General features: G+C 60.8%; 53 protein-coding genes and 1 tRNA gene (1 of these 54 only partly in view). 39 read left to right on the plus strand and 15 right to left on the minus strand.

Annotated elements, in window-relative coordinates:
• Positions 1-59: 59 nt before the first annotated feature.
• Together RVY79_RS15045 and RVY79_RS15050 are read right to left on the minus strand one after the other, a co-directional pair.
• Positions 60-135: transfer RNA gene (locus RVY79_RS15045), tRNA-Gly, on the minus strand.
• A gap of 223 nt (positions 136-358) precedes the next feature.
• On the minus strand, positions 359-769 hold the full coding sequence (locus RVY79_RS15050; protein ID WP_317465214.1) for a CBS domain-containing protein: 411 nt from the start codon (positions 767-769) through the stop codon (positions 359-361).
• A gap of 261 nt (positions 770-1,030) precedes the next feature.
• On the opposite strand from RVY79_RS15050, the gene RVY79_RS15055 reads away from it, so the two are divergent.
• From RVY79_RS15055 to RVY79_RS15115, 13 genes are all read left to right on the plus strand, one after another.
• Entirely contained in the window at positions 1,031-1,300 is a 270-nt protein-coding gene (locus RVY79_RS15055; RefSeq protein WP_317465215.1) for a hypothetical protein, read from the plus strand.
• 118 nt (positions 1,301-1,418) lie between these two features.
• Positions 1,419-1,577 carry a YqaE/Pmp3 family membrane protein gene (locus RVY79_RS15060; protein WP_040244018.1) on the plus strand — a complete coding sequence of 53 codons (159 nt, stop codon included), beginning with the start codon at positions 1,419-1,421 and terminating at the stop codon, positions 1,575-1,577.
• A 146-nt stretch (positions 1,578-1,723) separates the two neighbouring features.
• Positions 1,724-3,523, plus strand: coding sequence for a hypothetical protein (locus RVY79_RS15065; protein ID WP_317465216.1), 1,800 nt, complete (start codon positions 1,724-1,726; stop codon positions 3,521-3,523).
• Between the two features lie 55 nt (positions 3,524-3,578).
• Positions 3,579-4,505, plus strand: a complete 927-nt coding sequence (gene truA, locus RVY79_RS15070) for a tRNA pseudouridine(38-40) synthase TruA (protein WP_317465217.1) — start codon at positions 3,579-3,581, stop codon at positions 4,503-4,505.
• Complete coding sequence (locus tag RVY79_RS15075) at positions 4,502-5,137, plus strand: phosphoribosylanthranilate isomerase (protein ID WP_317465219.1); 636 nt, start codon at positions 4,502-4,504, stop codon at positions 5,135-5,137. The genes truA and RVY79_RS15075 overlap by 4 nt, the downstream gene beginning before the upstream one ends.
• An 11-nt stretch (positions 5,138-5,148) precedes the next feature.
• Complete coding sequence (gene trpB / locus RVY79_RS15080) at positions 5,149-6,363, plus strand: tryptophan synthase subunit beta (RefSeq protein ID WP_317465220.1); 1,215 nt, start codon at positions 5,149-5,151, stop codon at positions 6,361-6,363.
• 8 nt (positions 6,364-6,371) lie between these two features.
• Complete coding sequence (gene trpA, locus RVY79_RS15085) at positions 6,372-7,175, plus strand: tryptophan synthase subunit alpha (protein ID WP_317465333.1); 804 nt, start codon at positions 6,372-6,374, stop codon at positions 7,173-7,175.
• A 90-nt stretch (positions 7,176-7,265) separates the two neighbouring features.
• Positions 7,266-8,198 (plus strand): acetyl-CoA carboxylase, carboxyltransferase subunit beta, encoded by a 933-nt coding sequence (gene accD, locus RVY79_RS15090; RefSeq protein ID WP_317465221.1) that lies wholly within the window; start codon positions 7,266-7,268, stop codon positions 8,196-8,198.
• Positions 8,199-9,500: a bifunctional tetrahydrofolate synthase/dihydrofolate synthase gene (folC, locus tag RVY79_RS15095; RefSeq protein WP_317465222.1), complete on the plus strand. Its 1,302-nt coding sequence runs from the start codon at positions 8,199-8,201 to the stop codon at positions 9,498-9,500. It begins immediately after the preceding gene.
• Entirely contained in the window at positions 9,497-10,168 is a 672-nt protein-coding gene (locus tag RVY79_RS15100) for an SPOR domain-containing protein (protein WP_317465224.1), read from the plus strand. Before folC ends, RVY79_RS15100 begins: the two co-directional genes overlap by 4 nt.
• Positions 10,168-10,764 (plus strand): CvpA family protein, encoded by a 597-nt coding sequence (locus RVY79_RS15105; RefSeq protein ID WP_317465225.1) that lies wholly within the window; start codon positions 10,168-10,170, stop codon positions 10,762-10,764. Before RVY79_RS15100 ends, RVY79_RS15105 begins: the two co-directional genes overlap by 1 nt.
• An 87-nt stretch (positions 10,765-10,851) precedes the next feature.
• A complete protein-coding gene (purF, locus tag RVY79_RS15110) occupies positions 10,852-12,372 on the plus strand; it encodes an amidophosphoribosyltransferase (protein WP_317465226.1) in 1,521 nt (506 codons plus the stop codon).
• Between the two features lie 11 nt (positions 12,373-12,383).
• Complete coding sequence (locus RVY79_RS15115; RefSeq protein WP_317465228.1) at positions 12,384-13,574, plus strand: O-succinylhomoserine sulfhydrylase; 1,191 nt, start codon at positions 12,384-12,386, stop codon at positions 13,572-13,574.
• Between the two features lie 102 nt (positions 13,575-13,676).
• On the opposite strand, the gene rsgA is transcribed toward RVY79_RS15115, so the two are convergent.
• A complete protein-coding gene (rsgA, locus tag RVY79_RS15120; RefSeq protein WP_317465229.1) occupies positions 13,677-14,708 on the minus strand; it encodes a small ribosomal subunit biogenesis GTPase RsgA in 1,032 nt (343 codons plus the stop codon).
• A gap of 89 nt (positions 14,709-14,797) precedes the next feature.
• On the opposite strand from rsgA, the gene orn reads away from it, so the two are divergent.
• The gene (gene orn, locus RVY79_RS15125; protein WP_317465230.1) at positions 14,798-15,361 is read left to right on the plus strand and encodes an oligoribonuclease; all 564 of its coding nucleotides are present in this window, start codon (positions 14,798-14,800) and stop codon (positions 15,359-15,361) included.
• A gap of 12 nt (positions 15,362-15,373) precedes the next feature.
• On the opposite strand, the gene queG is transcribed toward orn, so the two are convergent.
• On the minus strand, positions 15,374-16,474 hold the full coding sequence (gene queG, locus RVY79_RS15130) for a tRNA epoxyqueuosine(34) reductase QueG (protein WP_317465231.1): 1,101 nt from the start codon (positions 16,472-16,474) through the stop codon (positions 15,374-15,376).
• A 93-nt stretch (positions 16,475-16,567) separates the two neighbouring features.
• Between queG and RVY79_RS15135 the strand changes: the two genes are divergently transcribed.
• The 11 genes from RVY79_RS15135 (at position 16,568) to RVY79_RS15185 (ending at position 29,789) form a co-directional block, all read left to right on the plus strand.
• A complete protein-coding gene (locus RVY79_RS15135; protein WP_317465233.1) occupies positions 16,568-18,073 on the plus strand; it encodes an NAD(P)H-hydrate dehydratase in 1,506 nt (501 codons plus the stop codon).
• Between the two features lie 18 nt (positions 18,074-18,091).
• On the plus strand, positions 18,092-18,571 hold the full coding sequence (tsaE, locus tag RVY79_RS15140; protein WP_317465235.1) for a tRNA (adenosine(37)-N6)-threonylcarbamoyltransferase complex ATPase subunit type 1 TsaE: 480 nt from the start codon (positions 18,092-18,094) through the stop codon (positions 18,569-18,571).
• Positions 18,572-18,642: 71 nt separating this feature from the next.
• On the plus strand, positions 18,643-20,061 hold the full coding sequence (locus tag RVY79_RS15145; protein WP_317465334.1) for an N-acetylmuramoyl-L-alanine amidase: 1,419 nt from the start codon (positions 18,643-18,645) through the stop codon (positions 20,059-20,061).
• 45 nt (positions 20,062-20,106) lie between these two features.
• Positions 20,107-22,029, plus strand: a complete 1,923-nt coding sequence (mutL, locus tag RVY79_RS15150) for a DNA mismatch repair endonuclease MutL (protein WP_317465237.1) — start codon at positions 20,107-20,109, stop codon at positions 22,027-22,029.
• 31 nt (positions 22,030-22,060) lie between these two features.
• A complete protein-coding gene (gene miaA, locus RVY79_RS15155) occupies positions 22,061-22,999 on the plus strand; it encodes a tRNA (adenosine(37)-N6)-dimethylallyltransferase MiaA (protein ID WP_317465238.1) in 939 nt (312 codons plus the stop codon).
• 124 nt (positions 23,000-23,123) lie between these two features.
• Complete coding sequence (hfq, locus tag RVY79_RS15160) at positions 23,124-23,375, plus strand: RNA chaperone Hfq (RefSeq protein ID WP_133693445.1); 252 nt, start codon at positions 23,124-23,126, stop codon at positions 23,373-23,375.
• 14 nt (positions 23,376-23,389) lie between these two features.
• Positions 23,390-24,709: a ribosome rescue GTPase HflX gene (gene hflX / locus RVY79_RS15165; RefSeq protein WP_317465240.1), complete on the plus strand. Its 1,320-nt coding sequence runs from the start codon at positions 23,390-23,392 to the stop codon at positions 24,707-24,709.
• 61 nt (positions 24,710-24,770) lie between these two features.
• Positions 24,771-26,138, plus strand: coding sequence for an FtsH protease activity modulator HflK (hflK, locus tag RVY79_RS15170; RefSeq protein WP_317465241.1), 1,368 nt, complete (start codon positions 24,771-24,773; stop codon positions 26,136-26,138).
• 2 nt (positions 26,139-26,140) lie between these two features.
• Positions 26,141-27,064: a protease modulator HflC gene (gene hflC / locus RVY79_RS15175; protein ID WP_317465242.1), complete on the plus strand. Its 924-nt coding sequence runs from the start codon at positions 26,141-26,143 to the stop codon at positions 27,062-27,064.
• A gap of 215 nt (positions 27,065-27,279) precedes the next feature.
• Positions 27,280-28,461, plus strand: coding sequence for an ATP phosphoribosyltransferase regulatory subunit (locus RVY79_RS15180; protein WP_317465243.1), 1,182 nt, complete (start codon positions 27,280-27,282; stop codon positions 28,459-28,461).
• A 32-nt stretch (positions 28,462-28,493) separates the two neighbouring features.
• On the plus strand, positions 28,494-29,789 hold the full coding sequence (locus tag RVY79_RS15185; RefSeq protein ID WP_317465244.1) for an adenylosuccinate synthase: 1,296 nt from the start codon (positions 28,494-28,496) through the stop codon (positions 29,787-29,789).
• A gap of 175 nt (positions 29,790-29,964) precedes the next feature.
• Here the strand turns inward: RVY79_RS15185 and RVY79_RS15190 are convergent, their stop codons facing one another.
• Positions 29,965-31,560 (minus strand): solute:sodium symporter family transporter, encoded by a 1,596-nt coding sequence (locus tag RVY79_RS15190; protein ID WP_317465246.1) that lies wholly within the window; start codon positions 31,558-31,560, stop codon positions 29,965-29,967.
• Between the two features lie 198 nt (positions 31,561-31,758).
• On the minus strand, positions 31,759-33,288 hold the full coding sequence (locus tag RVY79_RS15195; protein ID WP_317465248.1) for a glucosyltransferase domain-containing protein: 1,530 nt from the start codon (positions 33,286-33,288) through the stop codon (positions 31,759-31,761).
• Between the two features lie 243 nt (positions 33,289-33,531).
• On the opposite strand from RVY79_RS15195, the gene RVY79_RS15200 reads away from it, so the two are divergent.
• From RVY79_RS15200 to RVY79_RS15215, 4 genes are all read left to right on the plus strand, one after another.
• Entirely contained in the window at positions 33,532-35,136 is a 1,605-nt protein-coding gene (locus RVY79_RS15200; RefSeq protein ID WP_317465249.1) for a glucan biosynthesis protein G, read from the plus strand.
• Positions 35,129-37,627 carry a glucans biosynthesis glucosyltransferase MdoH gene (mdoH, locus tag RVY79_RS15205; RefSeq protein WP_317465250.1) on the plus strand — a complete coding sequence of 833 codons (2,499 nt, stop codon included), beginning with the start codon at positions 35,129-35,131 and terminating at the stop codon, positions 37,625-37,627. Before RVY79_RS15200 ends, mdoH begins: the two co-directional genes overlap by 8 nt.
• 110 nt (positions 37,628-37,737) lie before the next feature.
• Entirely contained in the window at positions 37,738-37,980 is a 243-nt protein-coding gene (locus tag RVY79_RS15210) for a GlsB/YeaQ/YmgE family stress response membrane protein (RefSeq protein ID WP_317465251.1), read from the plus strand.
• A 150-nt stretch (positions 37,981-38,130) separates the two neighbouring features.
• Positions 38,131-39,420 (plus strand): acyltransferase, encoded by a 1,290-nt coding sequence (locus RVY79_RS15215; RefSeq protein ID WP_317465252.1) that lies wholly within the window; start codon positions 38,131-38,133, stop codon positions 39,418-39,420.
• Positions 39,421-39,511: 91 nt separating this feature from the next.
• On the opposite strand, the gene gabT is transcribed toward RVY79_RS15215, so the two are convergent.
• Together gabT and RVY79_RS15225 are read right to left on the minus strand one after the other, a co-directional pair.
• Positions 39,512-40,792, minus strand: a complete 1,281-nt coding sequence (gene gabT, locus RVY79_RS15220) for a 4-aminobutyrate--2-oxoglutarate transaminase (RefSeq protein ID WP_317465253.1) — start codon at positions 40,790-40,792, stop codon at positions 39,512-39,514.
• 13 nt (positions 40,793-40,805) lie between these two features.
• Positions 40,806-42,254, minus strand: coding sequence for an NAD-dependent succinate-semialdehyde dehydrogenase (locus RVY79_RS15225; RefSeq protein ID WP_317465255.1), 1,449 nt, complete (start codon positions 42,252-42,254; stop codon positions 40,806-40,808).
• A gap of 203 nt (positions 42,255-42,457) precedes the next feature.
• Here RVY79_RS15225 and RVY79_RS15230 point away from each other — a divergent pair, with 203 nt between their 5' ends.
• The 3 genes from RVY79_RS15230 to RVY79_RS15240 all read left to right on the plus strand — a co-directional run bounded on the left by RVY79_RS15230 (position 42,458) and on the right by RVY79_RS15240 (position 47,105).
• Positions 42,458-44,914 carry a YbeU/YbeR family protein gene (locus tag RVY79_RS15230; protein ID WP_317465256.1) on the plus strand — a complete coding sequence of 819 codons (2,457 nt, stop codon included), beginning with the start codon at positions 42,458-42,460 and terminating at the stop codon, positions 44,912-44,914.
• A gap of 279 nt (positions 44,915-45,193) precedes the next feature.
• Positions 45,194-45,802, plus strand: a complete 609-nt coding sequence (locus RVY79_RS15235; protein WP_317465258.1) for a C40 family peptidase — start codon at positions 45,194-45,196, stop codon at positions 45,800-45,802.
• Between the two features lie 100 nt (positions 45,803-45,902).
• Complete coding sequence (locus RVY79_RS15240; RefSeq protein ID WP_317465259.1) at positions 45,903-47,105, plus strand: MFS transporter; 1,203 nt, start codon at positions 45,903-45,905, stop codon at positions 47,103-47,105.
• A gap of 16 nt (positions 47,106-47,121) precedes the next feature.
• On the opposite strand, the gene msrA is transcribed toward RVY79_RS15240, so the two are convergent.
• Positions 47,122-47,724 carry a peptide-methionine (S)-S-oxide reductase MsrA gene (msrA, locus tag RVY79_RS15245; protein ID WP_317465260.1) on the minus strand — a complete coding sequence of 201 codons (603 nt, stop codon included), beginning with the start codon at positions 47,722-47,724 and terminating at the stop codon, positions 47,122-47,124.
• 86 nt (positions 47,725-47,810) lie between these two features.
• On the opposite strand from msrA, the gene RVY79_RS15250 reads away from it, so the two are divergent.
• Positions 47,811-48,485, plus strand: coding sequence for a CDP-alcohol phosphatidyltransferase family protein (locus tag RVY79_RS15250; RefSeq protein WP_317465261.1), 675 nt, complete (start codon positions 47,811-47,813; stop codon positions 48,483-48,485).
• Positions 48,486-48,553: 68 nt separating this feature from the next.
• Here the strand turns inward: RVY79_RS15250 and RVY79_RS15255 are convergent, their stop codons facing one another.
• Positions 48,554-49,042, minus strand: coding sequence for a peptidylprolyl isomerase (locus RVY79_RS15255; RefSeq protein WP_317465262.1), 489 nt, complete (start codon positions 49,040-49,042; stop codon positions 48,554-48,556).
• A gap of 264 nt (positions 49,043-49,306) precedes the next feature.
• On the opposite strand from RVY79_RS15255, the gene RVY79_RS15260 reads away from it, so the two are divergent.
• Entirely contained in the window at positions 49,307-49,591 is a 285-nt protein-coding gene (locus RVY79_RS15260) for a hypothetical protein (protein ID WP_317465263.1), read from the plus strand.
• Positions 49,592-49,654: 63 nt separating this feature from the next.
• On the opposite strand, the gene RVY79_RS15265 is transcribed toward RVY79_RS15260, so the two are convergent.
• From RVY79_RS15265 to RVY79_RS15275, 3 genes are all read right to left on the minus strand, one after another.
• A complete protein-coding gene (locus RVY79_RS15265) occupies positions 49,655-50,644 on the minus strand; it encodes a lipid A deacylase LpxR family protein (protein ID WP_317465265.1) in 990 nt (329 codons plus the stop codon).
• A 149-nt stretch (positions 50,645-50,793) separates the two neighbouring features.
• A complete protein-coding gene (locus RVY79_RS15270; protein ID WP_317465267.1) occupies positions 50,794-51,261 on the minus strand; it encodes a glycine zipper 2TM domain-containing protein in 468 nt (155 codons plus the stop codon).
• 112 nt (positions 51,262-51,373) lie between these two features.
• Positions 51,374-51,838 (minus strand): DUF6314 family protein, encoded by a 465-nt coding sequence (locus tag RVY79_RS15275; protein WP_317465269.1) that lies wholly within the window; start codon positions 51,836-51,838, stop codon positions 51,374-51,376.
• Between the two features lie 28 nt (positions 51,839-51,866).
• On the opposite strand from RVY79_RS15275, the gene RVY79_RS15280 reads away from it, so the two are divergent.
• Both RVY79_RS15280 and RVY79_RS15285 read left to right on the plus strand, forming a co-directional pair.
• Entirely contained in the window at positions 51,867-52,742 is an 876-nt protein-coding gene (locus RVY79_RS15280; RefSeq protein ID WP_317465271.1) for a carboxylate/amino acid/amine transporter, read from the plus strand.
• A gap of 94 nt (positions 52,743-52,836) precedes the next feature.
• Positions 52,837-54,480, plus strand: coding sequence for an FMN-binding glutamate synthase family protein (locus RVY79_RS15285; RefSeq protein ID WP_317465272.1), 1,644 nt, complete (start codon positions 52,837-52,839; stop codon positions 54,478-54,480).
• 9 nt (positions 54,481-54,489) lie between these two features.
• Here the strand turns inward: RVY79_RS15285 and zntR are convergent, their stop codons facing one another.
• Entirely contained in the window at positions 54,490-54,930 is a 441-nt protein-coding gene (gene zntR, locus RVY79_RS15290; protein ID WP_317465274.1) for a Zn(2+)-responsive transcriptional regulator, read from the minus strand.
• Positions 54,924-55,925: a DUF1853 family protein gene (locus tag RVY79_RS15295; protein WP_317465276.1), complete on the minus strand. Its 1,002-nt coding sequence runs from the start codon at positions 55,923-55,925 to the stop codon at positions 54,924-54,926. Before RVY79_RS15295 ends, zntR begins: the two co-directional genes overlap by 7 nt.
• A gap of 148 nt (positions 55,926-56,073) precedes the next feature.
• Between RVY79_RS15295 and RVY79_RS15300 the strand changes: the two genes are divergently transcribed.
• From RVY79_RS15300 to RVY79_RS15310, 3 genes are all read left to right on the plus strand, one after another.
• Positions 56,074-56,346, plus strand: coding sequence for a hypothetical protein (locus RVY79_RS15300; RefSeq protein ID WP_317465278.1), 273 nt, complete (start codon positions 56,074-56,076; stop codon positions 56,344-56,346).
• Between the two features lie 104 nt (positions 56,347-56,450).
• Positions 56,451-57,332, plus strand: a complete 882-nt coding sequence (locus tag RVY79_RS15305) for an NAD(+) kinase (RefSeq protein ID WP_317465279.1) — start codon at positions 56,451-56,453, stop codon at positions 57,330-57,332.
• 1 nt (position 57,333) lies between these two features.
• Positions 57,334-57,399, plus strand: partial view of a metallophosphoesterase gene (locus RVY79_RS15310; protein WP_317465281.1) — the start only. The gene runs 942 nt beyond the window's last position; the window shows 66 of its 1,008 coding nt (coding positions 1-66); its start codon is at positions 57,334-57,336; the stop codon falls past the right edge of the window.

Genomic DNA, 57,399 nt, shown 5'->3' on the forward strand with positions numbered 1-57,399 from the left:
GACCGGGCTGGCGCACCAGCTCGCGACCCTGAGGTCTGCCTGAACTTACGAAGAGGGAGTGGAGCGGGCAACGAGGCTCGAACTCGCGACCCTCAGCTTGGGAAGCTGATGCTCTACCAACTGAGCTATGCCCGCTCGACGCATGGATGTTAATCAAGCGCGCCAGGCCTTGGCAAGCCTGATCATGGAAGCGATCGATAAAAATACGCCAGGCGAGGGAACTTTTGTGCGCAGCGCGGTCTGAGTTAATGCAAGAAACGTGATTCCAGGCAGTCGCTAGGAAATGCGTTTTGAGCTTACTGTTCTCGATTGACCGCCGTGCCCTTGCACGGCGGTTTTTTATGCGCTGGTGTCGGTCTCAGCAGCGGCTGCGCATGGTCAACAGGGCGGCGAGAACCTCGCGACGGGTCACCAGGCCGAGGACGTGCCCGTCATCGACCACGGGATATACCTTGGGCCGTTCGCCGCGCATGGATTCGGCAAGATCGACGATGCTCTTGTCGGGCGTCACGGTCAGCACCGCTTCGCGCATCAATTCGCCCACCAATGCGGGTTGGCCGCAGTGATAGGCGCTATCGAGCAGTTGGCCGAGTACGTCCTGTTCCGAGATGAAGCCGATCAAATGGTCCTGTGCATCGACGACCGGCGCACCGGGCAGTCGGTGGCGCGCCAGGCCATCGGCGAGTGCCGAGATCGAAGTATTGGCGGTGACTCGGTAACCATCGCCTATCATGATATCGGCGACGACGGCGGGGGATGAACGCGACATGGCAGGCCTCCTGAAGACGACGGGCAGGATCGAGGAATAGCTCCTAGCCCTCTCGTCGAGGATAGCGCATTCTCACGGTGGCATTGCAGCGTGTAGCGGTTGTATAAACGATCAAGTGGCGGTTACTTGAAAGTTGCTCTCATGCCTTCATCTAAAAGGGATACGCTATAGTAATGGCTTGAGATAATGACACCGCGAATAAATAGTGCCAGCCATTGGCACGAGATGTGATAGAGAAAGTTCGGCTCTTCGGGAGGCAACATGAACGCACGCGATTACTTGGCCAAGCAGGGAATCGGCCTCGACAAGGAAGAGGACAAGCCGACGACCCTCGAAGAACAGGCTTGGGCACGAGCCCGGGGCGCGGCGAGCCATCGTCCGCGCAGTGGCACCCCGCATGATTGGGAAGACTGGGAGCGCCATCACGAGACGCTGGCCTCCGGTGCCGACAAGGTGCGCCAGAAGATCGACCCCGATGCCCATTCGCATGCGCCGGGAGTCGAATACTGCGATCCGCGCGGCAATCAATAGCACAAGCTATCGAGGTGCCGTGGCCTCGCGTATCATGCAGGCGGCGAGTACCGCCGGTGGGGACGCCCCACGCTACATTGAAAGACTCTGAAAGGACGCATTTACAAGGAGAGGATGCATGGACATTATCCGCATAATTCTGGCTATTTTGCTGCCGCCTCTGGGGGTCTTCCTGCAGGTCGGTTTTGGTCTGCATTTCTGGCTCAATATTCTGCTGACATTGTTGGGGTATATTCCCGGCATCATTCACGCTGTCTGGATCATCGCTACGCGTTGAAACTATGGGTCGTCGACGACCGCTGTCATCCGAGCAACGAGCCCGCCTAGGCGGGCTCGTCTTGTATGGTGGGGAGTAGTATGAGGTGGCTGGTTAAAAGATATGATAAAACTCCAACCATCGTTGACGTCGTTCTTGAGGATTCCATGCTGCGCAAGATTGCTCTGGCATTGTGCCTAGTCGTTATGAGCCCCGTGGCACTAGGAGTGAGCGTGGGAGTGCCGCAGGTCACCTCGTATCTCAATCAGCCCTTGCGCGCCGAACTGGTGCTGTCCGGTGTCGGCGATATCGATCCCCAGCGGCTCGAGGTGCGTCTGGCGGATGAAAACGCCTTCGAGGCGGCGGGGCTGGACGAGAGGGCACTCCAGATGCCGCTAGACGTCGAGCTGTCGCGCGATACCTCGCCGCCGCGCATCATGGTTAGCAGCGAGGCATCGTTGGAGCGCGCCTATCTTGAGTTATTGCTGGAGGTGTCATGGCCGCAAGGGCGTATCCAGCAGCCGGTGACATTGCTGCTCGATCCGCCTGGCTACGCCTTGGCGAGTGCTCCCGGTGCGTCGCAGACAGCGCAGGACGCCTCGACGCGGCAAGCCAATGCTTCGAGGTCTTCTCGCGCGAACTCTCAGCCCCAGTCGGAGGCGCCGCAGGGCGTTGTCGGGACGGTTCGCGAAGGTGCCGAGACCGAGACTTCGCGTCCTGCGTCGGGCGCCATTTCATCGATGCAGCGCGTAGGGGAAGCCGGTTCGCGGCGTGCGGCCGAGCTGGAAGCGGCACTGCAAGCGCTGCGCGTACGCCTGGCCTACGTCGAGCGAGAGCGTGATGCGCTGGCCGAACGCCTTGAAGCACTCTCGGCGCTACCGCCCGTTGATGTGACCGGCGTGGCGGCATTGCTGGCACAGACGGCGTCCGATACCCCGTCGGCGCCGTCCGGCGAGCAGGCAGCCTCAATCAGCGATGAGACGCCGCCGAACACTGCTCAGCGTGATGAAGCGTCGTCATCCTGGTTGGGGCCATTGCAGGCGGGGCTGCTGATCGTGCTGGCGGCATTGCTGGCGCTCTGGGGATGGCAGCGTTGGCGTACCGGCCGCGAAGCGATCTATCAGGATATGGCGGCGCGGTTGGGGACGACGCAGTCCGCCGCCAAAACGCGCCCGATTTTGAGCGACGATGATGTACCCGAGACGGCCACCATCGACGAGGCCGATATTTATATCGCTTATGGACGTTATGTCCAGGCGCGTGAATGGCTACAGGCGCGTCTGGCGGTACAGGAAAATGCCGAGTTACGTCTCAAATTGCTGTCGGTGTTGGGGGAGCTGGGTGAGCTCGATGCGTTGGAGCGGGAGGCCGAGCGCTTCGCGTCGTCGGTCAGTGATGAAACGCATCGCGAGGCCGATGCATTGGTGACGCATTATCGTCAAGTCGTCGCCACGCAAGCCGCGAGTGCGCCGCATGAGTCGGTGGCGTCTTCCCCCGAGGTGGATTCACTATTTGCAGGCGCCTCGGTGCCTGCCGACAGCGCCAAGTCCGAGACGCCCCATGATGAGCCGGACGAGGAGGCGGTAACGCCGGCCGCACGCCCCGACGAGGAGGCCACGCCGCTCGACTTCGACCCGCCCGAGGTTCCCGATGCGCCTGCACGCCTGGACTATCAGTTGCCCGAGGTGGAACCCTCGGCGGGGGCCAAGTCGTACGATGAGTCAAGTGAGTCATCACATGATGTTGCGCATTGGGAGGTCGAGGAAGTGGCGTTCGAACCCTCGCATCTGGATAATGGGCGCGCCGCCGAGGCGCCAGCCGACGCGCTGGAGAAGGCGCGGGGGTTGCTGGCCGCCGAGGGCGAAACCACGCAGGCCAAGGCATTGCTGCAAGTCGCCGCGCGCGCCGAGGACGATGGCGTGGCGCGCGAGGCCAGGGCGCTGATGCGTGAATACGACGGCGCCTGAGCGCTATATGCAGACGTTTGCACGACATACCCAAGACTCAACGTGACGGATATCGATGGCCTTCTTCGAATTCCAGGATGACCGCCAGCCGCTGGAAGGACGCATTGCTCTCGGTGTCGAGTACGATGGCAGTGCGTACTGTGGCTGGCAGCGCCTCACACAAGCGCCTTCGGTGCAGGCAGCGCTGGAAACCGCGCTTTCGAAGATCGCCAATACACCGGTGCAAGCGCTGTGCAGTGGGCGCACCGATACCGGTGTGCATGCCACGCGCCAGGTGGTGCACTTCGACGCACCGGTTCCCCGCACGCAAAAAGCCTGGCTGTTCGGCACCAATGCCAAATTGCCGCGCGATATTGCGGTGCGCTGGGTAGTGCCGGTCGCCGACGATTTTCATGCGCGGCTCTCGGCCTTGGCGCGGCGCTACCGCTACGTGATCCTCAATCAGCCATCGCGGCCGGTGCTCGAACGCGCCAATGCGACCTGGTGTCGTGAGCCGCTGGATGCCGAGCGCATGCATGCCGCTGCCCAGGCATTGATCGGTGAGCACGATTTTTCGAGTTTCCGTGCCGCGGGCTGTCAGTCGAAAAGCTCCCATCGTCATGTGCACTTCATCGAGGTACGACGCTATGGGCAAATGATCGTCATCGACATTCAGGCCAACGCGTTCTTGCATCACATGATCCGCAATATCGCCGGCGCGCTAGTGGCCGTTGGACGCGGCGATCATCCGACGACCTATCCAGGCGAGCTGTTGGCGCTGCGTGATCGAACGCAGGGCAATGTCACGGCGCCAGGCTGCGGACTGCACTTCGTCGACGTGTATTACGATGAGCGCTTCGAATTGCCACAAGAGCCGCTTGGCCCGAACTTGCTGGCATTTGTCGGGGAGTGGAGTGGCGAGCGTACGTTACCGGATAGCGAGTGGGCGCGTGCGCGTCGCCAGCGTCGCGTTTATCCGCCGCGTCGGGAGGTGTCATCATGAAGGCGTCGATGCAGCGCACGCGCGTCAAGATCTGCGGGCTGACGCGTGAGGAAGACATCCAGGCGGCCGTGGCGGCGGGCGCCGATGCGCTGGGCTTCGTGATGTGGCCGGGCAGTGCGCGGGCCATCGACGAAGCACGTCTGGCACGGCTATCGGCGTGTGTGCCGCCCTTCGTTACGCGAGTGGGGTTGTTCGTCGATCAGTCGGAGGACGAGATCCGGCGTTGCGCGCGGTATCTGGATTTGGTGCAGTTCCACGGCGACGAGACCGCCGAGGCGTGTGCGCAGCTGGATATCCCCTGGATTAAGGCCTTGCGCATGCGTGACGGGCTCGACTTGCACGCCGAGGCGGCGCGTTATGCCGGCGCGCGTGCCTTGTTGCTGGATGCTTACCGCCCCGGCATGCCGGGAGGAACGGGCGAGGTCTTCGACTGGTCACGAATCCCCGCAAACCTGGCAAAACCTGTTATTCTCGCGGGAGGCTTGACGGCAACCAATGTTGCCGAAGCCATTCAGCGGGTGCGGCCCTATGCCGTCGACGTCTCGGGAGGCGTCGAGGCGGCCAAGGGTGTCAAGGACCCCGCGAGCATCCGGGCATTTCTGTCCCAAGTGTTCCATACCCAAGCCCCATAGAGGTGTCATTCGTGACCAAGTTCAGCGACCTGACCCGACTGCCGGACGCCCAAGGCCATTTTGGTCCTTACGGTGGCCGGTTCGTCTCGGAGACTCTGAGCTTCGCCCTGGAAGAGCTGGAGAAGGCTTACTTGAGCCTTCGCGACGATGCCGATTTCCAGGCCGAATTCGACCGTGACCTGGCCCATTACGTGGGCCGCCCGTCTCCGCTGTACCACGCTGAACGATGGTCCGAGAAGATCGGTGGCGCGCAGATCTGGCTCAAGCGCGAAGACCTCAACCACACCGGCGCTCACAAGGTGAACAACACCATCGGCCAGGCGTTGCTCGCCAAGAAGAGTGGCAAGCCGCGCGTCATCGCCGAGACCGGTGCCGGCCAGCACGGCGTGGCCACTGCCACCGTGGCGGCGCGATTAGGCCTCAAGTGCGAGATTTACATGGGGGCCGAGGACGTCGAGCGTCAAAAGCTCAACGTTTATCGCATGCGCCTGTTGGGGGCCGAGGTGCACCCGGTCGAGTCCGGGTCGCGAACCCTCAAGGATGCCATGAACGAGGCGCTGCGGGACTGGGTTACCAATGTCGACGATACCTTCTATATCATCGGCACCGTGGCGGGGCCGCATCCCTACCCCGCCATGGTGCGCGATTTTACTTCTGTAATTGGTCGCGAGGCGCGTGAGCAGAGTCTGGCGCAGATCGGTCGCCTGCCCGATGCCTTGGTGGCCTGCGTGGGAGGAGGTTCCAACGCCATCGGCCTTTTCTATCCATTCCTCGAGGATGATGAGGTGGCTATGGTCGGTGTCGAGGCCGGTGGCGATGGTGTCGAAACTGGACGTCACGCCGCGCCGTTGACTGCCAATGCGCCCAGCGGCGTGCTACATGGCAACCGTACCTACCTGATGTCCGACGCGAGCGGTCAGGTGTCGGATACACACTCGATCTCCGCCGGTCTCGACTATCCGGGCGTCGGCCCCGAGCACGCACTGTGGAAGGATGTCGGTCGCGTCAGCTACGTGGCCGCCAACGACGATGCGGTGCTCGAGGCGTTTCGCGAGTTGACCCGCATCGAGGGCATCATGCCCGCGCTGGAATCCGCTCATGCGCTGGCCCATGCCAAGGTGATGGCGGCCTCCATGCGCCCCGATCAGCACATCGTCGTCAATCTTTCCGGGCGCGGTGACAAGGATATTCACACGGTGGCCAAGCTCGACGGTCTGGAATTTTGAGCATGACTATGAATCGTATCGATCAACGTTTCGCGGCGCTCAAGGCCCAGTCGCGCCGCGCCTTGATTCCGTATATCACCGCCGGCGACCCCGCGCCGCAGTATACCGTTGGTTTCATGCATGCCTGCGTCGAGGCGGGCGCAGACGTGTTGGAACTGGGCGTGCCGTTTTCCGATCCCATGGCCGATGGGCCGGTGATTCAGAAGGCTTGTGAACGCGCGCTCAAGCATGGGACGCGCTTGGTCGACGTGCTCGACATGGTCGCGTCGTTTCGCGAGACTGACCAGACAACGCCGGTGGTGTTGATGGGATATCTCAATCCCGTGGAGCGCATGGGCTACGAGGTGTTCGCGCAGCGTGCGCGCGAGGCGGGTGTCGACGGCGTGTTGATGGTCGACATGCCGCCGGAGGAGGGGGCGGCGGTCGCGCCGTTGTTCGCCGAGCACGGTCTGCAGTCGATCTTCTTGTTGGCCCCTACCACCTCGCCCTCGCGGGCCGCTACAATATGTGCGCACGGCGAAGGTTATTTGTACTATGTATCGCTAAAGGGTGTGACCGGCGCCGCATCATTGGATGTCGAGGCCGTGGCGCGGCAACTGGCGCCGCTTCGCGAGATGACCGCTCTGCCGTTATGTGTCGGCTTCGGTATTCGCGATGGTGAGACCGCTGCGGCGGTCGGCCAGGTAGCCGATGGTGTCATCGTCGGCAGTGCACTGGTGTCGCGTATCGCCGAAAATGCGGAACGACCCGAGGCCATACCGGCGGCGCTCAAGGCTGTACTTGGCGATATGCGCGATGCGCTGGATCGCTGAGGTGGCCATGCGAGCCCCCATTATTCGCTGCATTGGGCCACGCACGTGGCTCGATGCGTCAGACAAGCAACACGGAAGCGTCTCAGAACCATGAGCTGGCTAGACAAAATTGTGCCGTCGATGAGCCGTATCCAGCGAACCGATCGCCGGAAAAGCGTGCCGGATGGCCTGTGGCGTAAGTGCCCCAACTGCGAGGCGGTGCTCTATCTTCCCGAGCTGGAGCGCCATCAGAGCGTGTGCCCCAAGTGCGATCATCATCTGCGCCTGACGGCACGCAAACGACTCAACTGGTTTTTGGATACGGAAGGCCGTGAAGAAATCGCTGCCGACCTGCAGCCCAGCGATCGACTCAAGTTCCGCGACTCCAAGAAGTACAAGGATCGCTTGGCGGCAGCCCAGAAAGCCACTGACGAAAACGATGCCTTGATCGCCATGCGCGGTAAGCTCGACGGTCTGCCAGTGGTCGCGGTAGCGTTTGAATTCAGCTTCATGGGGGGGTCCATGGGGGCCGTGGTGGGCGAGAAATTCGTACGTGCCGCGACCCAGGCGCTGGAAGAAGGCGTGCCGTTGGTCTGTTTCGCCGCGTCCGGCGGTGCTCGTATGCAGGAAGCGCTGTTCTCGCTGATGCAGATGGCCAAGACATCCGCCGCCTTGGAAAAACTCAAGCAGGCCGGTGTGCCCTACATTTCGGTATTGACCGACCCTGTTTTCGGTGGGGTTTCCGCGTCGCTAGCAATGCTGGGCGATATCAATGTCGCCGAGCCCAACGCTTTGATCGGGTTCGCCGGGCCGCGTGTCATCGAGCAGACCGTGCGCGAGCAACTGCCGGAAGGCTTCCAGCGCAGCGAGTTCCTGCTCGAGCACGGCACCGTGGACATGATCGTGCATCGTCAGGACATGCGCGAGCGTCTGGTCGGGGTGATGCGCAAGTTGACGCATCAGCCACGTCCCGGCCAGGACAGCGAGGCCGAAGAAGCGCCGACCCAGTCTACCTTGGACGAGTTTTCCCAGGCCGATCACTGAATGGCTGACGCGACCACTCTGGAAGATTGGCTGGCGCGTCTCGAGCGCCAGCACCCCGTCGCCATCGATATGGGACTCGAGCGGGTCACTGCGGTCGCTGCGCGCCTGGGGCTCAAGGCCAGGGCGCTGGCGGGGCGTGTCATCACCGTGGCCGGCACCAATGGCAAGGGCTCGACCGTGGCCATGCTCGATGCGCTGGCGCGCGAGCATGGCTGGCGCAGTGCCGCATATACATCGCCGCATCTACAGCGTTACAACGAACGCCTGTGCTTCGACGGCCAAGAGGTCGATGATGCTTCTTTGATCGAGGCCTTCGAGGCCGTCGACGCGGCGCGCCTTGCGGATGAAGAGGTCAGCCTGACGTACTTCGAAGTTGGCACTCTGGCCGCCTTGTGGCTAATCGCGCGCCAGCAACCCGACATCGCGCTGCTTGAAGTAGGGCTGGGTGGCCGGTTGGACGCGGTCAACGTCATCGATCCGGACGTGGCGGTGGTCACTACCGTGGCCCAAGATCACGCCGCCTTTCTGGGCACCCATCTCGAGACCATCGGTCAGGAAAAAGCCGGCATCATGCGCTCGGAGCGTCCGGCGGTGCTGGGGAGTACCGCCTTACCGGCGAGTGTACGCCAGCATGCCGAGAGCCTGGCGGCGCCGGTCTTCGCGCTGGGTGAGCATTTTGGCTGGCATGCCGCTGCTGATGGTTGGCAGTGGCATGGCGAACACGCCACGGGCGAGGTCCTGTCGTTGCATGGGCTTCCCGCCCTCAGCCTACCGTTGGACAACGCCGCGACGGCATTGCAGGCATTGACGCTTGCCGGTATGTCTCTGGAGGAACCGGCATGCCAGCGGGCGTTTGGCCGAGCCGCCCTGGCCGGGCGGCTGCAATGGCAGGGCCCTTGGTGTCTGGATGTCGGCCATAATCCGCATGCCGCCGCTTATGTCGCCACCTACTTGGCGCAGCGCCCGCCGCGCGGACGACGTTTTTGTCTGCTGGGCATGCTGGCCGACAAGGACGCCAAGGGCGTGATCGAGGCGCTGGCGCCGCAGGTCGACGCCTGGGTGCCGGTGTCGTTGAGCGGTGACCGCGCGCGTGATGCCGAACAGTTGGCCTCCTTTCTGAAAGCGTGCGACGCGCAGGTGCTGCATTGCGCAGCGTCGCCGGATGCTGGTGTGCGCTGGCTTCACGCCAATATGGATAATGGCGACGAGGTGCTGGTCTGCGGCTCGTTCTGGACCGTCGCCGAGGCTTTGGCCACCCTGGAAATACTCGGGGTGATGGCGAGCCCAAGGAGTGTGTCATGAAATATGGAATGCGTGAGCGTATTAGTGGCGCGATCATCCTCGTCGCGTTGGCGGTGATTTTCCTTCCTATGCTGTTCGATGAGCCGACCCCGCGTGGCGAGCGCCCTGAGCCGGTACTGACCATCGAGCAGCCGATTCCTGTGGATCAGCGCGAGGTTGACGCCCCCGAGCCGCCCGCCAATCTCGAGGGCACGACGGGCGATGACCGGGTTGTCGAACCGGCGACCGAGTACCAGCTCGGTCAACCCGACGCCGATGGTTCTACACAACCCGGGTCTTCGCAGCCAGCGGCGTCCGGTAATGGTGAAGCATCCGGCGATGCGGGGGCAGAGAATGACGATCCCATTGCCGCGATCGTCGAGCAGTCTTCTTCGTCGCAATCGCAAGAGGAAGCCGACAGTGAGGCATCTTCGGCGTCCGCTGACACCGAGCCGCAAGGCGACTGGGTGGTCCAGGTCGGCAGCTTCGGGCAGCCTGGCAATGCCACTCGGCTCGTCGAAGAGCTCAAGTCACAAGGTTTCGAGGCTTATAAACGCCCTCGGGATAATGATCTGACGACGGTTTACGTCGGCCCGTTCGCGTCATCCGAGGCAGGCGAACGCGTACGCACCGAGCTCAAGGAAAAGGTCAATATCCAGGGGCTCTTGATTCGCGTCCAGGAGGAGTGATGACGCTGACCTGGCTTGACTGGGCTTTCCTGGTGGTGCTGACCGTTTCCATGTTGGCCGGTTTCATGCGAGGTCTGGTACGCGAAGCGTTGGGATTGGCCGCCTGGGTGGCGGCTTTGTTGGGGGCGCGTATGTTCGCCCCGGCGGTGGCCGAGATGCTGGCCCCCTATATCGATCATCCCGACATACGCCTGGTGCTGGGCTTCGTACTGGTCATTTTCGTGATCGTCATGCTCTGTGGGTTCTTGATTCGCATGATCAATGCCGCCATCGAATGGGTGGGCATGGGCTTTTTCAACCGTGTTGCCGGGGCGGCGTTCGGCGCTGCGCGAGGCGCCCTGATTCTGGTGCTGGCGACGGTCATCTTGACGTTGACGCCCTTGTCGGGGATCGCTGCATGGAAGAATGCGCAGCTGCGCCCGGCCTTCGAGCAGTTACGCGACTGGTCGGTGGACCGCCTGGAAGCGTGGGAAATCGATACTTCGGGCGCCGAACGTGCCTTGCGCGACACGGGCCGTGAAGCAGTCGGAAAAGCGCTGGAAACGTCGCCCGAGGCACCTGCATCGAACGCGTCATCGGATACGAAGGCGCCCTGAAGGCGCCTTGATGCATGACAGGCTTCAACCGCGAACGGCGCTCATCGCAGCCGTTCGCTACTCTCATGGCAAGCGAGGAAAGGCACAATGTGCGGTATCGTGGGCCTCATGGCCAATCAGGCGGTCAATCAGTCGCTGTATGACGCGCTGACAGTGCTCCAACACCGTGGCCAGGATGCCGCCGGGATGATGACATGGCATGAGGGACGCTTCCTGCTGCGCAAGAGCAATGGCTTGGTGCGTGATGTGTTCCATACGCGCCACATGACGCGTCTGCGCGGCAATATGGGGATTGGGCATATTCGTTACCCGACCGCCGGCTCGTCGAGCGAAGCGGAGTCGCAGCCATTTTACGTCAACTCGCCTTACGGTATTTCGCTGGCACACAATGGCAACCTGACCAACTCCGAACAGCTCAAGCGCGAACTGTTCTTCTCCGATCTGCGTCACATCAATACCAGCTCCGATTCCGAGGTCTTGCTCAATGTGTTCGCGCACGAGTTGGGCAAGCAGGGGCACCATCTCTCTCCGGATGACATCTTCGATGCCGTACGTCGCGTGCATCGTCGCTGCCAGGGCGGTTATGCCGCCGTGGCGTTCATCAATGGCTTCGGCATGGTGGCGTTTCGCGATCCCCACGGCATTCGCCCGGTGGTTTATGGCACCCGCGACAGCGATGATGGCCAAGAGGTAATGATCGCTTCCGAGTCGGTGGCCCTGGACGTCGGCGGCTTCGAGCTGTGCCGCGACTTGGCGCCGGGCGAGGCGATCTTCATCGAGACCGAGGGCAATCGGGTGCATACCCAGCAGTGTGCCGATCGCCCACAGTTGACGCCGTGCATCTTCGAGCATGTCTATCTGGCGCGCCCCGACTCGATCCTCGATGGCGCCTATGTCTACGGCACGCGCATGGAGATGGGGCGCAAGCTGGGCGATTGCATCCAGCGTGACTGGCCGGAGCATGACATCGACGTGGTGATCCCGATCCCTGATACCTCGCGGACCTCGGCGCTGGAGTTGGCTCAGCATCTGGGGGTGACGTATCGCGAAGGCTTCATGAAGAATCGCTATATCGGACGGACCTTCATCATGCCAGGGCAGACGCAGCGCAAGAAATCGGTACGTCAGAAGCTCAATGCCATCGACGTCGAGTTCGCCGGCAAGAACGTACTGCTGGTCGATGATTCCATCGTGCGCGGTACCACGTGTAAACAGATCATCCAGATGGCCCGCGAAGCTGGCGCGCGTAAGGTCTATTTCGCCTCCGCCGCGCCGCCGGTGCGCTATCCCAATGTCTACGGTATCGATATGCCGGTGGCGTCGGAATTGATCGCCCATGGGCGCAGTGAAGAGGAAGTCGGGGAACTGATCGGCGCCGATCGCATCGTCTATCAGAAACTCGAAGACCTCAAGGCGGCATGTCGCGATGTCAATCCCTCGCTCGAGGAGTTCGACTGCTCGGTGTTCGATGGCGAGTACGTGACCGGCGATATCGATGCCGCCTATCTGGCCGATCTCGAGGCCGCGCGTAACGATGTGGCCAAACATCAGGACAATACGGTGCATGCCGTGGTCGACCTGCACAACGATGTCGAAGAAGAAGACTGAGGTGGTGAGACATGCATGATGATCATGACGACGCCTTCGCGCTCGACACGCTGGCGATCCGTGCCGGCCACGACCGCACGCACGAGCAGGAACATGGCGAGCCGATCTTCCCCACGTCGAGCTTCGTCTATGGCAGTGCCGCCGAGGCGGCACGCAAGTTCTCCGGGGAAGAACCGGGTAACATCTATTCGCGTTTCACCAACCCCACGGTGCGCACCTTCGAGCAACGCCTGGCGGCGCTCGAGGGGGGGGAGCAGTGCGTGGCTACCAGCTCCGGCATGGCGGCGATTCTCTCCACGACGCTAGCCTTCTTGCAGGCCGGCGACGAAATCGTCGCCTCGCGTTCGTTGTTCGGTTCCACGGTCAGCCTGTTCGACAAGTATCTCGGCAAATTGGGCATCGTGACCCGCTACGTGGAACTGGGCGACCTGGATGCCTGGCAGGCCGCGATCACGTCGCAGACGCGCTTATTGTTCGCCGAGACGCCTTCCAATCCGCTTTCCGAGGTAGTGGATATAACCGCATTGGCTGACTTGGCGCATCGCCATGGCGCCTGGCTGGCTATCGATAACTGCTTCCTGACCCCGGTGTTGCAGCGCCCACTGGATCTGGGCGCCGACCTCGTGATTCATTCGGCGACCAAGTATCTGGACGGCCAGGGGCGTGCCATCGGCGGTGCCGTGGTGGGACCCGAGGAGATGCTCAAGGAGCTGGTGGGTGTCGTACGCACCTGTGGCCCTTGTATGAGTCCCTTCAATGCCTGGATCTTCCTCAAGGGGCTGGAAACGCTGGGACTGCGCATGAAGGCGCATTGCGAGAATACCCTGGCCCTGGCGCAGTGGCTGGAGGCGCAGCCGGAAATCGCCCGCGTGCATTACAGCGGTCTGGAAAGTCATCCGCAGCATGCGCTGGCCAAGCAACAACAACGTGGCTTCGGCGCCGTACTAGGCGTGGAGGTGAAGGGGAGCCGCGACGGTGCCTGGGCGCTTATCGACAATTCACGCCTGATGTCGATCACCGGCAACCTGGGGGATGTGAAAACCACCGTCACGCATCCGGCAACGACGACGCACGCACGCTTGAGTGACGCGCAGAAGGCTGCTTCGGGGATCAGTGAAGGTTTGGTGCGTATCGCCGTAGGGCTGGAAGCGCTGGACGACCTCAAGCGCGATATTCGACGTGGACTCGACACACTCGGCTGAGCTGCATCGCCGCGTGCCGCTTCGCTTGGCATGTTGTTCGAATGACGCCTCGCCCTCTTCGGGCGAGGCGTTTTTCATGAGGCGTTTTTCATGAGGCGTTTTTCATGGAGAACGGCCGGGTGCCAGGCTATCGACGATGTGTCGATAGCTGTCGAATCGTGAAGCAAGAATTTCGCCGCGTTCCACGGCCTCACGCAAGGCGCATCCCGGCTCCTGGCGGTGATGACAATCGCGAAATCGGCAATGGCCCAGGTAGGGCTGGAATTCGATGAAGCCGCGTTCCACGTCGTGCTCGTCAAGATGGACGAGGCCGAATTCGCGAATGCCCGGCGAGTCGATCAGCTCACCGCCTGCCGGCAGGTGATAGAGCGTGGCCGTGGTAGTGGTGTGCGTACCCTTGCGGGAGTCCGCCGATAGCGCGCCGACCCGCAATTGCCTGTCGGGCAGCAGACGGTCGATCAAGGATGACTTGCCGACCCCGCTTTGGCCCACGAACACCGAGGTGCGTTCGGTGAGGCAGGCATGCAGCGCGTCGAGACCGTTCTCGCACTGGGTAGAGGCGCTGACCACGGGGTATCCCAGTTCGCGATAGCGTGCCAGCAGAGTACGCAACTCGCCGCCCTCGTCGGGCAGAAGGTCTGTCTTGTTGAGCACCAGCACCGGGGGGATGCCGGTGGCTTCGGCGGCGACGAGATAGCGATCGATGAGGTTGGGGTGGGGGGCAGGCTCCACGGCGAAGACGATGAGAATCTGCGCGATGTTGGCGGCCACGGGCTTGAGCTGGCCGCGCGCGTCGGGACGCTCGAGCACGCTACGGCGTGGCTGGCGCGCGACGACCACGCCACTGCCGTCGCTCGCCGTACGCCATACCACATCGTCGCCGGTGACCAGTCCCTCGAGATTGGCACGCAGGTGACAGCGATGGCGTTGGAGGTCGCCATGTTCGTCCTCGGCTTCCACCTCCAGAGTGCGTCCGAAATGCGCAGTGACGCGTCCTAGACGTTCGGGGCCGTAATCGCCGGCCTCGAGCGCGCTGTCGTCACGCTGGGTGCGGCGTTCGGCACGCTCGGCGCGCTGGGCTTGAATCTTTTCGACCCGCCAACGTTGCTGGCGGCTGAGTTTGCGTTTGCTCATGCGCTCTCGAGACAGGGTACAATGGCGGTCATTGTAGCGTTCATTGCGCCATGCTGTCCCTAGGCATGGCGCCCCGATGGAGACCCCTTATGGCAAGTGATACACCGCAAGCCCCGCGTAACGACCTGCTGATCTGGATCGACCTGGAAATGACCGGGCTCGACCCCGCCCGCGAGCGCATCATCGAGGTCGCGACGTTGATCACCGATAGCGATCTGAACCTGATCGCCGAAGGGCCGGTGATGGCGGTGCATCAGCCGGACGCCCTGCTCGAGGCGATGGACGAGTGGAATACGCGCACGCATGGCGACTCGGGGCTGACGCAACGCGTTCGCGAGAGTCGCATTGATACTGCTGAGGCCGAGCGTCAGACGCTGGCGTTTCTCAAGACGTATGTGGCGCCGAACAGCTCGCCGATGTGCGGCAATAGCGTGCATCAGGATCGTCGTTTCATGTTGCGGGAAATGCCTGAACTGGCCGAGTTCTTCCACTACCGCAATCTCGATGTCTCGACGCTCAAGGAACTGGCCAAGCGCTGGAACCCGCAGGCCCTGGCAGGCTTCGAGAAGCGCAATACGCACCAGGCGCTGGACGATATCCGCGAGTCGCTGGCCGAGCTGGCGCATTATCGCAAGACGTTTCTGCGCGTCTGAGCAGGCTGTTGGCTAGGCCTCGATTTGACTGACGATGACTTGCTCGCGCTTCTGGCGTTGCTGTTCGAGCCCCCAGCGCACGTGTTCGCGGACCAGGTCCGAGGGGTAGGCCAGACGCGCGCGCAAGGCGCCTTCGACGCGTTCGCTCCAGGGCGCGTTGCCCAGGCCGATGGCCAGGTTGCGCAGCCAGCGCTCGTAGCCGATGCGACGAATGGCGCTGCCTTCGGTGCGCATTAGAAACTCTTCCTCGCTCCAGGCGAAAAGGCGGATGAGCGAGGCGCGGTCGAGATCATGGCGCGGCGCGAAGTCTTCTTCCTGCGAGGCGCGCGTGAAACGCGTGAAGGGGCATACCAGTTGGCAATCGTCGCAGCCGTATACGCGGTTACCCATCGCCTTGCGGTATTCTTCGGGAATCGAACCGGCGAGTTCGATGGTCAGATACGAGATGCAGCGCCGCGAGTCGATGACTTTGTCGTCGACGATGGCGCCTGTCGGGCAAGCCGTCTGACAGCTCGAGCACTTCCCGCAATGCTCGCTCTCGAAGGGCGCGTCCACTGGCAGTGGTAGATCGGTGTATAGCTCGCCGAGAAAGAACAGCGAACCGGCCTGGGGGTTGAGCAGCATGGCATTCTTGCCGAACCAGCCGAGGCCGGCTTTCTGCGCCAGGGCACGCTCCATGACCGGGGCTGAATCGACGAAGGCACGGTAGCCGTAAGCGCCGACTTCGTCCTCGATACGCTTGGCCAGGGTGGTGAGGCGTTTGCGAATCAGCTTGTGGTAGTCGCGTCCCAGCGCATAGCGTGAAACATAGGCGCGCTCGGGTTGTCCGAGCACCTTGGTGGTTTCCACCTCGGGGGGCAGGTAGTCCATGCGCACGCTGATGACGCGCAAAGTGCCGGGTATCAGTTCCTCGGGCCGCGTGCGCTTGTGGCCATGTTTGGCCATGAAGTGCATTTCGCCGTGGTAGCCGGCCGCGAGCCAACGCTCGAGATAGCGCTCATGCGCCTCGAGGTCGGTGTCGGTGATACCAACCTGCTGGAAGCCGAGTTCGCGCCCCCAGGTATGGATGCGATCGGCCAGCGCGGCGTAATCGATGGGCGAAGATGAGGACATGACGAGACCCCCGTGAAGCGAGGGCGCCACCCTAGCGCAATCGTGACGTGGAATAAATGCTTGTCGTCGGCGAGCAGAAGACAGGAGACAGTCATGACAACGACATGCAGAGTGCCACATCCCTTGTATGGCGCTGATCAGGTCCAGGCTCTGGATCGGCGGCTCATTGACGAAGGCGTGGTGGGATTCGACTTGATGCAGCGTGCCGCGCAGGCGGCGTATGCTGCCTTACGCTCGCATTGGCCGGAAGCGCATCGCCTGAGCATTTTGTGTGGCGGTGGCAACAACGCCGGCGATGGCTATGTGATGGCGGCGCTGGCGGCGGGCGATGGCCTCGACGTGCAGCTCGTCGCCTTGCGCGATCCCGCGACGTTGGGCGGCGACGCAGCCCGTGCCTATGAAATGGCCTGGCAGGCGGGACTGGATGTCATCGAATGGCGACCTGAGACGGTGATCAACGGCGATGTTGTGATCGACGCGCTGCTGGGGACCGGGGCGACGGGGGAGGTCCGGGAACCGCTGCGTAGTGCCATCGAGATGCTTAACGCGGCGCCGCGTCCGGTACTGGCGGTGGATGTGCCGTCGGGGCTTTCGGCACAAACCGGCAGCGTGGGTGGCGTAGCGGTGCGGGCCAGCCTGACGGTGACGTTCCTTGCCGATAAATTTGGCTTGCATACCGGCGCCAGCGCGGATCATGTCGGTGAGCTGCGTGTCGAGACGCTGGGCGTGACGCCTCAGGCACATGATGATCTCGTGCCGCTGGGCGAGCTGCAGTCGGCCGACATATTGCAACAGGCGCTCCCGCCTCGGCCACGAGGCAGCCATAAGGGCGATTTCGGGCATGTGCTGGTGATCGGCGGCGGTGCCGGTTTCGGGGGGGCGGCGTTGATGGCTAGCGAGGCCGCGCTGCGAAGCGGGGCGGGAAAGGTTAGTCTGGCCACCGCTGCCGCGCATGTCGCGGCGAGCTTGGTACGTAGTCCGGAAGTCATGGTGCGCGGCGTGGAAGGTGCCGAGGATATCCACGAACTGCTCGGTCAGGCCAATGCCTTGGTGGTCGGGCCGGGTCTCGGGCGTCAGGGGTGGGGGCACGAACTGTGGCAAGCGGCGCTCGCCGCAGGCGTGCCTAGTGTGCTCGACGCCGATGCGCTCAACTGGCTAGCCGAGAAAGCGACTCGTCGCGACGATTGGGTGTTGACTCCGCATCCCGGCGAAGCGGCACGTTTGCTGGGTGTCTCCAGTGCCGAGATTCAGGCCGACCGGCGTGCGGCGGCGCTGGCGTTGCATGAGCGCTATGGGGGAACGGTGGTGCTCAAGGGCGCAGGCACCTTGGTGGCCGACGCGCACGGCGTCACCGTGTGTCCGTATGGCAACCCGGGTATGGCGAGCGGCGGCATGGGTGATGTGCTCTCCGGGATCGTCGGGGCCTTGTTGGCACAGGGCCAAACGCCGGCTGAAGCGGCGCGGCATGGCGTCTTGGTGCATGCTCTGGCCGGTGATGCGGCGGCGCGAGATGGGGGCGAGCGTGGTCTGGTCGCCACGGATCTGGCATCCTATGCGCGCGCGATTGCCAATCCGCGCCCCTCTGATGCCATGCGATAACGCGAGATGCCACGATAGATGCAACGTTTTCTGCCCAATGAAACCGCCCATGTCGCTTTCGGTGAAGCGCTGGGGCATGCTCTGGATGGTCACGGCCAAGTACATCTGGAGGGAGAGCTGGGTGCCGGCAAAACGACGCTGACGCGCGGCATCTTGCGTGCTTATGGCCATGAGGGGGCCGTCAAGAGTCCCACTTATACATTGGTGGAGCCGTACATGCTGGGCGGGCGCCGTCTCTATCATTTCGATCTCTACCGACTGGGCGACCCCGAAGAGCTCGAGTTCATGGGCGCACGCGACATGCTCGGCGAGGACGGCTTGAGCCTGATCGAATGGCCTTCCCGAGGCGCTGGCTGGTTGCCCCGAGCCGATCTCGTGGTACGTCTGGCTCTGGAAGGCGAAGGCCGCCAAGTGACGCTCGAAGGGCTCAGTCCGCACGGTCAGGCCGTGATTTCTGCATTATGTGCCACTCGTCAGGACAAGGAAGCCGACGCTTGAAGCCGTTCAACGATCAGCCCGGGCAGATGCGATGCCGTGTGAGTGCCGTGCAGATAGTCATACGCCTTGCCATGTTGGTAGTGCTCGCGATGAGCTATGCAGCGCCTGCCCAGGCTGCCGATGTCGAAAACATCCGGCTCTGGGAAGCGCCTGACCACGTCCGCGTGGTTTTTGATCTGTCCGGCAAGGTGGAAAGCTCTATCTTCATGCTCAACGATCCACGTCGTCTGGTCGTTGACTTGAAAGATACGAAGCTGGCAGTCGACCCCGACGAGATCGAGCTAGGCGATAGCGCCGTGAGTGAGCTGCGTACTGGCATTCGTGATGGAGATGACTTGCGTGTGGTGTTTGACCTCAATCGCAAGGTCGTTCCTCACCATTTCATGCTGCCACCTGCTGGGCAGTATGGTCATCGTCTGGTGATCGATCTCGATTACCCGGGAGAGAGTGCGCTTAAAAAGCCGATCGATCCCATCGCGGCGATGATTCGCGAGCAGGAAATGAGCGCCGAGCGGGCCTTGGCCAAGGCGAAAGCAGAAGGGAAAAACCCCGCTAAGGTCCTTGCTCGTCAGGATAGCAAAGCCAAGCCACACCCCAAGCGAGACATCATCATAGCCGTCGATGCGGGGCATGGCGGGGAAGACCCCGGTGCGGTCGGGCCGCATGGCACCTATGAGAAGGATGTGGTGCTGGCCATCGCGCGCAAACTGAATGCAAAGCTCAACGACACGCCGGGGTTCAAGGCATTTCTTACTCGGGACGGAGATTATTATGTCGGTCTGCGCCAGCGCACCGTGTTGGCGCGTAAGCAAAAAGCCGATTTCTTCGTATCGATACATGCCGATGCGGTCAAGAGCCGTGGCCCCAGCGGGAGTTCCGTCTACGCGCTATCCCAGAACGGCGCGACGTCGGAGACGGCGCGTTGGTTGGCCAAGACGGAGAATCGCTCCGACCTGATCGGCGGCGTCAATGGACGTCTCGACCTTTCCGACAAGGATGAAGTGTTGCGCGGTGTCTTGCTCGACTTGACCATGACCGCGACGATGAACGATTCCCTGAGTACTGGCGGTCAAGTGCTCGATCAGCTGGCACAAGTCAATGAACTGCATAAGTCTCAGGTTGAACAGGCGGGTTTCGTGGTTCTCAAGTCACCGGATATCCCGTCGCTGCTGGTGGAGACGGGGTTCATTTCCAATCCCGCAGAGGAAAGACGGCTTCAGTCATCGATGTTTCAAGCGAAAATAGCGGATGCTATCGGCGACGGCATTATCGCGCATTTTCGCCAACAGCCGCCGCCCAGCAGTTTGTTGGCGTGGCAGCAAGATCAAGAACGCGGTGAAGGACCGAGCGAATATCGTGTGCGGAAGGGCGATACTCTGTCGGAAGTCGCCTCACGCTACGACGTGACGATGCTGGCTCTCAAGCAGGCCAATGACCTCAGTGGCGATATACTGCGTGTGGGCCAGGTACTGAAGATTCCTCAGTCGTGAGCGCGGACATGACGTTGGTCCTGTTCACGAGGCACAATAGTCGTCATGACTGAATCTCGACGTATTCATATTCTTGATCCCCGGCTCGCCAACCAGATCGCGGCCGGCGAGGTCGTCGAACGGCCGGCTTCGGTATTGAAAGAGCTGGCCGAGAACGCCATCGATGCCGGCAGCCGGCGCATCGAGATCGATCTCGAGGCCGGCGGTGCCCGCTTGATTCGTGTGCGTGACGATGGTCGCGGCATCGCCGAGGACGATCTGCCGTTGGCGCTGTCACGGCATGCCACCAGCAAGATCGCCTCGCTTGACGATCTCGAAGGCGTGGATAGCCTCGGCTTTCGTGGCGAGGCGCTGGCCTCGATCAGCTCGGTCTCGCGGCTCGAGCTCGTTTCCAATACGCAGGATGAGCCGAGCGAGGGCTGGCGGGTGGTCGCCGAAGGACGCCAGATGGAGCCACGCGTGAGTCCCGCGCCACATCCACGCGGCAGCTCGGTCGTGGTTCGCGACCTGTTCTTCAATACGCCTGCACGACGCAAGTTTCTGCGTACCGAGAAGACTGAATTCGGCCATGTCGAAGAGACGTTCCGCCGGCTGGTGCTATCGCGTTATGACATTGCTTGGGTGCTGCGCCATAACCAGAAGGTCGTGCATCAGTTGCGGGCCGGCAATGAGCCGGCGGCGATGGAACGGCGCGTCGGGGCACTGCTGGGGCGCAATTTCCTCGACAATGCCCTGCACGTGGATATCGAAGCGACCGGTTTGCGTCTGTGGGGCTGGGTCGGGCTGCCGACGCACTCCCGTGCACAGTCGGACCAGCAGTACTTCTTCGTCAATGGCCGCGTGGTGCGTGATCGTCTGGTCGCTCATGCCGTGCGCCAGGCCTATCGCGATGTGCTGTTTCATGGGCGCCACCCGGTTTTCGTGCTTTATCTGGAGCTCGATCCGCATGTGGTCGATGTCAACGTGCACCCCACCAAGCATGAAGTCCGCTTCCGCGATGGGCGTCTCGTGCATGACTTCTTGTTCTCGAGCCTGCACCGTGCGCTGGCCGATGTCCGCCCCAATGAGTCCGGTACTTCCGGCGCGGCGGCCGAGAGCGCTGATGACGCGGCGCCGGCTTCGGAAGTATCGGCTTCCGACGGGCATGAACAACCGCGCTGGCAGCAGCAGGGCATGGCGCTGGGCGCCGATCAGGAGCGTCCCGCGGCTCATCGCGTGCGCGAGTTCATGGCCGGTTACCAGGCACTGCATCCCGAGCATGAAGAACAGCTGTTAACGCCGCAGCCGCAACGCATCGAGCCAGGGGCATCGCCGACAAATGAGTCTGACGTCCAGGCGCGGACGATGCCCGAAGCCGATGCAACCCAGGCGCCGCCACTGGGATATGCGGTGGCGCAGTTGCATGGCGTCTACATCCTCTCGCAGACCACACGAGGCTTGGTCGTGGTCGACATGCATGCCGCGCATGAGCGCATCACCTACGAGCGCATGAAGCAGCAAGTACATGGCGACGGACAGGCCCTGGGGCGGTTGCAGACACAGCCGCTGCTGGTGCCGATGTCACTGGCGGTCAGTGTCCGTGAGGTGGAAACTGCCGAGCGCGAGCGGGATACCTTCGAGCGCCTGGGCGTGGAGCTGGATGTTGCCGGGCCGGAAACGCTGCTCGTGCGTCGGGTACCGGTGCTGCTCGACAATGCCGATGTCGAATCGCTGATTCACGACATGCTGGGCGATCTCGAGCGGTTCGGCCGTTCGGACAGAGTCGAAGCACATATCAATGAATTGCTTGCCAGCATGTCGTGCCATGGCAGTGTGCGGGCCAACCGCCGGCTGACGGTGCCCGAAATGAATGCCTTGCTGCGCGACATGGAGCGCACCGAGCGTAGCGGACAGTGTAATCACGGCCGTCCGACCTGGACCGAGATGTCGATGCACGAGCTGGATAAGCTGTTTCTTCGTGGCCAGTAATGCAGGTCACCGACCGTTTTCAGGATTTTCGATGAACGATACGCGGCCACTGGCCATTCTCTTGATGGGTCCGACGGCGGCCGGCAAGACCGATTTGGCGATTGCCTTGCGCGAATGCCTGGGGGGCGAATTGATCAGCGTCGACTCGGCGATGATCTATCGCGACATGGACATCGGTACCGCGAAACCGTCGGCGGACGAATTGGCACGTGCGCCGCATCGTCTGATCGATATTCGCGATCCCGCCGAGACGTATTCCGCTGCCGAGTTTCGCGAGGACGCTTTAGCTGAGATGCGCGACATCTCGTCGCAGGGGCGTATACCCATACTCGTGGGTGGCACCATGATGTATATCAAGCGTTTGATCGATGGTGTGGCGGAGCTGCCTGCCCGCGATCCTGCGCTGCGCGAAGAACTGGCCCAGCGAGCCCGACACGAGGGGCTCGGTGCGTTGCATGAAGAGCTCTCGCAGATTGACCCGGTCGCCGCGAGGACCATTCACCCGCACAACCGGCAGCGCCTGATGCGGGCGCTGGAAGTGTACCGCCTCACTGGCCGGGCGCTGGGTGAGCTCTGGGCGGAACAGCCGCGTGAAACCTTTCCCTGGCGTCTCGTGTCCATAGCGCTGGCGCCCACTGATCGCCGAGTGCTGCACGCGCGTATCGCGCAGCGCTTCGAGAGCATGCTAGCGGGAGGCTTTCGCGAGGAAGTCGCCGCTCTCCGGGCGCGCGGAGACTTGCATCCCGGACTCCCCGCGATTCGCTGTGTCGGCTATCGTCAAATGTGGGAACATCTAAACGGTGAGACCGACGAGGCCACGATGCGTGAGCGGGGCATGGCGGCGACGCGGCAACTCGCCAAGCGGCAGTTGACCTGGCTGCGCAATTGGCAAGGTGTGCAGTGGATCGATAGCGAGACGACCGATATGCGCGAGCAGGTATTGAAAATCGTGCGCGGAAGCGGCACTTAGCGTAAGATGACCGGTCACGACAACGCTTGGCGAGCGGTACCGCGAACGGCGGTGGCGGCGCGAATGGCGGCTGTGACCCTTCGAAAACGACCATAAACCACAGCGAGAAGTTAGGGAGAGCAAAATGTCCAAAGGACAGTCCCTTCAAGATCCGTACTTGAACATTCTGCGCAAGGAGCGCATTCCGGTTTCCATCTTTCTGGTGAACGGTATTAAATTGCAGGGGCAGATCGAGTCCTTCGATCAATTCGTCATCCTGCTGCGCAATACTGTCAGCCAGATGGTGTACAAGCACGCCATTTCCACGGTCGTGCCGTCCCGCAACGTGCGTCTTCCCGTCCAGGACCCGAATGCCCCGGCGGAAGAAGACGTTTGATCGAGAGGCGCTGATTGTTTTTCGAACGTCCCGACGCCGGTGAAACGGCGGTTCTCGTCCATGTGGATTTCCACGACGAACAGGAGCGCGAAGATCCGGGAGAATTCCTGGAACTGGTGCGCTCCTCGGGTGTGACGCCGGCGACCCTCATCGAGGGGAGTCGGCGTCGTCCCGATCCCAAGACATTCATCGGTAGCGGTAAGCTTGAGGAAATTCGCGAGGTACGCGAACTCCACGGCGCCGATATCGTCATTTTCAATCATGCCTTGTCGCCTTCGCAGGAGCGAAATCTAGAGCGCGCCCTGAAGAGCCGTGTGCTGGATCGCACGGGCCTGATTCTGGATATCTTTGCGCAACGCGCACGCACGCACGAGGGTAAGCTTCAGGTCGAGTTGGCGCAGTTGGAATACATGTCGACGCGCTTGGTGCGTGGCTGGACCCACCTAGAACGTCAGAAGGGCGGGATCGGCTTGCGTGGCCCGGGGGAAACGCAGCTTGAAACCGACCGCCGCTTGTTGGGCGGGCGTATCAAGGCGATTCACAAACGGCTGGAGAAGGTCCGCACACAGCGCGATCAGAATCGCCGTGCGCGATCACGAGCCGAGATTCCCAGTGTCTCTTTGGTCGGTTATACCAATGCTGGCAAGTCGACGCTGTTCAATGCCTTGACCCACGCAGAGGTGTACGCCGCCGACCAGTTGTTCGCCACGCTCGATCCAACGCTGCGGCGTATCGACGTGGAGGATGTCGGACCGGTGGTGATGGCCGATACCGTAGGGTTCATCCGCCATCTGCCACACAAACTGGTAGAGGCGTTTCGCGCCACCTTGCAAGAAGCGACCGAGGCCTCGTTGCTGGTGCATGTCATCGATGCGGTGGACCCGGATCGTGATTTCAACATGGCGCAGGTCGATGCAGTCCTCGAGGAAATCGGTGCTGCCGAGGTGCCACAGTTGTTGGTCATGAACAAGATCGACATGCTGGACAGTGCGCCACGTCTTGAACGTGACGAGCACGGGCGCCCGCAGGTCGTGTGGCTATCGGCGCGGGATGCATGTGGTTTCGAACTGCTGCATCAAGCACTCGGTGAGTTGTTGGCCGAGGACTTGCTCGAGGCCAATTTGACGCTGGAACCCGATCAGGGAAGGTTGAGGGCGTCGCTGCACGCGTTGAATGCGGTGCAGCAAGAACAGTTTGACGAGCAGGGCCGAATCCTGCTGGATATTCGTCTGCCTAGACGCGATTTCTTTCAGTTGATGGCCCGTCTCGGTGAGAAGGCAGCACATTATTTGCCGCCGGGAGCCCTCGATCGCCCGGAATGGGAACGCCACTGACAATGCCCGTCACGGGCGTCCCTGGCGAGATGCATCGCAATCAATGCAGTGGAGAAGACGTATGGCTTGGAACGAGCCTGGTGGTGGAAATCAGCAGGACCCGTGGAGCGGTGGCGGTGGTCGCCGTGGCAGCGGTGGTGGCGGGGGCAATGGTGGCAATAACCAGGGCCCGCCGGACCTCGACGAAGCGCTGAAGAAGTTCAAGGACAAGCTCAATCGCATGATGGGCCAACGCGGCAAGCGTGGCGGCGATGATAACGGTGGCTCATCGGGCGGCAAGGGGAATCCCTTTATACTGCCGGGCGTGCTGGTCATCATTGCGTTGCTCATCTGGGCCGGCTCAGGGTTTTACGTGGTTGATCAGTCCGAGCGCGGTGTGGTGCTACGTTTCGGCAAGTACCATGAAACGGTCGAGCCAGGTTTGCACTGGAACCCGACCTTCATCGACCAGGTCGCGATGGTCAATGTCACGGAGGTGCGTTCTTTCACCCAGACATCTTCGATGTTGACCAGCGATACCAATATCGTGACGGTGCGCTTATCGGTGCAATACCAGGTGTCGAATCCGCGTAACTACGTGCTCAATGTGCGTGATCCGGAGGCGAGCCTGCGCAATGCACTCGATGCCATCTTGCGGCATGTGGTGGGTGCAAGTGGCATGCAGAACGTACTGACGAGTACGAATGAAGTCGATGAGGTCAAAGAGATCGATAAAGCTGGTGATGTACCGGATATACCGGCGGATGTGACTGATCCCGGCGAGTTGCCGATCATCACCATGACGCCACCGGTACCCGATTCCCTGCTGAGTGGCCGTGAAGAGCTGGGGCCGGAGGTCGCCAAGCGTTTGCAGGAGACGTTGACCTCTTATGGGCTGGGGCTAGAGTTGCAGGCCGTCAACCTTGAAACGACCCAGGCGCCGGAGGCAGTGCAGGATGCCGTGGACGATGTGATTCGCTCACGGGAAGATCGCCAGCGTCTGATCAATGAGGCGCGTGCTTACGCGAATGCCTTGCAGCCGCGCACCGAAGGCGAGGCACAGCGGATCGTTGAAGAAGCGACGGGGTACAAGCAGTCTGTCGTCGCGGAGGCGCAGGGTGAGACCAGTCGCTTCCTTGCGGTGCTGGAGGAGTATCAGCAGGCACCGGAGGTGACGCGTCAGCGTCTCTATTTGGATACCATCAGCGAAGTGTTGGGCAAGAATCGCAAGGCGCTGATCGACATGGGCGAGCAAAACAATTCCATGATCTATCTACCGCTTGACCAGCTTCGCAAGTCGGGTTCTACACAGGGTGCCGATAAGACTGACAAGTTGCATCTGGACGCGCTGGGTTCGGTGTCCGAACAGGTGCAGAACGAACCCTTGTCAGGCAGCGACAGCAATACAAGTGAACGCCAGTCGGGCGGCATCACGCGGGAGGGCCGTTGATCATGGTTAACAATCGTGCCTTGGGAATTGTGGCGGTACTCGCCGTGGGAGCCTGGCTGACAAGTGCCAGTCTGTATGTGGTCACCGAAACCCAGCGTGCCATCAAGCTGCGCTTCGGTGAGGTCGTCGAGACCAATATCCAGCCGGGCTTGCACTTCAAGTGGCCGGTGCTCAATAGCGTGCGGTTTTTCGATGCGCGTGTGCAGACACTGGAAAGCGAGGAGAGCCGTTTCCTGACGGCACGCCGCAATGCGTTGATCGTCGACTCCTATGTCAAATGGCAGGTCGTCAATCCCAGCCTGTTCTATCAGGCGACGCGGGGTAGCCTGGAGCGCGCCGAGAGCATTATCGAACCGCGTGTCGAGGAAAGTCTGCGCAATGCGTTCGGTAGCCGTGAAGTGAGTAATATCATCAGCGAGGATCGCAATGAGATGTTACGCGCGCCGCAAAAACGACTGAATGAACAACTCCGGGAAGAGCTCGGTGTGTCGATACTGGATATTCGCCTGAAGCGTGTGGAATTGCCACAAGAGGTGCGGCAGGCGGTTTTCGAGCGGATGCGGACCGAGCGTTACGCCGAAGCACGTCAGTATCGTGCCCAAGGCAAGGAACAAGCCGAGCGTATTCGCGCACGTGCAGATCGAGAGCGTCAGGTGAAGTTGGCAGAGGCCCGTGAAAAGGCAGAAACGCTGCGTGGCCAAGGTGATGCCAAAGCCGCCCAGATTTATGCTAATGCCTATCAGCAGAATGAAAGTTTCTTCAACTTCTATCGCTCGCTCGAAGCCTATCGCAATAGTTTCGATCAGGGTGACGACATGCTAGTGCTGAGTCCGGATAGCGAGTTCTTCCGCTATTTCCGGTCAGCGGATGGGCGTGATGACAGCATCGATGACCCAGGAGCTGTCGCGGCGGGCAGCACTCAGTAAGTAGCGCCTGGCCTCCGGGGTACACCCGGAGGCCAAACGTGATAGACTCTTGACACCGGGCGCCGCCCGGTTTTTTTGTGGCCTGTACGCGAATATCGATGCCCTTGTGGCGGCGATTCGTGATGGGCCGGTGCGACTCCGGCATGACGTGACTGCGTCGTCTCGTCCTCCGCCGACGATGCCACTACGCCACACATTTCTGGCAGGACCGAAAAATGACCATCGCTGACCGCTGGCTGCTTCCCGACGGCATGGATGAAGTGCTTCCGCCTCAGGCGACGCGCATGGAGCATCTGCGCCGTGCATTGCTCGACCTCTATGATCGCTGGGGGTATGACCTGGTGATTCCTCCGACGGTCGAATTTCTCGACTCGTTGTTGACCGGCACGGGAACCGATCTCGATCTGCAGACGTTCAAGCTGACCGACCAGCTTTCCGGGCGGATGATGGGTGCCAGTGCAGATGTGACGCCGCAGGTGGCGCGCATGGATGCGCATTCGTTGAAGCGCAGCGGGCCGGCACGGCTTTGTTACTGCACCACTGTGTTGCGTGCCAAGGCCGACAAGCATCAGGGCGGGCGCAGTCCGATCCAGGTTGGGGTGGAACTGTTTGGCCACGCGGGTCTGGATGCGGATATCGAGGTGTTGCGATTGGTGCTGACAGGGCTGGAAGTTGCCGGAGCGGGCGAAATGCACCTGGCGCTCAGCCATATTGGCATCTATCGTGCCTTGGTCCACGCGGCGGCATTGAATGCGGAAAGCGAGCATGCGCTATTCGAGGCGATCGAGCGCAAGGCTTTCAACGACGTCGATGCTTTGGTGGCGCGGGATGTTCACGACCCTGCACTAGTCGATATGCTGCAGACCTTGCCGCGCCTTTACGGTGGACAAGATGTGCTCGACCAGGCTCGTGACACCTTTGCGGGTGCGCCGCCTGCGGTTGCGGCGGCGCTGGATGAGTTGCAGGCGTTGTGCCGTGCCGTTACGACCAACCATCTCAGAGCCGAGGTCTATATCGACTTGGCCGAGTTGCGTGGATATCAATACCATACGGGTATGGTGTTCGCGGCTTATGTTCCCGGCTATGGTCAGGCCCTGGCCAAGGGGGGGCGCTACGACGATACCGGCCGCGCCTTCGGTCGGGCGAGGCCGGCGACCGGGTTTTCCATGGATCTCAAGCTGCTGGCCTCGCTCATCGAGAGCGGCCCGCGTGGCGATGCCATTTGGGCGCCGGCCGGTGATGGTGCCACGCTCACCCAGACTATTGCGCATCTGCGTGCCTCTGGTGAGCGGGTCATCCAGGCGTTGCCTGGTCAGCGTGTAGGGCCTCGCGAACAGCGTTGCGATCGGCAGCTAGTGGAAACCAATGGCGAATGGCGGGTCGAACCGCTCGCGTAAATCGGCGGATTCTTTGATAAGAGACGAGAGCAATGGGCAAGAACGTAGTCGTGTTGGGCACCCAGTGGGGTGACGAAGGCAAGGGCAAGGTCGTCGATCTGCTGACCGAATCGGCCGATGCGGTGGTACGTTTCCAAGGCGGACACAATGCCGGTCATACGCTGGTGATTGACGGCGAAAAAACCGTCCTGCACCTGATTCCGTCCGGTATTCTGCGGGATGACAAGACCTGCGTGATCGGCAACGGTGTGGTGCTGTCGCCGGAGGCGCTGATCAAGGAAATCCACGAGTTGGAAGCCAAAGGCGTTCCGGTGCGTGAGCGCCTTCGTCTGTCGCCAGCCTGCCCGCTGATCCTGTCCTACCACGTGCGCTTGGATCAGGCTCGTGAGAAGGCGCGCGGCGTGGCCAAGATCGGCACCACCGGTCGCGGTATCGGCCCGGCCTATGAAGACAAGGTCGCTCGCCGCGGGCTGCGCCTGGGTGATCTGCAGCACCGTGAGCGTTTCGCCTCCAAGCTCGGCGAGGTGCTGGATTATCATAACTTCGTGCTGACCAAGTATCATGGCGAAGAGCCGGTCAATTTCCAGGAAGTACTCGACGAGGCCATGCAGATGGGCGAGGACCTGCGCCCGATGGTGTGCGACACCGTGAGTTTGGTCCATGACTTCCGCAAGGCTGGCGAGAACATTCTCTTCGAGGGTGCTCAGGGCTCATTGCTTGATATAGACCACGGGACCTATCCGTATGTGACCAGCTCCAACACCACGGCGGGCGGCACGGCGACGGGCTCGGGCGTGGGGCCGCTATATCTTGATTACGTGCTGGGGATCACCAAAGCTTATACGACACGTGTCGGCTCCGGCCCGTTCCCCACTGAGCTCTTCGACGATCACGGTCGCCACCTGGCCGAGAAAGGCCACGAGTTCGGCGCTACGACTGGCCGCGCGCGCCGCTGTGGCTGGTTCGATGCCGTGGCCCTGCGCCATGCGGTACAGATTAACTCGGTCTCTGGTCTGTGCCTGACCAAGCTCGATGTGCTCGACGGCCTGGAAAACATTCGGGTCTGCGTGGGCTATCGCAGCAAGGATGGCGCCACTATCGATAACCCCGTCGATTCCGAAGGCTATGCAGTCATCGAGCCGCTTTATCAGGACTTGCCTGGCTGGAGTGAGTCGACGCTGGGGATCAAGCGCATCGAAGACCTGCCCAATAACGCACGGGCCTATATCAGTTTCCTCGAAGAGCAGACAGGGGTGCCGATCGACATTATTTCGACGGGGCCTGATCGCAACGAGACCATCGTGCTACGCAACCCGTTCTCGGACTAGACACGGAGCATGTGGCCGCTTCTATCTGAGTGACGCCCGACCGGTCCTGCCGCTCGGGCGTTTTCATGTCGGTGCTGCGGTTTGCCAGGGTGACGCTTTGGCTCACCCGGCAATTAAAAGGTCCGCGCTAGTGATGATAGCGCGGACCTTTTGCGTCTTGATGGCGGCCAGGCCTCTAGCCGGCGAATGCGGCATAGATGGCGATGACGCACAACACCAGCACCATACCCACTGGCCAAGCACCTTTCCAAGGTGTCAGGTCAACGGCCTCGGCATCCTGGTGGACCCACTTGGTTTCGCGTGGGTAGAGCTTGCCGATGATCAACATGATGGCGATCAGCAACACGAAGACGCCTGCCACGAAGTGATACTGGCTGGTGATGTCGAGGATCTTGTTGAAGGGCGGCACGAAGTAACCGGCCGCGATCAACAAGCAGCCTGCGACCAAGCCGACCTTGGCGGCAATGGCGGGCACGCGTTTGGTGAGTAGGCCGACCAGCACTACGGCCAAGATGGGGATGAAGTAAATCGCGTTCATCGTCTGTAAGTAGCTGAACAAGCTTTCCTGACCCGCGAGCAATGGTGCGATGATCATGGCGGCGACGGCCATGATCCAACCGAAGATCTTGCCCGATTTGACTACCTGTTCGTCTGTTGCATCTTTCTTGATCACGCCTTTGTAGATGCCCAGGCTGAACAGCGTCGTGGTGCTGTTGAGCGCCGAGTTGAATGACGACAGGATGGCCCCGACCATCACCGCGGCGAAGAAGCCGGTCAGATAAGGTGGCAGGATATCAAACACCAGATGCCCGTAGGCTTTATCAGCCTGGATACCCTGGTCGGCATACATGTGGTACGCGATGATACCTGGCAGCACGAGGTACAGTGGGCCGAGGAGCTTGAAGAAGCCGGTCAGCAGAACGCCCTTCTGGCCTTCGGCGAGCGTTTTGGCGGCGAAGGTACGCTGAATGATCTGCTGGTTGGTGGTCCAGTAGAACAGGTTGATCAGGAAGACGCCGGTGAACAGCGTGGCGAATGGCACGGCCTGATCTTCACGTCCCATAGAATTGAACATCTCGGGATGCTGGTTATTGAGGATATTCCAACCGGCGATGACACCTTCGCCATCACTGACGGCATTGAGAGCGAAGAATACGATCAAGAAACCGCCGATGAGCAGTCCCACGCCGTTGAGTGTATCGGACACCGCGACCGTACGTAGCCCCCCGAAGAGCGCATAGACGGAGCCGATCAGGCCCACGATCCACACGGTCGCCCACAGCAGGAAACTGTTCGACTCGATGCCGGTCAGCCCTTGTAGATCGAGCATGCCTTGTAAGCCGATGGCCCCGGAATAGAGCACGATGGGCAACAGAATGACCGCGTATGCGATCAGGAAGATGATGTTGCAGATCAATTGGGTGCCGCGGTCGAAGCGGATTTCCAGCAGCTGTGGCACGGTCGCGATACCACTACGTAGGAATCTCGGCAGGAAGAACAGCGCCAGTAGTACCAACGCGATGACTGCAACGACCTCCCAGGCCATGACACTTAGCCCATCGGTAAAGGCTGCGCCATTGAGTCCCACCATTTGCTCGGTGGACAGGTTGGTCATCAGTAACGAGCCGGCGATCAGCGGAAAGGTCAGGCTACGGCCAGCCAGGAAATAACCGCGAGTACTCTGCAGGTCGTCTCGGCGCGTGATCAGCCAGGTAATCAACGCGACGAGCCCCGTGAAGAAAAGAAACGAGATCAACGTCAGGGCATGCATGGAATAGGCATCCTTGAATTCTCATGGATCATGGCCGTGGCGATTGAGGACCGACGACATGCGCCCAGCATATCGTTGGTCTTCAAGCGCTCGGCCGCGTCGATAGACACTATCGTAGGGCGAATTTTAATCGGCGAATAGTAAACTACCATTCTCCATTTGTCTGACATTGATGACGAAATGTCTGTGTGACTCGATTCATAAGCCGTTTTGATGCCTATGACAGACGTTGTCCAAGGAGACGAATATTGCGTCTCGCCAGCGGTACAGCGTGTACCAGCCACGTTCCAGGAGGGGGCGTAGGCGGCCACAGCGTTCGGTGAACGCATCGCGCACTGCCTGGTCACCATTGAACTCGTAACGCTCGGGCAGGCCTAGACGATAGAGGTTTTGATATCCCCACCAGAAGCCGTTATCGAGATAGCTTCTCATCAATGTCGCGAGGACCGGAAAGGCGCGTACGGCATTGGCGCTACTGTTGCTGAGCGGGAGCGTGCCGACGATGACGAGGGGACCGTGTGCATCGAGTTGTCGCAGGTCGTCTACCAACTGGCGTGACACGCTTTCCTCGAACGCTTTCTGACTGCTCTGGGCATTGCCGAAGGCATAGGTGATCACGATGGCCCCTCCTAATATGACAATGAGTAGTGACGTGCCCAGTCGCTGCCATCCAAGTCGCGTGCATGTGGTGATCGCGCAAAATAGCGCGCCGGCACATAAGGCGCCAAATCCGATGAAGGTGCGTGGGCGCCAGAGCGGATCTTCTAACGCCGCCATGATGCCGAGTGCACCAAGTGGGAGTAGCAGTACGATGACCAACATGAGCAAGAGCCGCCAGGGCCATGCAAGGGGGCGCGTGGCCTGTGCAGGGCGGAGAGTGCCTAGAATCAGGCCGAGCAGTGCGATTACGGCTATGGTCGATAGCCCCCACCATGGCGCGCCATCGAGTGTCCTGGCTGCATAACGCCAGAAGGTCAGCGTGTTCTCGAGGATATGAAGGGGTAATGCTGACGGCGCTACCATCTGACTATGCGAGAGGCTATAGCCACCATCGAGCCACCAGCCCGAGACCCACTTGTATCCTAGGAGTGTGATGGTACCGGCAATCAGTAAACCGACGTGGTGTCGCCATTGCAATCGGCCATGGGTGGCCAGACTGAGCAGGATATGAAACGCGAGCAACACGAAGTAAACGCTTACCGCCGCCTGGTAGAAGCACAGGCTGGCGAATAAGCCGATGACTGACAGCATGACGCCCTTTCCCGATGACGATCTCACGCCGGCGGCGAGCGCCAGCCCGGCGCAACTGACAGCTAGCGCCATGGGCAAGGCATCGAACTGATAGGAAAGGTTCTGCAGGAAGAAGGGCTGTAGCACCAGCAGCGCCATCGCAAGCCATGCGTGGCCATCGTTGAATTCTTCAAAAGCGTGACGTAACGCAATGAGTGTCGTCGCAATGGCGGCCAAACCCAGCCATAAAGGGAGAGGGGCGAGGTCGACGACGCGTGTGCCTAGATTGAGCGTGAGCATGACAGCGTCGGCAAGAGGTCGCGCGTTCGAGGTCCAGCCAGGGTCGCCGTGCATACTGCGCCAGATATCGTCGAGATAGAGACGATCGGCGGCCACGATCGGGTAAGTAGCGAGTACAAGACCTATGAAAACCCCTAACCATCGCCAGACATCGGGAGCAGGCGTGCGAGAGGCAGGCGGAATTGGTGATATCGACATCAGGCACCCTTCATCGGAGAGAGGAACGCAATGTGACGACAATGCTGCCGGTGGGCTCCCTTCATGCCCTTCGTGATGCTAAGCTCTTGTATCGGGAGCATGGAGGGCTTCTCGTCTCGTCAATCTGCGTCTCCTCTGAAACTTTTATCTTCGTTGGGTGTACTGCATACACTAGCGTGTCCAACTGAAGAATGTGACGTAAAGGGGTGGCTTGCCCCTGAAAAGCCGCAAGGGAGTAGTAATGTGAGTGTACCGAATCGACATTTCCTGACGACAAGTGTTTCGTGCCGCTTTCGTTGGCCTTTGGTGGGCATGCTGAGCATATGGATGATCCTTGTAGCGCAGACGTGTTTCGCTTTCGGGTTTGAAGATGTGGCGAAGAAGGCGGAAAAGCTAGCAGGTCAAGGTTACCAGGCGCCCGAAGCGAGCCTGCCGGAATCTCTGCGTACGCTGGAATATGCCGATTATGCCCAGATTCAGACCAAGGACGAGAGCATGTTATGGCAGGGGGAGAACCTGCCTTTCAAGCTGGCCTTTTTCCATGAGGGGATGCATTTCGACAGTGCCGTGACACTGCATACCGTCGTCAACGGTGAGGTCCAGGATCTTTCCTTCGACCCCAATGACTTCGATTACGGCAATCTCGATATTCCCAAGGAAGACTTGAAAGGCTTGGGCTTTTCGGGCTTCAAGGTTCTCAATGCCATCAACAGTGAGAATCAGATGGATGAGGTCATGGCGTTCCAAGGCGCGAGTTACTTTCGTGCCCTGGGTCGTCACCAAGTCTATGGTAGTTCGGGACGTGCGTTGGCGATCGATACCGCGCTGCCAAGTGGCGAGGAATTCCCATCCTTTCGTGAGTTCTGGATCGTCAAGCCGAAGCCCGACAGCCAGTATCTGACCATTTTCGCATTGCTCGATTCGCCGAGCTTAACCGGGGCCTACCGTTATGTCCTGCGCCCGGGGGAGGACACCGTCGTCGATGTGACATCGCGTCTTTTCATGCGCAATGCCGTGGAGAAGCTGGGGGTGGCGCCATTGACCAGCATGTATCTGTATGGGCCTGCGCAGCCGACGGAGACACTCAACTATCGGCCGGCGATCCATGATTCCAACGGCTTGCTGGTGCATGATGGTGGTGATGGAACCGACGCGAATAAAGGCGGATGGATATGGCGTCCGCTTGCCAATCCCAAGAACCTGATGATCGAGGAGCAGGAGGTTGCCTCCCTCAAAGGGTTTGGATTGCTGCAGCGCAGTCACAATTTCCACGATTATGAGGATCTGGTGGATCGCTATGATCGCCGGCCCAGTGTCTGGATCGAACCTCAAGGCGACTGGGGCAAGGGAACGGTTGAGTTGATCCAGATTCCGACGCCCGATGAAACCAACGACAACATCGTGGCGATGTGGAAACCGACGGGCACGCCGAAGGCCGGTGATAGTCTCCAATTCAATTATCGCATGTATTGGACGACACACGAGGCCAAGTTCTACGCTCCCAACTTGTCATGGGTCGACCAGACGCGTCGCTCGCGAGGTGAGGTTCGTAAGGACAATCTGGTGCGTGAGCCCGATGGTTCCCTGGCGTTCGTGATCGATGTCAAAGGGCCGGGGCTGGAAGCACTGGAAGACGGTGCCAACGTGGCGGTCGATGCGACTGTTGGCGATAAGGGCGAGCTTGTCGCAAGCCGTGCGGTGCCCAACAAGGCTGCAGGTGGATGGCGTATTTTCCTGCGCGTCAAGCGTGGCAATGCGAGTCAACCGACGGATATACGCGTCTTCCTGAAGGATGGCGAGAAGCGACTTTCTGAAACCTGGCATTATCGGCTTCCCGCCAATGGTTGATTCAACGACCCCAGCGGCTAGTGACTATCTCGAACGCTTGGCTCAGGAAACGGATACCCGTCGTGCGCGCCGCGAATTACTCGGCAGCCGCCTCGACGAGCAGGGCATGGAAGCCTTGCACGCCACCCTCGGCGGGCGCGAGGTTGCGAAGGAAGATCCTGCCTCGACCTCGGTAGGTGCGCGCCTGACGCTGGCGTACAGCGCCCGCCCCTTGGCGCCGCCGAGTGTGCTGACGACCGACGCACAAGGCATCACGCGGCTTTGCACCGTACCGCCGCTGAAGCGCACACCCTTGTCGCCGGAGCCTTGGGCGACCAATCCGTTCGTGCGTTATGCTCAGCGTACGCGCAAGTGGATAGACCGTGGTTTTCGCAGGCGACAGAAGGTCGAGTCGGATGCCTCGCCGACGCCACGTTGGCAGAAGGTGGGCATGCTGCGGCGCAAGATCCTGCTGATCCTGGTGATAGGGCAAAGCCTGGTAGCGGCCAACTACATGCGTTCGGTGCTGCCCTATCAAGGCAAACAAGCGCTTGAAGTGGCTATCCTGGCGTTGTTCGTCTTGCTGTTTTGCTGGGTCTCGGCTGGATTCTGGACAGCCCTCATGGGATTTTTCCAGCTTCTGCGTGGACGCGACCGCTACGCGATCGATGCGCGTGACGTGCAGGAGGATGCGCCGATCGACGAGACGGCACGCACAGCCTTGGTCGTGCCTATCTGCAACGAAGATGTCGCGCGTGTTTTCGCTGGCGTGCGCGCCACGCTCGAGTCGTTGCGTGATAGCGGCCAGGAACGTCACTTCGACCTGTTCATTCTGAGCGACACCTTTGACCCCGAGCTGGCGATCGCGGAGACGCACGCCTGGTTGTCCCTGTGTCGTGAGTTGGATGCCTTCGACCGTGTCTTCTACCGGCGCCGTCAGCGCCGCATGAAGCGCAAGAGCGGTAATATCGACGACTTCTGTCGTCGCTGGGGCGCTAATTATCGCTACATGGTGGTGCTGGATGCCGACAGTGTCATGAGCGGTGCTTGTCTGACGCGCCTAGTGCGGTTGATGGAAGCCCATCCCAAGGCGGGGATCATTCAGTCGGCGCCACGCGCCTCTGGCCGCCTGAACCTCTATGCGCGCATGCAGCAGTTCGCCACGCGCGTCTATGGTCCGCTATTCACGGCAGGGCTGCACTTCTGGCAGTTGGGCGAGTCGCATTACTGGGGGCATAACGCGATCATTCGTCTGGCCCCCTTCATGCGTCACTGCATGCTGGCGCCGCTGCCGGGTAAAGGCTCGCTTTCCGGGGAAATCCTGTCCCACGATTTCGTCGAAGCGGCGTTGATGCGTCGGGCGGAGTGGGGCGTATGGATCGCCTACAACCTGGATGGCAGTTACGAAGAGATGCCCCCCAATCTTCTCGATGAGCTCAACCGTGATCGCCGTTGGTGCCACGGCAACCTGATGAACTTTCGGCTGTTTCTGGCCAAGGGCATTCATCCCGTGCATCGCGCGGTCTTTCTCACCGGGGTGATGTCCTACATATCAGCGCCGTTGTGGTGCCTGTTTTTGATCTTGTCGACGGCCTTGTTGGCGGTGCACACGCTGAGTACGCCGCAGTACTTCCCCGAGCCGGGCATGATGTTTCCCGTCTGGCCACAGTGGAACCCGGCCATGGCGGTGGGGCTGTTCTCGGCGACGGCCACGCTCTTATTCTTGCCCAAGGTGCTCAGCGTGATTCTGGTCATCGCGCAAGGATCCAAGGAATTTGGCGGGAGCCTGCGGTTATTCGCGAGCATGGTTTTGGAGTCGCTGTTTTCCATGCTGATGGCGCCGGTGCGAATGCTCTTTCATACACGTTTCGTGTTGACGGCGCTTCTGGGGCGCGCCATACAGTGGCGTTCTCCGTCGCGTGATAACAGCGATACGCCGTGGGGCGATGCCGTGCGTCACCATGGCGTGCAGACGCTCATCGGGGCGGTGTGGGCCGTAGGCGTGTATTACATGGAACCGACTTTTCTCTGGTGGCTGGCGCCCATCGTCGGTGCCTTGATGGTGTCGATTCCCGTCTCGGTGCTTTCCAGTCGTGTATCGCTGGGGCGCTGGTGTCAGCATGCGCGCTTGTTTCGTATTCCCGAAGAGACGCATCCGCCGCGTGTGCTGCGGCGCATGGTGCGTCATCTAAAACGTATGCGTGCCCAGCAAGCGGCGGCGCCGAGCTTTGTTCAGGTGGTCGTCGATCCGGTAGCCAATGCGCTAGGGTGTGCGCTGGCTACAAGCCGACATGGCGTCTCGATGCTTCTGAGGCGGCGTCGTGAAGAACGGGTCAGGGCGATTGTCGCCGAGAACCCCAGCAAGGTGAAGCCTGCGACCCAACTGAACTTCCTCGACGACCCCGTGCTGCTGTCGATGTTGCATCACAAGGTCTGGACATCGCCCGATGCACATCCGGACTGGCGCGAACTGGGTACGCCGACGCCTGTCTCATGGAGGGTGCCAGGATGAGGCGATAAGGTACGCAGTCATCACTGTTGGCCTAGCTGCTATGCTGGAGACGGTGTCCGTGAGCGGCCTGACGCATAGCATCGTATTCAAGGAAAGAAGGAGATAAAGGCATGAGCATCATTTTGTGGTTGATTATCGGAGGCCTGGCCGGCTGGATTGCAGGCAAGATCATGCGCGGTGGCGGCTTCGGTATTCTTGGCAACATTGGCGTCGGCATCGTGGGCGCTGTGATTGGCGGCTTCCTCTTTAGTCTACTGGGGCTTACGCAGACCAATATCATCGGCTCGTTGATCATGGCCGTGATTGGTGCGGTGGTGCTGTTGTGGATCGTGGCCAAGGTTAGAAAGTCGTAGCGCACCTTGGTGGCTACCGTGCCTCGGGACGCCGTTACGTGCGGGCCCCGTTGAATGTGAAAAACGAATGATGTATTGCCCCGGCCCCATCGATAGGCCGGGGCTTTTCATGGATACCGTGCCGTCGGCACCGCTGCGAGACGCGCGCTTATGGACAAGACATCACAGGCAAGCCAGAAGGAGCGCTTCATCGGCCTGGAGTGGCTGCGCTTCGTGCTTGGGCTTTATATCGTCATCTTTCACACCCTGCATACCTATCCATCGATCAGGGCCTGGTCGCACTATGTGACGGATATCGGTTTCTTTTCGACCAGTACGTTTTTTGTACTTTCGGGATTCTTGCTGACGCATGTCTATCTAGACAATCAGCGCAAGCTGCGTGAGCCGGCACGCAGTTTCTGGATCAAGCGTTTTTCGAATCTGTACCCGATTCATATCGGGGCTTTGTTGCTGGCGATTAGTATCTCCATGTTGGTAGGTTACCTTGCCATTACTCCCCAAGACGCTGGGATGTCACCCCGTTTCGTCATTTACGACGTCAATAACGATCTGGGGCAGGCGACACCGGGAGCCCTGGAACATTTCATGGGTAATGGAGAGCTCGCGCTTAATCTAGTGCTCAATTTCAGTCTGTTGCATGCCTGGAATCCGTATTATCTGACTTTCAATCCACCGTCCTGGTCGATTTCGGCACTGATGGCTTTTTATCTGGTCTTCCCGTGGATGGCGCCGCGTCTGTTTCGTCTCCGCCGCGTGGGACGCGCCTTGGTCGTGACCAACCTGCTGTACTTGATCCCGCCCTTGGTAGTCATTGCGGTGACGGACTTCGGTATGCCTGAAACGGGAATCCTGCACCGCAACCCCTTGATCCGCTTGCCGGAATTCGTGGCGGGGATACTGTTGTGTGTGTGGTATACCCGTTATCGTGCGGCTGGTGGCTGGCTGAGTGTCAGGCAGCGTCTGCTGTTGGCAGCATTCGTGGCGAGCTGTGTCGTGGCGGCGGTCTGGTTGTTAGGCCAAGGGCACGCCTGGTATTACCTACTCCACAATGGCCTGTTGTTGCCCGCGCAGTTAGCGTTGATTTTGCTGGCCACGCAGTGGCGCACGCCCAATAGCCGTCGTGTTCGCCGTTTAGCGAGTCGACTGGGTGGGGCATCGCTGCCGATGTTTGCGCTACATGTTCCGCTGTTCGTGATCTTTACACGAATCGAACGCGTGCTTGCGGGAGAGCCTGGGCTGTGCACGAGCGAATTTCGGGCTTGCCTTGAAGCCGCCGGCGACAGCTCACTAATGTTTTACCCGTTGTTTCTCTTGTTGACGGTACTGTTCTGCGTGATGTTTCAGGAGCAGTTCGTGCTGCGGGTGCGCAATGCCATGCAGCGTCGGCTACTGCCAAGGGTGGGCTCGCCGCCGTCGCATACCGAGAAGGTGGCGCGCTGATGCTGTCGCTCGGCCAGAACTCCACCGCCTGAACGAAAAAGGGGCGCCATCGGCATGGCGCCCCTTCGTGTCATGAGTATGCGCCAGCCGTTTATGCGTGGCTCAGTTCCTTGAGGCAGACTTCGACGATGTCCAGGCCTTCCTGGAGGACGTCGTCCTCGATGGTGACCGGCATCAAGAAGCGTAGGGTGTTGCCGTAAAGTCCGCAGGACAGCAGGATCAGCCCTTTCTCGCGCGCCTTCTTGCACACCGCCCCGGTCAGTTCAGCATCGGGCGTGTGATTGGTCTTGTCGGCGACCACGTCGAAGGCGGCCATGGCCCCCAGGTGGCGGACATTGTCGACGCAGGCGAAGTCTTGCTGCCATTTTGCGAAGCGCTCACCCAGCTTGTCGCCCAGCGCCTGGCTCTTCTCGAGGATCTTTTCCTCCTCGAAGACTTCCAGTACTGCAAGGGTAGCGGCGCAGGAAACCGGACTGCCAGTGTAGGTACCACCCAGCGAGTTGCCACCAGAGGCGTCCATGACCTTGTCGGTGCCGACTACGGCGGAGATCGGCATGCCGTCGGCCATGCTCTTGGCCATGGTGATGATATCGGGCTCAACGCCGCTGTGCTCGATGGCGAACAGCTTGCCGGTGCGCCCGAAGCCGGATTGGACCTCGTCGACGATCATCAGCATGCCGTGCTCGTCGCAGATCTCGCGGACCGCCTTGAGGAAGCTGGGCGAGGCCGCGTAGAAGCCGCCTTCGCCGAGTACCGGCTCGAGCACGATGGCCGCAGTGTCGCGCGGGTTGGCATCGGTCTTGAGCGTCATCTTCAAGCCGTTTAGCGCGTCTTCCTCGCTGACCCCGTGATAGGGCACCGGGTAGGGCGCACGGAAGACGTTGCCCGGCATGCTGCCGAAGTCGGTGGCATAGGGCGCGACCTTGCCGTTCATGGCCATGGTCATGAAGGTCCGGCCATGGTAGCCGCCGGTGAAGCAGATGACGTTGTCGCGTCCTGTCGCCGCGCGAGCCACCTTGACGGCGTTTTCCAATGCTTCGGCCCCGGAATTGGCGAGCATTACCTTGCCGTGGCCGCGTACCGGGGTGAGCTGGCTGAGTTTCTCGGCGACCTTCACATAGCCTTCATAGGGCATCACCGTCTGGCAGGTGTGCATCACCTTGTCGAGCTGGTCCTTGACTGCCTGCACGACCTTAGGATGGCGATGGCCGACGTTGAGTACGCCGATGCCGCCGGCGAAGTCGATGATGCGATTGCCGTCAGCGTCCCAGATCAAAGCGTTCTCGGCACGCTCGGCAAACTGGGTCGCCGGGCTCGCGGCGCCGCTGGCGACGTAACGTGTCTTGAGTTCGTTGAGCTGTGCGTTGTTCATGCTTGCCTCCTTGTTAAAGTCCGCCCATGCAGACGTATTTTAGCTCGGTGTATTCCTCGAGGCCGTGGTGGGATCCTTCGCGCCCCAGCCCGGACTCCTTGATACCGCCGAAGGGTGCCAGCTCGGTCGACAAAAGCCCTTCGTTGATGGCGACCATGCCGTATTCGAGGCCCTCCATCACTTGCCATATACGTCGATAGTCGCGCGCATAGACATAGGCGGCAAGGCCGAATTCGGTGGCATTCGCCATGGCGATGGCCTGGGCCTCGTCGGTGAAGCGAAAGATCGGCGCTACAGGACCGAATGTCTCTTCGCGGGCGACATGCATGTCGTCGGTGACGTCGGCGAGCAGGGTCGGCTGAAAGAAGGTGCCACCCAATGCGTGCGGTTCGCCGCCACACACCAAGCGTGCGCCCTTGGAGCGTGCATCGGCAATGTGTGCCTGCACCTTGTCGATGGCCGCGGCGTTGATCAAGGGGCCTTGGGTCACGTCGTCATCGAGACCGTTACCGACCTTGAGTTGTGCGATGCGCTCGGCGAACTTGGCAATGAAGGCGTCGTAGATGCCGTCTTGTACCAGAAAGCGGTTGGTGCACACGCAGGTCTGCCCGGAATTGCGGAACTTGGAGGCGATGGCGCCCTCCACAGCGGCATCCAGATCGGCGTCGTCGAAGACTACGAAGGGCGCATTGCCGCCCAGTTCCAGAGACGCTTTCTTGACGGTCTCCGCGCACTGCGCCAGCAAGCGCTTGCCGACCGGTGTCGAGCCGGTGAACGAAACCTTGCGTACTCGCGGGTCGGTGGTCAGCACGTGACCGATCTCGGCGGGCTTCTCGGCGGTAAGCACGTTGATGACGCCTGCGGGGAGGCCGGCGTCATCGGCGAGCTTGGCCAATGCAAGGGCGGTCAGCGGTGTGGCTTCTGCGGGCTTGATCACTACTGGGCAGCCGGCTGCCAGGGCTGGAGCGCATTTGCGGGTGATCATCGCCAGCGGGAAGTTCCAGGGCGTAATGGCGGCAACCACGCCGATTGGCTCGCGCATGATGAGAATACGCTTGTCGGCGCCGTGGCCTGGCAAGGTCTCGCCAGCGATGCGTTTGGCTTCCTCGGCGTAGTATTCGATGAAGCTTGCCCCGTAGGCGACCTCGCCCCGCGATTCGGCGAGCGGCTTGCCTTGTTCCAGGGTCATGAGCTGGGCCAGTGCCTCGCGATGGGCCATGACTCGCTCAAACCAGGCGCGCAACAAGGATGCACGCTCCTTGGCGGGGCGTCGGCGCCATTGCGGCCACGCGGTCTCGGCGGCGGCGATGGCCTCGCGTGCCTCGTCGGCGCCCAGGTCGGGGACCTGTGCCAGGCATTCGCCCGTGGCGGGGTCGGTGACCGCGAAACGACGCTCGCTATCGCGCCATTTACCGCCGATATAAGCGCGGTCGATCAAGATATCGGGTGTTGGCTGACTCATGGAGGCCTCCGAGTGAAGCGTGATTGCTCGCCTATTATTTGACGGTGTGTGCATTATTTAAAACACTTGGCCAGGGTGGCGTCCAGCGATTTTTCATATCTCGCCCGGGCAGGTTATCGTGCCTTGCGTCTCGGCGACACCAGCCTCTTTCCGGTACACTATGGCGCCGTTGTGTGAATGCCGAGTCATGAGTGAGGTGCGTCTTGATCGATCCTCTTAACGCCTGGTGGGCACAGCAATTGGTGCTGTGCGGCTGGGCGTTTGATCCCGAACCGTTGAGTGTGCCGTCCGAGGCGGCGCAGGCACGCCTAGCGTTGTTAGACGTGCGCGAACGGGGAGAACTCGGCTGGCGCCTGGCTGAAGCGTGCATGCCAGGGCAGGGCGAGGCCTTGCGCCAGCTACAGGCACTTGAATTGCTGGCATTGTCGGGTGCCGCTGGCTGGCTGGACGCTCCTCGGGCCCATGCCTGGGCGGAGTGGGTCGCCGCCGACATCCAGATGCATCATGCCTCGTTGGATGCATGGCTAACGGCGCTGCGTCACGAGCGAGGACAAATCGACTGGACCCACGATGATGACGGCTTTCTCGAGGCCTGCGAGGCATTGTCGCAACTCGAACGCGAAGCGGCCGGCGTCACCTGGGAAGTGCTTGCCGAGTGGCTGTCCGATAGGCCCCGCCAGCTACCGTGGCCGATTGATCAGAACAGTGGCGTATGGCGTCTGCGTGCGATCTTCGCCCCCGTGCTGACCACGACATGCGATGCCCGCTTGGACTGGCCGGAGGTGGAGCGCTGGTTGGCCGATGTCTGGCGCATTGACGGGCGCGATGAATTGATTCGCATGCTGCTGTGGCTGGGGGGGCAAGGGCATCGTTATACATGGGATCTCGATGCTGCGCGCCTGACTACTCAGAGCGAGGGCGCGCGACGTCAGTGGTGGGAGTCGCTCGGCGAGGCGCGTGACTATGGCCAGATGATACTGACGTTTCTCGACAGCGGAGAGCCCCTTGAATGGGCGGCGTGGGATTGGCTGCGGTTGGCGGATCTCGCCTATGCGGGCTGGAATGCGGGCTGGCTCGACGCGCAGGAAGCCGAGGCATTTGCTGCACACGCGAGTGATTTGTTGATGCGCCGTTATCACGACTGGACGGCCGTTGCCAGGGCGTACCAGCGTGGGCGTAGCCTTTTCGAGGGAACTGATCGGCGTGCGGATTTCGCGCGTGACTGGGATGTCTTGCTACGTTCGCGGTCGAGTCCCTGGCAGATAACGCTCGAGGCGCTGCTGGACGACGCCCAACGCGAGGCCTCGCGGCAGGTGGTACGCGGCTGGCGTGCACCGGCGTGGCACTGGGTCCTGGCATTATCGGCAGTGCGCGAGCCCGATCTTCTGTATCGCCAGGGCCCCGACCGCGTCCCCGAGGCCCAGCAGCGTGCCGATGCGCGTCGTTATCTGCGTGACACGCTGGGACTCGACCCCGCCATGGGGACGGCGAGCCTGGCCAGCTTGTGGCTGCCCGCACAAGCGCATCATCTCAATCAGCTGGCCGCTGATGCCGCACACGGTGCATTGCCCGAGGCGAAAACGCCCTTCGGACGCGCGGTACCGGATGCCGTGCGGTTCCGTAATGGGCTCAGGCACTGCGCGCATCATGCAGCCACGATCTTCATGGCGGAGAAGTACGCCTTCTATCTGATGATGTGCGCTGACAGCGGTGATTACGACCGACGTGAGCTCGAGACGCTGGCTGAATCACTGCGCGGCGTGCTGAGCCGCTTTTATAGTGGCCCCAAAGCGTTGATCGAGGCCTGGGCGGCATGGGAGGCGGCGCTCCCCGACGGGGAGGAGCCCTCGTTGGTGGCGGACATTCGTTGGCACCGAGATGATCCGGGAAGCCCTCTGCATTGGCTTGACTGGCGTCACGTAACTTGGCGTGAACCCGGTGAACGTTTGTCGTTGCCACGCTTCACGGCCTTGGCGTTGGTGGGGCCGCTCAATGCGCCGGTCTGGGGCGCGCCGCGTCCCGAGGCGGATCATGAGCGTGACGAGCTTCGCGAATGGCTCGACAGCCATTACGGGTTGCTGTCGGCGGAGGCGCTCGAGGAGTTTGTGGATTTCCTGCTCGAGGCAGGCGACCGTCAGGAATATCAGATCAACTATGCACCGTATACGCTCAACTCCGCGCGTTTGCGGGAAGAAATCGCGATCATTGAATCCGGTGAGTGCAGCGAGGACGAGCGCAATCATCTGCTGCGCCTGCGGCGTGTCGAACATAACGCTTCAGGATGCAACGAATACGACATGGCCGCCTGGGATGTGGCCCAGGCCGTCGATCTAGCGATCGCCGGGCGACAGATGGATTGGCTGTCGGCGGAAGCGTTCGACAACTTGGTGGAGCGTGCCGCCGACTTGGCTCAGGCGCATTACGCGAGTTGGTACGATTACGCGCGCGGGCTCTTTGCGGGATTTTCCTTTTTTATGGGCGAGACCGACGAGCGTGAAGCATTCCTGGAGGGGTTCGGCGAGGCACTGACCGCTTGGTTGACGGCGGCACCGCCACTGGCCGGCAGCTGGGCGAGTCTCGATTTTCCCGGTGCGCCCGCGCGACATTGGGCCCCACTGCATATCGATACCCTGCCAGGCGACGCGCGGACATTGCATTGAATGGTGTGGGCAATGGATGACTCATGGCGTATCCGCTTGCTTAGAGCGCTCGTCAAAAGATGAGAGATTCTCTATCATCGTGTCGGTACGGCTGCTCTGTGTTGGGCACATGGCGTACTAATCAGTCGAGAATAGGCCGCTCTGGCGGTGGCACCTGCGATATGCGCCACCACCACAGCGACCCCTCGCTAGGTAGTGCCTATGGCTAGTGTCGTCTTGCGTTCATGCAAGTGGCCCGAGGCATCCGCGAGGTTGAATACGTGTGATGAGGTCGCTTGGATGCTTCGAACCATGGCATTGGGGTGGGGGCTGGCCGCTTTATTGGCTGGTTGTGCCACGCAAACTTCACAACATACCGCGCTCGAGCCGTCTTCTCTGTCTGCGGCCGCCAGGGCTGGTGAAGGTGCGGGGTATCCTTCTCCGCTGACTGTCTTTCAGGCCAGCGACGTTCAACGGGCGCTGGTATCGCCAGTGCGCATTCGCAAGGCGCTGCTGTCCGAACATCGGCGCTGGGTGGGGACGCCGTATCGCCTTGGCGGGACTACGCAGCGCGGTATCGATTGCTCGGCGTTGATGCAACATGTCTACAGCGATGCATTCCAGGTTTCTCTGCCGCGTACGACCGAACAGCAAATGCAAGAGGGTCGGCGGGTCCAGCGCAGCGAGCTGGCAGCAGGCGACCTAGTATTTTTTCGGTCTCCGGGTCCGTACAACCATGTCGGCGTTTATGTCGGCGATGGCTATTTCCTGCATGCCTCGACGTCGCAGGGCGTCAAGTTGTCCCGCCTCGACAATGTCTACTGGAACCGTCATTACTGGCAGTCCCGGCGGCCCATGACCAGGACCCAATTGGCGGCGCGTATCGATCGACCCTCCCGCGAAGGATGAAGCAGGCACAAGCTTTGTCATGCCTGGCCGGCAGGTTCGCCTCGTGGCTATTTTGTGATGGCATGTCGTGTTATATGAAAATGTTATTATGGAGAGAGCCATGATCGAACCGCGTACCCGCGCTTGGTGGCGCGCGACCTTGGCGCTGTGTCTGGGATCCTTTACCGTCTTCATCAATTTGTACGTTGCCCAGCCATTGTTGCCGGCCATCCGCGACAGTTTCGATATCTCGACGCTGGCCGCGAGTAGTGCAATGTCGGTCAGTATGTTGACGCTGGCACTGTCGCTACTGTTTTACGGACCGCTTTCCGATGCCATCGGCCGAGCCGCCATCATGCGTATCACGCTGGTACTCGCCAGCCTCTGCACCTTGGTCATGGCATTTGCACCCAACTTCGCGAGTCTACTGGCTTTGCGTGCCTTGCAGGGGTTCTTGCTGGGCGGGTTGCCTGCGGTGGCGATTGCCTGGATGGGTGATGAATTCAATAAGCCGGCGCTGTTGCTGGCCGTGGGACTCTATATCAGTGGTAACACGCTGGGGGGGATCGGCGGGCGCGTCATCGGCGGCACGGTTGCCGAACATTGGGGATGGCATAGTAGCTTCGTGGCGATCGCGTGTCTGAGCCTGGCGTGCACTTGGGTCTTCTGGCGCGCCTTGCCGCCTGCCCGACAGTTTCGCCCTTCGCCGTTACGCGTGGGCCAGGCCGCGCGGGACATGCAGGGGCATTTGCGCGATCCCCGGTTGATTGCCGCCTACCTGATCGGCGGGTTCAACTTCTTCATCTTTCTCAATCAATACAGCTATGTGACGTTTCGGCTCAACGAGGCGCCGTTTTCTCTTACCTCGCAATGGTTGGGCCTGATCTTCCTGACCTATCTCGGCGGTACCGTAGGCTCGGCGATGTCCGGGCGTATCGCGCAGCGTTTGTCGCAACCGGCCTGCATGATGCTGGGTATCGGCATCCTGATGTGCGGTTCAGTACTCACGTTGATGCCTTCCTTGATCGCGATCATCGCTGGGCTGACGGTCAATGCCGTGGGTTTCTTCCTGGCGCATTCAATGGCCTCGAGCTGGGTGGGGCGGCACGCACAGCGCGCGCGAGGCAGCGCGTCGTCGCTGTATCTGGTGTTCTACTATCTGGGCGCCAGCCTGGGGGGCTTCTATCTGGAGCCGTTTTGGGCGCGCTGGCAGTGGGGCGGCGTGATTGCCGCCTCACTGCTGGTGTTGCTGGGAACCTTCAACGTAGCGGCCTGGTTATGGCGGCGTGAGGGTCGAATGGTCGACACGTCGTCGGCGACCTGAGAAGCGCCCGGCACGCTCAAGGTTTGCCGGCGTCATCGCCCCACACAGCCTCGAGCCGATCGTCACGGCCGCAACCGGCGCGGTAGAAGCGGTAGCGCACAGGGTTTTTCTTGTAGAAATTCTGATGGTATTCCTCGGCCTCCCAGAAAGGAGCCTTCGGCTCGATACGTGTCTTGACGTCGCGCTCGAAACGCGCTTCCACGGCTTCCTTGGAAGCTTCGGCGAGGCGCTTCTGGCGCTGATTAAGTGGAAAGATGGCGCTGCGGTACTGGCTGCCGACATCGCAGAATTGGCGTCCTGCGGCAAAGGGGTCGATATTGTGCCAAAACACGTCGAGTAGGGTGCTGTAGTCGACGACCGTGTCATCGTAAACGACCTTGACCGCCTCGGCATGGCCGGTATCGCCGCTGCTGACCTGCTCGTAGGTGGGGTTCTCGCTATCCCCACCGATGTAGCCGGAGGTTGTCGAGATGACGCCCTCGAGTTTGTCGTAAGGCGGCTCCATGCACCAGAAGCAGCCGCCAGCGAAGATAGCTTCGCGCTCTTCGGCGTGCGCCTGAGAAGTGGGTATGAAAACGAGTGTGGCGAGTAGTGCAAACGCGATCACTGGAAAGCGCATCGGGAGACTCCTGATTATCGGGTTGACATGTCATGCTGATGCGATCGATATACATCAAGTCTACTGGAAAAATAGCGGGAGCCCACATGTTGGATAAATGGACGAACGCCTGGGTTGCGCCGGTACTCACGCGCTGTGCCGTTGGCTTGGCACGGCGCGGCGTGACGCCGACCCAACTGACAGTGGGGGGCTTTGCAATCGGTATGCTGGCGTTGCCGTTACTGGCCTATCAGGCTTATGGTCTGGCGCTGGTGGCGATTGTCCTCAACCGCCTGTGCGATGGACTAGATGGTGCCTTGGCGCGCCACCTGCAATGCCAAAGCGATGCTGGCGGGTTCCTTGATATCGTTCTTGATTTCGTCTTCTATGCCGCTGTGGTGTTGGGTTTTGCACTCGCTGATCCGGGGCAAAACGCTTTGCCTTCAGCCTTGCTGCTCTTCGCGTTCATGGGGACGGGGGCATCGTTTCTGGCCTTTGCGATTGCCGCAAAACGCCATGGACTGGAGCGTCCGCATTTCGAGTATAAGGCGTTCTATTATCTGGATGGTTTGACGGAAGGCACCGAGACGATTATCGCTTTCGTGGTTTTCTGCCTGTGGCCGGCGCATTTTGCTTGGTTGGCGTCGCTTTTTGCGTTGGCCTGTATGCTCACGGCGGCGATGCGTATCGCAGGCGGCTATCGTGCCTTGGTCATGGCTGAAGAGGCGTCGGGAGGCGATTTCGAGAAAGGCGGTGGTTCATCGAGCGGCGCGTCGGGATAGGACAACTGATATGAAACGGGCGACCCGCAGGCCGCCCGTTCTCTTGTCACGCTTGGCGAGGGAGCGTCTTAGTGCTCCTGTTCCTGCTCGCCTTCACCGTGCACATGACCATGTTCAGCTTCTTCCTCGGAAGCTTCACGCACTTCAGCGATCTCGACATCGAAATTCAGCGTCTGACCGGCCAGCGGATGGTTGCCATCGACGGTGACGGTATCGCCTTCGACTTGAGTGACCGTGACCATGAGCGGGCCGCCCTGAGTCTGAGCCTGGAACTGCATGCCCGGTTGAATTTCCTCGACGCCCTGGAAGGCATCGCGCGGCACATCTTGCATCAGGCCAGGCTGTGTTTCACCGTAGCCTTCTTCCGGCTCGACGGTGACTTTGAGGTTTTCGCCGCTCTGACGGCCTTCCAGTTCTTTTTCCAGCCCTGGAATGATGTTGCCCGCGCCGTGCAGGTAAGTCAGAGGTTCGCGGCCTTCCGAGCTGTCCAACACTTCACCTTCGTTGTTGGTGAGGGTGTAGTGGAAGGAAACCACGGAATTCTGGGCAATCTGCATGTTGAAGACCTTTCTGGGTGTATGTCGCTTCCCATGGTAACGCGCTCACCCAAGTGTGTCAGGGGCCTCTAGGGGTTTTCATATATTCTGAGAATCGTATGACGATACTTCAAGCGGTATCGGGAACCAATTCGGCGTCGAGCGGTCAAGTTGACAGTACCTGCGGCAGGACGTCGCGCTGGTTGCGCGGTAGGGGGGGTGACGGTACCCTGCCGTCATTGTTGCGATTGAATGACTACCGACGTTGCCTATCAGGAGGCCAACATGACCGTAACGCTGATCTGGCTGATCGCTTTCGCCGTGATTCTTTTCCTGGCGCTCCGCGCGTGGGACGGTTCCCTCGGGCAGGCTGTCATGCGCCGTATCCCGGCGATATTGCAGCTAGGCGGTGACGATCGTTGGGTGTGGAGTATTGCCTTGGCCGTGTTGGGCGCCACCTTTATCGTCCATCCGGTTTCGATGTTACTGACGCTGATTCTTCTGGCGCTGTTTTTCTGGATCGCCAAACGGGTGGGGTGCTGGTTGATGCGACGCGTCAAGTTACACTGACAAAAAGCTGTTGTGCGATATCAATGCCCCGCTGATGCGGGGCATTGTCGTTATCGATAAGCGTTACAGCCACAACGAGAGCGTCAAGGAACCAAATTGATCATTCTCTTCCTGCGCTTCGAACTCGTGGGTCCGCCAGACGCTGGTGTAGGTGAGCTGCCAACTGTTCCACGTCAAGGCGATGCCGGCCAGTGCGTCGCCGACCCATTGCCGGCGGTCCACTGAATGGCTGTCCTCGAAGGTATTGCCATCCAGCAGCAGGTTATGAGCCATGAAGCGGCCTTCGAGGTTCGCGAACGCATACCAGCCGAATCCCTGCCCGGGTTCGAAGTAGTTACGACCACTCTGCGCGGGGGCGACCGCCGGCATGCCAGCGCTGTGCTGGAGGTCGCCACCGATACGTATACCCACGCCACCTGCGGCATATGTATACAGATTGCCGAGGGCAAAGCCAGCATTGGGGCCATACTCTACTTCCAGGTTGCCGAGCGAGTCTTGCAGCCACCAACTGCGTTTATATGTGATATTGACGATGGGTTCGTTATGGAGCTGGTGGTCCCAGCCGTGGGGCTCTTTACTATCGATAAGGTGGTGAAAGTTTTTTTGTACGACTTTGCCGCCCGAGGCAGGGCCGACGATGCCCACATCGATATGCAGCTCATCGGCTTGGCGCCATTCCTGAAGCTGGTGTTCATCGAATAGCGATACCCCGGCATAGAGTAGCCCGGCGTAGGGCCGGTCATCTTCGATGAGGCTCGAGCGTTCGATGTTTTCGGGGGTATAGATTTGTTGACCGATGCGATAGGCCGCGCCATCGAGGCCTCTCCCGGACCAGCCGGGGACTGCGTCGGCCAGACGACGTGTCCAGTGGTGCTCTTGTGGAGCAAACGACCAGTTGATTTCTAGCCCATTGGTGTAATGACCATCTCCACCACTAGCAAAAAGATCGTTCTCGCTTTTGACCGTCAACAAACCGTCAGCCGAGGCGGAGCTGGCGAATGCCGTCATGGCGAGGGTCGAAGCGATATAGCTGAGCGCGCGTCCTGATTTCATGAGACGATTCCGTATCCATGGCGTATTACGCTACATACAATAGCGTATGTAAGCAATGCCGGATAGGGAAAATTAGCAGGGCAATGCCGCCCGTGCCTCGCAAAGGCGGCGGACGGCGTACTACCGGTCAGGTTACCGCTCGCTGACAATCAATAAGGTGCGACACTGAGATTGGCACCGCTGCCGATCATGCGGACGCGCTGGCCGACCTGCCAGTTACGGTCAGCCTTTTGGACGACTACGACAGAGTTGCCGCTATCGCGCCGGATTTCTATTTCCCAGGCCTGGGTGCGATTGGCGGCATCTTCGACCTTGCTGCCGGCAACGCTACCACCGATGGCGCCGGCTGCTGTGGCAATGGCGCGCCCGGACCCACCGCCGATCTGGTTGCCAAGCAGTCCGCCAAGCACGGCGCCCCCCAAGCCGCCGAGGATATTCTCGTTCTGATTGCCGGCTTGAATCTGTACCTGACGAACCGAGGTGATAGTGCCGTAAGTCACGGACTGTGCGGTTTCGGCCTGGCCGCTGCGATAGACATCGCCCGAGTAAGGCGATGTATTAGCACAACCGGCGATGCCCAAGACACCGATGAGAACCAGGGGAAGTAGAGCTTTCATGGCAATCTCCGTTGATGGTGGGAACTGTTTAGAAACAGTGTTCTTTAAAGATTCTAGCGTGTTGTCACGACGCCGACCAGTGGTGGCAGTAAAGAAGCGGGGTTTCGCAACGTCAATCGTTTGGCTGCTGGTAATGGTAAATGAGTCGCTCATCCTTGCGCGGCCCTGCGATATGCCATTCGAGTTGAAAGCCGTGGGGCTCGAAGGTGAGCCGGGCCTGGTAGGTATCGGCACCGCAGAGATGCGGTGACTTGCTGATCAATGTGGTCGCCGAGTCGGCGACGAGATCGAATAGCCAGACCGCCGCGTCGGGGCCTCGGCGTTCATGATAGAGCGCGATATGCTCAGGGTGCAGGTCCCAGCGATAGACGTTGCGAAACGCCACTTCGCGCGACTGGCCTCGAGGCAGGAAATGGCCCTGTTCGATGAAGCGCACCTGGTCGGTGTGTGTCTCGGGCGTCACGGTGCCCGCGCCCTGGCCGGACCAGGCCACGTCGGAGGTATGTCCCGAGCGAGACGTGAAACTCAGGCGATGAATACTAGGCAACAGGCGTGTCAGGCGTATAATGGCAGTCAACTTTTAAAAATCCTGAGGTTAACCATAAATGGGGTATTTGATCGGCGTGACGACGCTCTGGGCCTTTTCTTTCAGCCTGATCGGCGTCTATCTCTCCGGCCAGGTCGATAGTTATTTCGCGGTTCTCACTCGCATTGTGCTAGCGGCGCTGGTCTTTCTGATCTGGCTACGCCCGCGGCGTTTGCCGCTCGCACACGTACTGGGACTGATGGCCATTGGTGCTGTACAGCTAGGAGCGATGTATATCGGTTTCTATCAGTCGTTTCTGTTGTTGAGCGTGCCGGAAGTCTTGCTGTTCACGATCTTCACACCACTCTACATCACCTTGATCGACGATATCCTCAAGAGGCGCTTCACGCCATTCTATCTGCTCACCGCTGCGCTTGCCGTGCTCGGGGCGGCGGTCATCCGTTACGCTGACATCAGCGACGCCTATTGGGTCGGCTTCCTGGTGGTACAGAGTTCGAACCTGTGCTTCGCCGTGGGGCAGGTTGCTTATCGTCATTTGGCGCCGCGCTTGCCTCAGGAGGTGGCGCATCGCCATGTCTTCGGCTGGTTCTACCTGGGGGCGTTGTGCGTGGCGCTACCGGCGTTCTGGTTGTTCGGCGATGTCACGGCATTGCCGACGACCTCGCTGCAGTGGGGAATCCTGGCATGGTTGGGAATCGTCGCGTCGGGGCTGGGTTACTTCCTCTGGAACAAGGGAGCCTGCCGGGTCGATGCCGGGACGCTGGCGATCATGAACAATGCCCTGGTACCCGCCGGGTTGCTGGTCAATCTGCTGATCTGGAACCGCGACGCGGATGTGGGGCGTCTGGCGTTGGGCGGTGGAATATTACTGGCCTCGCTGCTGATCAATACCTGGTGGCGTCGGCGTCATCAGGCGTCGCTCGGTATTGCCTGATAGCGCGGCGGTCGCCTGTTGGGCCTGGTGGCTCTAAACCCGGACGACGTTTCGTGTTTTCATGGTGATGACGCCTTTCGTTCAGGACATCTTCATGAAGCATTCTTTGTTATCGCGTTACGGGTTTTTTACGGCGTGCTGTGTGATCACGCTAGTGACGACGCTCATGGCCATAAAGTGGCATGGATGGTGGCCGGTACCATTGGTGGGCGGTGCGCTGGTGCTCTTGGGTATCGCCGATCTCTCGCAGCGCGGATATGCGGTACGTCGCAATTACCCCATCATTGGCAACTTGCGTTATGTCTTTCAGGCGTTACGCCCGGAGTTGCGTCAGTATCTCTTCGAGGCCGATACCGAGAAGTTGCCGTTTTCCCATGTGCAGCGTGGCTTGGTCTACCAGCGAGCGCGCCAGCATAACGACGCCAAGCCCTTCGGGACACTGCGCGATGTCTACGCCAATGCCTATGAATATATCGGCCATTCGATGGAAACGGCGCCAGTGGCGGAGCCGGACGATTTCCGCCTGACCATCGGCAACGATCAGTGTGCCCAGCCTTATGAGATTTCGCTGTTCAACATCTCGGCGATGAGCTTCGGTGCGCTGAGCGCTAATGCGATTCGCGCCCTCAATAAGGGCGCCCGGCTGGGACGCTTCGCGCATGACACAGGGGAAGGGGGCATCAGTCCGTATCATCGCGAGCATGGTGGCGACCTGATCTGGGAGCTAGGCAGTGGTTATTTTGGCTGCCGTACGCCGGAAGGCGATTTCGATCCCAAGCGCTTCGCCGAGCAGGCCAGCGATGCGCAGGTCAAGATGATCGAGGTCAAGCTCAGTCAGGGTGCCAAGCCTGGCCACGGAGGGCTGCTCCCGGCGGACAAGATCACGCCGGAAATCGCCCAGACGCGGGAGATACCCCAGGGGGAGGATTGTCTCTCGCCGGCCAGCCATCCGGCGTTCTCGACACCGCTCGAGATGCTCGACTTCATCGCGCAATTGCGTGAGCTTTCCGGCGGCAAACCGGTCGGCTTCAAGCTGTGTCTTGGCCAGCCTTGGCAATTCATGGCCATCGTCAAGGCGATGCTTGAAACCGAGATTGTGCCCGACTTCATCGTCGTCGATGGCAGTGAAGGGGGCACGGGCGCGGCTCCGGTAGAGTTTTCCGATCATCTGGGAGCACCGCTGCGTGAAGGGCTCTTGTTCGTGCATAACACGCTGGTCGGGGTGGGGCTGCGCGAGCAGATTCGCCTCGGAGCGAGCGGCAAGGTCATCAGCGCTTTCGATATCGCGCGGGTCATGGCCATGGGCGCCGATTGGGTCAATGCCGCGCGCGGCTACATGTTCGCGCTGGGCTGCATACAATCGCAAAGCTGTCATACCAACCGCTGCCCGACAGGAGTGGCCACCCAGGACCCGCTACGTCAGAAGTCGCTGGTCGTTGGCGACAAGGCCGAGCAGGTGTATCACTTCCACCACAATACTCTGCATGCCCTGGCGGAAATGATCGCGGCGGCGGGGCTGACGCGCCCGTGGCAGATTACGCCCGATCACCTCGTGCACCGTGTTTCGGAAAACGAGGTGAAGCTGTTCTCTCATCTACATCCGTTCCTGGAGCCGGGCGAGTTATTGCGCGACCCCGGTCAGCGTCCATTCTATGGTCGTATCTGGCGCATGGCGCAGGCCGAGAGCTTCGCCCCCGTGCAGCTGGCTGAGGCGCCGAGTGCGACGACGGCCGCGTAGAGGGCGTTTTCAGGCGTCATGACGGTGCTGGTGGGGCTCGGGGGCGGTCTTGCCGTGGGCGAAGGCGGTTAGGATCGTGCATTGCGTGGCCGTGTGCGGGCCGCCGCAGCAGGCATCGGTCAGGTGAGCTAGCGCTTGGCGCATGTGCTGCAATTCCGTCAGGCGTGCGTCGATGGCGGCGAGCTTATCCTCGGCGACGCGCTTGACCTCTTCGCAGGTGTGCGCATCGGCGTCGACCTGCAGCGAGAGTAGTTCGCGAATGTCGGCCAGGGTAAAGCCCAGGCGTTTGGCGCGCAGGATGAAATGCAGGCGCTCGAGGTTGTCCGCAGCGTAGTAGCGATAGCCGTTGTCGCCGCGTTGGGCTTCGGGTAGCAATCCTTCCTTTTCGTAGTAGCGCAACGTGTCGACGCTGACGCCACTACGCTCGGCCAGTTCTCCGATCCTCAGCATGGTGGGATTTCCTCCCTATTAGTGGGCGTAATGGGTGGCAGTGGCAGGCTACGCGGCCAGTCATCGGGCACGATGAAAAAACGTCGCTGGGTGCCGTCGGGCGCTTGCAGGTGATATTGCCGTGGCGCGCCAGTGCTCGTGAAGTGTGCCTCGAGCTCGGTTTCCAGTCGTTCAAGCGAGCGATACGCCTCGCCTCCGGGTAGCGCGAGCCAATGCGGCTTGTGAAGCGGGGCGCCCAGGGTTCCCGCCGGCAAGTGGTCACGCAGTATCGGCCAGTCTTGCCAGGTCAGCCAATTGCCATGAGTGGCGGTGGTATGCGCCGGATGCGGCGCCGCTATCGCGCCGGGCCACGGGTAAAATAGCATTCCGAGCATGGCCGAACGCTGGTGAAGCGAGCTTGGGTCGATGCCTAGCGCGTTCAAGCATGCCATCGAGCGCGGATGATGGACCAGAGGCAGCTGATGATGCCGAGTATGGGCATGCTTGCGTGCCAGCGAGTCGGCGCAGCCGGGGCCGATCCAGCGTGCCGGGTGGCGTTCGTCGCCGGGTCCTTCGCGAAGGCCCAGATAATACTTGATGGCCAGTTCGAGATGGACGAGGCGTCCTTGAGCATCGGTATAGATCACGTCGAGCTCACCGAGCGTGCGGCCGGCCTCGTGGATCGTGATGTTGGTCGCCAGTAGGCGTGTCGCCGGGGCGAGGTCGAGCAGGGCGTGCCACAGGCGCTCATGATAATGCCCCAGGCGTCGCGGCGGCGTCGCGCCGATATAGGGCACGAGCCGTTGCGGCTCGGCGTCGAGCGCATGCAGCCAGGTCTTTCTGCACGCGGCGTCGCCAAGCCCGAGCTCCTCGAGGGTTGGCCGGCCCGGATGAGCGCTTTCGACGATATCCGGTGCATGCAATAGCCAGGTGAGATCACGCACCCAGGGATGGTGAAGCGATGCCCCTTCGTCTTCCAGCGCGGGCGTGGCGCCATCGAGCAGTGCTAGCGTCATGTCGTGGTCATCTGTGAGGCGCCTGTCGTCAACATCGCGTCTACCCGGGTCTGTACTAAGTGCACCAGCGTGTTGACAATATACCCTCGCTTGCCAGGTCGTCGACAGACCCGAGGTGGCATGCCAATTCTTGAACCGGAGATGCGTAATGACGGAAAAAATGGTCCGGCGCCGCCGGTGGCGCGCTATCGGTAAATTCTTCGCGGCCATCATCGTGATCAACGTTATTGTGGGCATCGCTGGTATTGCCTTCATGATGCTCTATTACGGCGAGGTCGATGGGCAGGGCCGGGCCGCGTTGGTGACCTTCATGGTCTTGAATACGATCTTTGCGTCGCCCGTGGCCCTGTATCTCTACTGGTGGGAGTTGCACCCCGTGCAGACGCCCGAGTCGGATCAGTACAACGACCCAAAGCAATGAGCGCAGGTCGCTAATGTTGCAGGTGTGCCGCTCAGGTGCGGTTTGCTCCGCTGCTCGCCAGTCCGCATAATGACGGGCCGCGACGCCGGCAACGAGATGCTTTCATGCAGCCATTCAAGACCATTGGCCTGATCGGGCGATTGGGCAGCCCCAATGCGGTAGAGACGCTCAAGCGGTTGCTCCGCTTTCTCGGCGCTCGCCAACTCAATGTGATCATCGAGGAACGCACCGCCACGGTATTGCTCAATCATGGTTATCCCGAGGCGAGCTGTCGCCAACTGGGTGAGCGCTGTGACTTGGCGATCGTGGTGGGTGGCGATGGTAGTCTGCTGGGGGCCGCGCGGACGTTGTGCGCTACGGGGACGCCGGTATTGGGCATCAACCGGGGGCGGTTGGGTTTTCTGACCGATATATCGCCGGATGAAGTCGAAGAGCGAATCGGCGAAGTGCTCGACGGGCACTTCGAGAGCGAGCGTCGTTTCCTGCTGGAGGCGGAGGTGTTTCGCGCCGGCGAACAGGTCGGCACGGCCTCGGGGCTCAACGATGTCGTCATCCATCCCGGCAAGGCCGCGCGGATGATCGAATTCGAGCTGTTCATCGACGGTCAGTTCGTCTATAGCCAACGTAGCGATGGGTTGATCATCGCCACGCCGACCGGCTCCACCGCCTATGCCTTGTCGGGAGGCGGCCCGATCGTCCATCCCCGGATCGAGGCCATCACGCTGGTGCCGATGTTTCCGCATACGTTGTCGAGTCGGCCGATCGTCATTGATGCGTCAAGCGAGATCACGGTGCATATCGGCGAAACCAACCACGCGTATCCGCATGTCAGTTGTGACGGCCAGACCCAGGTGGTGTCCAAGCCTGGTGACCGCCTGGTCGTGCGCCGTAAGCGAGAACGGTTGACGCTCCTTCATCCGCATGGACACAACTATTTCGAGGCCTGTCGCACCAAGCTCGGCTGGAGCAGCCGGATGGGGGAGTGACATGACGCTGGCTCGAAAAGACCTCGAGGGTTACGATCTGATCGGCGATGTGCATGGGTGCGGCGCC

The sequence above is a fragment of the Chromohalobacter sp. HP20-39 genome (assembly GCF_033052815.1).
Lineage (GTDB): Bacteria > Pseudomonadota > Gammaproteobacteria > Pseudomonadales > Halomonadaceae > Chromohalobacter.

Coding starts and splice junctions, on each gene's coding strand:
- RVY79_RS15270 (WP_317465267.1), bottom strand. CDS start 51,261: ATGAAAGCTCTACTTCCCCTGGTTCTCATCGGTGTCTTGGGCATCGCC.
- RVY79_RS15060 (WP_040244018.1), top strand. CDS start 1,419: ATGGACATTATCCGCATAATTCTGGCTATTTTGCTGCCGCCTCTGGGG.
- hfq (WP_133693445.1), top strand. CDS start 23,124: ATGTCCAAAGGACAGTCCCTTCAAGATCCGTACTTGAACATTCTGCGC.
- RVY79_RS15235 (WP_317465258.1), top strand. CDS start 45,194: ATGCTTCGAACCATGGCATTGGGGTGGGGGCTGGCCGCTTTATTGGCT.
- RVY79_RS15250 (WP_317465261.1), top strand. CDS start 47,811: ATGTTGGATAAATGGACGAACGCCTGGGTTGCGCCGGTACTCACGCGC.
- mutL (WP_317465237.1), top strand. CDS start 20,107: ATGACTGAATCTCGACGTATTCATATTCTTGATCCCCGGCTCGCCAAC.
- msrA (WP_317465260.1), bottom strand. CDS start 47,724: ATGCGCTTTCCAGTGATCGCGTTTGCACTACTCGCCACACTCGTTTTC.
- RVY79_RS15100 (WP_317465224.1), top strand. CDS start 9,497: ATGAAATATGGAATGCGTGAGCGTATTAGTGGCGCGATCATCCTCGTC.
- miaA (WP_317465238.1), top strand. CDS start 22,061: ATGAACGATACGCGGCCACTGGCCATTCTCTTGATGGGTCCGACGGCG.
- RVY79_RS15210 (WP_317465251.1), top strand. CDS start 37,738: ATGAGCATCATTTTGTGGTTGATTATCGGAGGCCTGGCCGGCTGGATT.
- zntR (WP_317465274.1), bottom strand. CDS start 54,930: ATGCTGAGGATCGGAGAACTGGCCGAGCGTAGTGGCGTCAGCGTCGAC.
- RVY79_RS15145 (WP_317465334.1), top strand. CDS start 18,643: ATGTTGGTAGTGCTCGCGATGAGCTATGCAGCGCCTGCCCAGGCTGCC.
- RVY79_RS15225 (WP_317465255.1), bottom strand. CDS start 42,254: ATGAGTCAGCCAACACCCGATATCTTGATCGACCGCGCTTATATCGGC.
- rsgA (WP_317465229.1), bottom strand. CDS start 14,708: ATGAGCAAACGCAAACTCAGCCGCCAGCAACGTTGGCGGGTCGAAAAG.
- gabT (WP_317465253.1), bottom strand. CDS start 40,792: ATGAACAACGCACAGCTCAACGAACTCAAGACACGTTACGTCGCCAGC.
- RVY79_RS15295 (WP_317465276.1), bottom strand. CDS start 55,925: ATGACGCTAGCACTGCTCGATGGCGCCACGCCCGCGCTGGAAGACGAA.
- accD (WP_317465221.1), top strand. CDS start 7,266: ATGAGCTGGCTAGACAAAATTGTGCCGTCGATGAGCCGTATCCAGCGA.
- RVY79_RS15185 (WP_317465244.1), top strand. CDS start 28,494: ATGGGCAAGAACGTAGTCGTGTTGGGCACCCAGTGGGGTGACGAAGGC.
- RVY79_RS15215 (WP_317465252.1), top strand. CDS start 38,131: ATGGACAAGACATCACAGGCAAGCCAGAAGGAGCGCTTCATCGGCCTG.
- RVY79_RS15180 (WP_317465243.1), top strand. CDS start 27,280: ATGACCATCGCTGACCGCTGGCTGCTTCCCGACGGCATGGATGAAGTG.
- purF (WP_317465226.1), top strand. CDS start 10,852: ATGTGCGGTATCGTGGGCCTCATGGCCAATCAGGCGGTCAATCAGTCG.
- RVY79_RS15280 (WP_317465271.1), top strand. CDS start 51,867: ATGGGGTATTTGATCGGCGTGACGACGCTCTGGGCCTTTTCTTTCAGC.
- RVY79_RS15190 (WP_317465246.1), bottom strand. CDS start 31,560: ATGCATGCCCTGACGTTGATCTCGTTTCTTTTCTTCACGGGGCTCGTC.
- RVY79_RS15075 (WP_317465219.1), top strand. CDS start 4,502: ATGAAGGCGTCGATGCAGCGCACGCGCGTCAAGATCTGCGGGCTGACG.
- orn (WP_317465230.1), top strand. CDS start 14,798: ATGGCAAGTGATACACCGCAAGCCCCGCGTAACGACCTGCTGATCTGG.
- hflC (WP_317465242.1), top strand. CDS start 26,141: ATGGTTAACAATCGTGCCTTGGGAATTGTGGCGGTACTCGCCGTGGGA.
- RVY79_RS15300 (WP_317465278.1), top strand. CDS start 56,074: ATGACGGAAAAAATGGTCCGGCGCCGCCGGTGGCGCGCTATCGGTAAA.
- truA (WP_317465217.1), top strand. CDS start 3,579: ATGGCCTTCTTCGAATTCCAGGATGACCGCCAGCCGCTGGAAGGACGC.
- RVY79_RS15255 (WP_317465262.1), bottom strand. CDS start 49,042: ATGCAGATTGCCCAGAATTCCGTGGTTTCCTTCCACTACACCCTCACC.
- RVY79_RS15135 (WP_317465233.1), top strand. CDS start 16,568: ATGACAACGACATGCAGAGTGCCACATCCCTTGTATGGCGCTGATCAG.
- mdoH (WP_317465250.1), top strand. CDS start 35,129: ATGGTTGATTCAACGACCCCAGCGGCTAGTGACTATCTCGAACGCTTG.
- folC (WP_317465222.1), top strand. CDS start 8,199: ATGGCTGACGCGACCACTCTGGAAGATTGGCTGGCGCGTCTCGAGCGC.
- RVY79_RS15305 (WP_317465279.1), top strand. CDS start 56,451: ATGCAGCCATTCAAGACCATTGGCCTGATCGGGCGATTGGGCAGCCCC.
- tsaE (WP_317465235.1), top strand. CDS start 18,092: ATGCAACGTTTTCTGCCCAATGAAACCGCCCATGTCGCTTTCGGTGAA.
- RVY79_RS15195 (WP_317465248.1), bottom strand. CDS start 33,288: ATGTCGATATCACCAATTCCGCCTGCCTCTCGCACGCCTGCTCCCGAT.
- hflK (WP_317465241.1), top strand. CDS start 24,771: ATGGCTTGGAACGAGCCTGGTGGTGGAAATCAGCAGGACCCGTGGAGC.
- RVY79_RS15055 (WP_317465215.1), top strand. CDS start 1,031: ATGAACGCACGCGATTACTTGGCCAAGCAGGGAATCGGCCTCGACAAG.
- queG (WP_317465231.1), bottom strand. CDS start 16,474: ATGTCCTCATCTTCGCCCATCGATTACGCCGCGCTGGCCGATCGCATC.
- RVY79_RS15115 (WP_317465228.1), top strand. CDS start 12,384: ATGCATGATGATCATGACGACGCCTTCGCGCTCGACACGCTGGCGATC.
- RVY79_RS15105 (WP_317465225.1), top strand. CDS start 10,168: ATGACGCTGACCTGGCTTGACTGGGCTTTCCTGGTGGTGCTGACCGTT.
- RVY79_RS15065 (WP_317465216.1), top strand. CDS start 1,724: ATGCTGCGCAAGATTGCTCTGGCATTGTGCCTAGTCGTTATGAGCCCC.
- RVY79_RS15265 (WP_317465265.1), bottom strand. CDS start 50,644: ATGAAATCAGGACGCGCGCTCAGCTATATCGCTTCGACCCTCGCCATG.
- RVY79_RS15050 (WP_317465214.1), bottom strand. CDS start 769: ATGTCGCGTTCATCCCCCGCCGTCGTCGCCGATATCATGATAGGCGAT.
- RVY79_RS15285 (WP_317465272.1), top strand. CDS start 52,837: ATGAAGCATTCTTTGTTATCGCGTTACGGGTTTTTTACGGCGTGCTGT.
- RVY79_RS15260 (WP_317465263.1), top strand. CDS start 49,307: ATGACCGTAACGCTGATCTGGCTGATCGCTTTCGCCGTGATTCTTTTC.
- trpA (WP_317465333.1), top strand. CDS start 6,372: ATGAATCGTATCGATCAACGTTTCGCGGCGCTCAAGGCCCAGTCGCGC.
- RVY79_RS15240 (WP_317465259.1), top strand. CDS start 45,903: ATGATCGAACCGCGTACCCGCGCTTGGTGGCGCGCGACCTTGGCGCTG.